The sequence below is a fragment of the Pseudoalteromonas sp. OFAV1 genome (genome assembly GCF_021532595.1).
Taxonomy (GTDB): Bacteria; Pseudomonadota; Gammaproteobacteria; order Enterobacterales; family Alteromonadaceae; genus Pseudoalteromonas; species Pseudoalteromonas lipolytica_C.
Genome location: NZ_JAKGBG010000028.1, coordinates 1 through 57,671, shown reverse-complemented (window position 1 = coordinate 57,671; position 57,671 = coordinate 1). Strand labels below are relative to the sequence as shown.

Sequence of the window (57,671 nt, the reverse complement as noted above, 5' to 3'; positions counted from 1 at the left end):
ACATCGATGGTGCAATTGACTATAAAGGTGAGTCGCAACTGTTCTATGAAGGCGCATCAGCAATGACCTATGTGTTTATTCTTGCGCTCACAGTAACTTTCTTAGTTCTTGCTGCACAGTTTGAAAGCTTTATTCACCCATTTGTGATTATGTTGACTGTTCCGCTTGGCTTAGTCGGCGCATTATTTGGCCTTTGGTACACAGATCTCACTCTGAACATTTACAGCCAAATTGGTATCGTAATGCTGATTGGTTTAAGTGCGAAAAACGGTATCTTAATCGTTGAGTTTGCCAACCAACTGCGTGATAAAGGCGTTGAATTTAACGAAGCGATTACCCAAGCGGCAACGCAGCGTTTACGCCCGATTATTATGACCTCACTGACCACAGTTATGAGCTCGGTACCACTGGTACTTGCAAGTGGCCCGGGTGCAGAGAGCCGTATGGTAATTGGTGTGGTGGTATTTACAGGTGTAATAGTGGCAACCTTACTAACTCTATTTGTTGTGCCAGCAGCATATACTGCCCTAGCCCGTAATACTCAGTCGCCTGAGTATTTACAAAGCAAGTTAGAGCAACAAGCTAAAGACAAACCGTTGGAAGAAATTTAGAACTGTCTTTAAGCAACAATAAAACGCCGTCTTTACGGCGTTTTGTTTTTTCAGCTATAGTCAGCAAAACAGTGAGGGAATAAACGATGGATAACAACATACAAATAGCTACTTTTGGCGGTGGCTGCTTTTGGTGTATTGATGCTGCATTTAGACGAGTGAAAGGCGTGCTTAATGTCAGTTCTGGCTATGCAGGCGGTGAAATTGAAAACCCAAGTTATCAGCAAATATGTACTGGCTTAACGGGTCATGCTGAGGTTGTTCAGCTCGATTTTGACAGCAGTATTGTGAGCTATAATACCCTTCTTGAAATGTTCTTTACTTTACACGATGCCACACAATTAAATCGACAAGGCAACGATGTAGGCACACAGTATCGTAGTGTTATTTATTATCATACTGAGCAGCAAAAAGCTGAAGCGCAAACAATGATAGCAGCTTTACAGAAGCAAATTCGTGAGCCAATTGTCACTGAACTTAGCCCAATATCGAACTTTTACCCAGCAGAGCAATATCACCAAGACTATTACAATGAAAACCCGAATCAAGGTTATTGCAGTATCCTTATCGCGCCTAAACTTGAGAAATTCGGTCAATACTTCGCTGATAAACTAAAATGAAAAAAGCTCGCTAAGTAGGTAGCGAGCTTTTAGACGCAGAACTAATAATTTTCCTTATTATTAGAACTGATAACGGGCACCTACAAACAAGCGGCGCTCGGCCGTGTTGTAGTAATAAAACTCGTCGTTGATAAAGTCACCATCTAAGTCAGTGCCATAGGCATCAACGGCGTTATACTCTTTATCGAATAGGTTTTCTACTCGTAAAGACACAGTTAAGTTGTCAGTCGCTTGGTAGTGACCGACTAAATTCCATAACGTATACGAAGGTAAGTGAGTTAGCTTGCCATCACGGTCACCACGGTATTGCATATCAATACCTGCATCAAAATCACCCCATGCTTTATGTAATGACCAATTCACACTGTGGTTTGACACATAGTTTAGTGACTGACCGGTTTCGGTATCTTCAGCAGAGAGGTAAGTGAAGTTAAAGCTGTGCTCAAAGCCAAACACTTGGTTTTTAAAACTAAACTCAACACCTTCATGGCGAGCTTCGTTTATATTAGTTGGGATCCACTGCCCTGATGCATTTGGCGCCCAGGCGATTTTGTTGTCGATTTCGCTGCGGAAAATCGCAATATCAAGGCTAATATCATTCACATTGAGTGATAAACCAAGCTCTTGGTTATCTGATGTTTCAGGATTTAACTCTGGATTACCCGAGCCTGGATAATATAGGTCATTAAAAGTTGGAGATTTAAAACCAGTACTTTGACTTACACGGAATGTGGCGATGTCATTTAAGTGATAGCCAACAGCGGCTGTGTAAGTTGTTTCATCACCAAACTGCTGATCATCATCTTGGCGAACGGTTAGGTTTGCCAGCACGTGTTCGTCGTCATAATAAGCGCCAACAAACGCAGCGAATACTTCACGGCTGTCTTTTAAGTAAGTACCTGAGTTAGTGTTCACTTCATCTTTATACCAATTCAAACCGCCACTAAGAGTCAGTGCTTGATTGAAAAAGTATTGACCATTGTAATCAATTTGCTCACGCTCAGTTTCAAACTTATCGACTACTGTCGCGCCAGTGTAATCAATGCGTGAATCATCTGAACTATCACTTGATATGGCAATATCAATGGCATGGCTGTGTTTTTCGAAGGCTTTTTTCCAGCCTAATGATGCTTGGTAATTTTCGAACTCACCTTTTTCTACCGTGCTGTCTGCTGGGCTATAAGCACTATCGTATTGTGCTTCGCCTTCTGAGTATTGTGCTTGCGCTAAAAACTCACCTAGTTGCTCATTTTGATAACCTAGATTAAAGCCAAGGTTTTTGTTCTCGTAGCCGTCTTCATCTGGCGCTAAACCTTGCAGCACATCAAAGCCATCTGTTTTTTCATAGCCGGCATTAACAGCAACATCAACGCCCGCAAACTGACCGCCTGTCGCCACTTGATACTCTTGATAAGCATCTGAGCCAAAAGTGATATCTAAAGTCGTATTTTGTGCTTTACGCGTAATGATATTGATCACACCCGCTAGCGCATCAGAACCATATACTGCAGCACGTGAGCCTTTTACTACTTCAACACGTTCAATACTGTTTAAAGGAATATTGCTAATACTTTTATAGCCAAGTGTTGCTGATCCTGTACGTACACCATCAATTAAAATAAGCGTATGGCGAGAGCTTGCACCACGTAATGAAACACCTGAGCTTTGCCCAAAACCACCATTGGCATTAATTTGAAAGCCAGCTTGAGTTGCCAGTAAGCTTGGTAAGTCACGAACATAGCTTGCCTCAATATCAGCACGGTCAATAACTGTAACACTAGCTAATACATCATTAATTGATTGTTCGAATTTATTGGCAGTAACTGTGATGTGCTCGATTGATTGCTCGTCAGCAGATACAGAAAAAGACAACGCAGCAGCAATCGCTACGCCTAACGCAGATTTATTTAGCATGATATCCCCTAGCCTGTGCCCACCGCACACGCAAATAGTAAGTTACTTCAAGGCCGGTCTCCGGACTCTGCGTATGTATGGCATACACATTACCGTTGCGGGGGCAGTGTTGGCATTGTTTTCTCCCTGAAAACGCACCAACTTCCCGATTATCTTGCAACTATTTCACCCTTTGAAATAACACGTATCTTTGTAGATACAGCAAGCACCTTGAAAATAGGCTGCTATTGTGATGATTTTAGGGAAGAATGTCAATGGACGGCTATACCGCTAAAGACGAATTTTAAGCTGTAAGCCGTAAGCCGAAAGTAAAAAAGCCAATCACATGGTGATTGGCTTTTATCAAACAAATAATTACCAGAAATACTCATGAGGTTTTGAGTTTCCTAACGGAAAAACAATTCCTTCTGGGTCAGCACCATTCATCACACGCTTGCAAAGTGCTTTATTTAAGCGTCTTCTTGGTTTAGTCATCGTCATTTTTACCCACCAACTTGGTGTTTGTTGATAAAAATAAGTACTGTGTGGACCTGTGTATTTTCTGTTTATTTTACCGTATTTATTACGGTCAATTGTTTTGTTTTTTACTGACATAAATATCCTCTAGCTGAAAATAGCTAGAAGATATCTTTTTCTCTGTAACCTAATATTCGTCTCATGATACGCTCCTTGTAAAGCTCAGAAACTTACTGGCTTACAGCTTAAAGCTATAAGTTTTAATCGCGGAAGTTTTTGAACTGGAATGGTTGACCTAAATCAGCAGTACGAACAACTTGCATTGCTTCTTGTAAATCATCACGTTTTTTACCAGTTACACGTAATTCTTCACCTTGAATCGCGGCTTGTACTTTGATTTTTGAGTCTTTAATTAACTTAACGATTTTCTTCGCTACGTCTTTTTCGATACCTTGCTTAAGTGCAACGTCACGCATTACGTATTTGCCGCTACGTGACTCGTCTCTTAATTCAAGGCTAGATACATCCAATCCACGCTTTGAAATTTTTGCTGCAAGAATGTCAAAAAGTTGCATCACTTGCTGTGGTGCTTCAGCTTTTAACTTAATTACTTTGTCACTTAGTTCGATTGATGCATCAACACCACGAAAATCAAAACGCGTCTCTAGTTCACGCTTTGCATTATCTACTGCATTCTGCGCTTCGTTCATTTCTACTTCAGAAACAATATCAAATGAAGGCATGGGGTTCTCCTAACATAGTCTTTTTTAAATTCGTTTATGGTTGGCAATTATAACGCTTATTTGTCGATTCTTTCTATTTTTATCCGATTTGTTCAGGTGCGATGCAAAAATTGTTTGATATACTGGCCATTCAATTTCGGCATTTTTAGGGGTTATTGTGACAAGGCGTGTTTACCAAGTTATCTTTTTAGCCAGCATTATTGGCTTTACGATTTTATTTGCCAAAGAAATTAAAGGGGTTGGCAACCTGTTTCCTCACGTCGATAAAGTAGCGCACTTTGGTATTTTCTTCATACTCGCTTTGGTGATGGACAAGGCATTTAAGTTACCTCTAATGGTACAAATTTTACTGTTAGCAGGCTACGGAGCCGCCATTGAATTTATGCAAGATATGCTGCCTTATCGCCAAGCCTCAGTTGGTGACTTTATCGCTGACTTTATTGGTGCTGTAAGCTATTTTGCTATAAAGCTTGGCTTTCATTTAGGTAGTAAGCAACGTAATGGCTAATTTATTAGTAGTGGGTGATGGCGCAATAGGCCTGCTATTTAGCCATTTTTTATCTGCACAACATGACATCACATTACTGACTCGTAAGCCAACCCTGACCACGCGTTTTTATCAAGCAAGTAATGGCAAATCACATCCTATTAAAGCGCGCCTTATTAATTATGCAGAATTAAATCAATCGCCGCCCTTTGACTTGGTATTAATTACTGTTAAAGCATTTCAGGTGCAAGCTGCTTTTAAACAAATAAAACCTTACCTTACTAAAAACTGCCAACTTGTTATTTCTCACAATGGTATGGGTAATGTCGATGAACTTAATGCCCAACTGTTAGACACTCAAGGGTTATCGTTTCTAACAACTCGTTTAGCTGGCTTTAAAGCAACGCCCTATAGTGTAAACCACACAGGAAATGGCGAAAGTGTGCTTGGCGCATGTAATGCAGCAGCAACTGAAAAACTCAATGAACTTGACCATCTATTTAGCAGCCTGCCACACTTTTCAGTGAGTGATGATATTCACTCATTGCGCTGGCAAAAACTGTTAGTCAATATTGCCATTAACCCATTAACAGCAATCCATAACGTTAAAAATGGCCAACTCCGTGCACCGCAATTTAGCACTCGCATCATTAATTTACTGAGTGAAGCGTGTCTGGTAGCCAATAAACAAGGTGTTGATGTAAAGCTTTGCGAGGCACTGGATCAAGCCTACTCGGTGATGACTGCAACTGCAGAAAACTTTTCTTCTATGCAGCAAGATATAAGCCATAACCGACAATCAGAAATAGATGCAATTTGTGGTTATGTGTGTGAACAAGGCGCGAAGCTAGGTGTAAAAACACCGTATAACCAAGCCATGCTGAGTATGATAAAAATAAAAAGCTAGCTACTAGAGGAAAGAGTAAAGTTACTAGCTTCTGACAATTATTTCAGGCATTAAAAAAGCGCGAACATGTCGCGCTTTTATCACCATCCCTTACGGACGATACACTTTGACGTTGCTGAAGCCTTCTTCGTGTAAGATCAGCGCTTGAAGCTGACTCATCACACCTTTAGCACAGTATAAGTAATATTCTTTATCTTTTGGTAAGTCACCAAATTTAGTCGCTAAGCGGAAGAAAGGTAAATGCACAACTTCAATACCTTCAAGCTCAAGTGGATTTGCGTCTTCTTCTTCAGGTGAGCGAATATCAACAACAACCGCTCCCTTTGGTAAATCAGATACAGACTCGGCTTCTTTTACTTCTTGCTTAGCTTCGGTGTCGATATCGCGGATATCCATCACACGGGCATTTTCAACAACCGTATTTAACACGTCAAAATCAAATTTAGCTTCTTCGGCAAGAATCGTTTTAATTTTGGCTTTAACCGTTGGCTTTTTAGAAATCACACCACAGTATTCTGGCATGCTTTCTGCCATTTCTGCGGTACCAATTTTACGAGCAATATTAATAATATCTTGCTTGTCGTGTTGGATTAACGGGCGAATGATTAAAGTTTCAGTTACACGGTCAATCACGCTTAGATTAGCCAGTGTTTGGCTTGATACTTGGCCAATACTTTCACCTGTTACTAATGCTTGCACACCTAACTTTTCTGCAACTTGGCTACCTGCACGCATCATCATACGCTTAAGCACCACACCCATTTGACTGTTTTCTACATTTTCTAAGATTTCAGCTACAACAGGTTCAAAATCTACAGTGACAAACTTTACCTTATGGGTAGAGCTAAACTGTTTCCAGATATAATAACTGGCTTGTTTAACACCGATTTCGTGAGCTGCCCCACCTAGGTTAAAGAATAAGAAGTGAGTTCGCGCGCCTTTGCGGATCATCTGGTAGCTTGCTACACCTGAGTCAAAGCCACCCGACATAAGCGACAGTACATCTTCTTGTGTTGGTAACGGGAAGCCTGCCATACCTAAGTGAGTTTCAGTAACGATATACGCTTTATCATCTCGCACTTCTAAACGAATGGTTACTTCAGGATGGGATAGTTTTACGCTTGCACCTGCAACATGCTGGTTTAAGCCGCCACCAACATAACGCTCTACATCGCTAGAAGTGAAATCGTGTTTACCCGAACGCTTACAACGCACACAGAATGTTTTACCTTCGATTGTGTGGCCAATTAGCTCAAGGGCTTTTTGATAAATATCGTCTAACGAATCAAAGTCTGTTTCTGTAACTTCGATAAATTGCACAATACCCGGAATGCGTTTTAAGCCATCGATGATATCTAGGCGAACTTGCTCAGAATCTAAAAGGCTCACAACCGAAATATTATCCCAGTTGTTTCTAACTTGTACTTTTTCGTCAACACGACGTAAGACGATCTTAATGTTATTTTCTAATAACTTGGTAAAACGCTTACGAACAGATTTACTCTTGATAGCGATTTCAGGGTGTAATTTGACGATAAATTTAAGCATAGTTCACTCTTAGACTGTGGGATTCACACGCCCCGAGGCATACCAACCTCAAGGGCGCGCGATTATAACAAAAATTATAGCGTCTAGGAAATAAACTGCTTGGCTGGGGTTATTGTTCAGGATCTGAGGCTTCGCTGAGCGCCAAATATTTTGCCCTTAGCTGATTTACCTGTGGTAAATGCTGCTCTGTGCAATGCGCTTTTAACAGCAATAGCACTTTTAAAATACCATTGTAGATATCTTCCCTTGCTAACTCACCACTTAAGCGACGCGCCTTTATATACGGGGTCCAAAAGCTAACCGTCATTTTTAGCATGTGTGCAAGCTCTGTGACATCATCATCTTCAATACAGATGATACCGCCAGCACGAAGTGCTAATAAAACTTCTTTCACTTGCTCTAGCAACGCCGCTTGAAAATCAATGTAATCTTTTTTTAATACTTCATCGCGAGATAAAATATCACCCAAGTTGTCATAAAAAAATTGATAACGCCACATCAGTTCAAACAGCGAATCAAGGTAACCTGCTAGGTTTTCAAGTGCATCATCATCAGGAGACAAGGGTTTAAAATGCGTATGTAAATGTTCACTATATAAAGCAAATATATGACGGATAATGTCTTCTTTATTTTTAAAATGGTAATACAAGTTACCAGGGCTAATGCCCATATGTGCAGCAATATGGTTGGTTGTAATAGCACGCTCACCGTGGCGATTAAATAACTCGATGCTGGTGTGTATGATTTTATCCTTTGTACTCATATGCTGTTTACTCTGTTGTTGTGGTTATTGCATTCTATTGCCCTACTAAGCCAAGCAGTATAAACAAATGCGTGACAATTAAATACTACCTTGAAAAATAATAACCTCAATCGGTGCAGTACCTTAGATGGGTTTTACAATCTAATAAGATACGCGTATTTTCTAAGCTGCAGACAGGCTAAAACACTGTTAATATAGCAGGCAAATTTCTAAATCGCTGATAGTTATGAACGTTACTGCAATATACCCGGGTACATTTGACCCACTTACAAATGGCCATACTGACTTAATTCACCGAGCAGCGAAAATGTTCGACCATGTCATCGTTGCTATTGCGCACAACCCAAGTAAACAGCCGTGTTTTACGCTTGATGAGCGCGTTGAACTTGCTAATAACATCTTGGCACACCTAGATAATGTGAGTGTAATTGGTTTTTCTGGACTATTAGCAGATTTAGCTCGCGACCATAAAGCTGAAGTGCTCATTCGCGGTATTCGAGCTGTTTCTGACTTTGATTACGAGTTTCAATTAGCCAATATGAACCGTCGACTTAACCCTGATTTAGAAAGTGTATTTTTAACACCCGCCGAAAAAAATTCGTTTATCTCATCAACCTTAGTAAAAGAAGTAGCAAGACACAATGGTGATGTTAGCGAGTTTGTTGATCCTATTGTTGCTAAAGCTTTACAGGAAAAAATTCGCGGATGAAGCTAAAAAAAATACTTACCCTAGGGGCCTTTTTTATGGTCTCGACACCGACTATAGCAGGCCCTTGGGTTGAAAGTGACGATCCATTATTACGCGCCTCAATCGAGATGTTATTTAACCAAGGTGTGATTAAACAGCCTATAAATAGCTACCCTTTGATGTGGCAAGGTATTGCTCGCGATCTTAGCCTTGTAGATAGCAATCAACTTGATGAACAGTCTCAATTTGCTTATCAACATGTGAAACACGCGTTAAATATTGCCAAGCAAAAAACAGATTCAGGTGTTCGACTAAACTACAATGGCAGCACTGATACTCAACAAGGGTTTGGTAAACGCCATCAACAGCAAAGCGGTGTTAATAGCTACGGTTCAATAACGGGTAAACGTGTAAGTGCAAAAGTGAGTGTTAATTACGCAGATGATGCACTCGACGAACAGCATGTAAACTACCAAGATAGCTATTTAGCGGTGTTGGTTGGTAATTGGTCACTCAGTGCCGAGCAAGTCAGTCATTGGTGGGGACCAAGTAACGATAACGCGTTACTACTATCAAATAATGCAGCCCCCATGAAAGGTTTGCGTTTCACAAGAGCGAATACTCAATATGTAGGCCCAAGTTGGTTATCATTTATTGGTAATTGGCAACTGACTGGTATTTATGCCAAACAAAAGCCATATTTGAATACAAGCGACAAAGGTGATTATTGGGCGTTGAGGTTTGCTAGTACCCCTTTAAATGGTTTAGAAGTGGCTGTTAATACAGCTGGGTCTGACTATTTAACAACTCCAGAATTAGCTCCTATTAATCTTGAGAATAACGAGCAAACGCATCGTTTAACGGGGATTGATGTTAAATACTCAACCACTTTAATGTCGGTTCCTATTGCCATATATGGTGAATTAATGGGCCGCAACGAAAGCGGTTTGGCACCAAGTGAGCCGTTTTACACCGTTGGCTTTGAAAGCTACTTTGGTACAACTGATAGCTTGCTAAAAACGTATCTCGAATACTCGAATACTCAGCAACAATGTAATATTGCCAGTGACTGTGTGTATGGCTCAGGCAGCTATACCCAGCGCTCGCGTTTAATTGGCAGCTCAACACCAGAGCAAAGTAAATCAGCAGTGCTTGGGGCTTATTATCACACCCTCAACGGCTATGGCGGACATGCTAAACTACGCTGGATTGATAGTGAAAATATCATTAAGAGTAGCCAATTGCAGTTAGAAGTAGGCTATCAACAAGCATTACTCAGCGGTCTTTGGAAAGTAACTGGATTAATTTCAAGAGATGAATTAAACGATAACAACGAAACCAACACGGCCCTCAGAACCAGCTGGGAATACCGCTTTTAACTAATTGAGGTCAAGCTAGCCTAGCTTGACCTGTTAAGCCCTTATAGAGCCGCACCAGCCCCAAAAAGTCTTTATTAGAGAAAAGTGCAATGAGCATCATGATGTCCATGACATTGACTGTAACTGTATAAAAGCTCCAGAACCACCAATCACCCGTATAGGCATAATTGATGTCATAATACATACCTAGAAAAAGCGATGTGTTGATCAAAAGCCCAGTAAAAATATAGAGCTTTGCTGGCACCAAAGTTACCTTTCTGCCACGAGCAATTAAGCTAATAATTAAAAGTATTAGTAGATCCGAAACAGCCCAGATCATATAAGCAAAGCTCGAGTCTAGAATATTATAGCCTAGCGCTATATTTAGTAATGGATCACTCATCATATAAGAGATAAACAGTGCCAGCGACATCCACATTAGTGTTTTGTCACCATTTGGCGTAGACGACTTCTTCACCATGTTATATAAAAAAGACATCAGAAACCCCCACATAATAAATGCGGCGAGATAGACCCCAAAGTTTTCTTGGATTAATTTAAGCATTATACAAACGTCAAACTTTTTGACTTCAATTTACAAAAGGCATTATGAAACGTTAGCACCACTTTTTGAAAACTCTTTAGAAAAGAAAATAACTTTACTCTCTATAGCTTTACCTAACTTAAAAATAAACAAAAAGTCACGGTTTGTTATCAATGCAATTATCATTGTAATGTCTATAATGTTGACACCAAAAGAGTAAATACTCCAAAGTCCCCATGGAGTCCGGTTTTCGAGAAGTACAATATCTACATAAATTGAGAGCATCAAAAGGGAATTCAAAAATAATCCCAATATTGCGTAATAAAGAGCGCAAAAATAGCTGTTCTTTGCAAAGTAACCCCAAGAAAATATGACTGTTATTGTAAGTAGGTCAAAATAAAACCAGTTCATATAGCTATAAACTGAAAAATTAAAAATACCGCTTAAAAAGTACGAAACCATCATGATAAATGCCAAGATAACAAGGCGTTTATCTGGTTTATTTATGTGAGTCACTAGATTGCAAAGAAAAGCCATCAAAAACCCCCACTCAATAAAGGAGCCTATCAAGCTTCCAACAACATCACTTATGTACATATTGAAAATATTTAAGCTAAGCTTTGGGTATTTGAAGCAGAAAAAACTGCGTTTTTTAACTTGTTTAACAAGAGAAAGTCACGATCAACTATTAAAGCAATAATCATCGTAAAATCGACAATGTTAACTCCAAGCGAATAAATATCCCAGAGTATCCAATGAGTTGTATTTTTATAAACTTCAACGTCCAAGTAAACTGCAAGGAATAAAATAGTGTTTATTATCAAGCCTACAATAAGATAAATGAATGAAGGAGTCGTTCGTTTAATAACAAAGAAAGAAATAGCTAAGAATATTAGCGTAGCCAGATCGTAAAGAGCCCAATCTAGAAATGTTGTTGCAGTGTAAGTTATCCAATTAAAAAAGTAATCTCCCCCTAAATAAGAGAGCATCATAATAAAAGAACTAAAGAGCAACGTGGTTTTTCTTTTATTTTCGTCTATGCAATAGACAAAAATATTAAAAAAGAACGCCATTAAAAATCCCCATGCACTCATTGCAGACAGGGAAAAAAAACCTAGTTGCTCTATAAAAGACATTCAGTTCCTAGTACTCTTTCTTGCTAGGTGGAAGCATTGCACCACCGCCACGTTGAATCTCTGCACCACCTGATAAAGACAGTGCTTCACTTGATAAAGTTACTGTATCAGATTGCAGGGTTTTATTACTAGTAGTTTGTTCCAAAGCTGGCTTAGTTTGTTGCATTTGGCTGTATGCTTGCATTTGCAATTGGCTATTATTTGAAATTTGCATAAGATAATTCCTTTAAGTTAATTGTTGTTGCACCAAGGTTTACATGAAATATGTAACTTGTTAAGCGTTCTCATTTTTTTTGACGCTTTTTTGTGCATTAATGTGATGTTGCCACCACACTAATCTAAAAGCAATTAGCGATCCAACTTTTCGTTAACATATGATCTTTTTGATCTTCAGCTTATTATTAGACATAAAAAAACGCACAGGGGTAACCGTGCGTTTTTTCTATCCAGGGAATTTAAGCCACGCTTTTACACGGGATCACCGCTTTAGTACTTGGCTTTAAAATGAATTCCATTGCAACTTCATCGCAATTATCTTTTCGTAAGCAAAGCTCACAGTCTTTTATAACTTTTTCGGGCAAGCTGTCTTTACTACAGTGGCTAAACCCTTGCTTTGCAAAAAATTCTGGCACACGCGTAAGTACAATGATCCTGCTAAGCGCCAATTTTTTGGCTTTTACAAGTAAGTGCTCAACAAGTAGCTTACCTTGTCCCGACACCTTTGCTTGTGGCTCAACGCCTAACGAGCGGATCTCGGCAAGACCGGTATCATAGATATATAGTGATGCGCAGCCAGTAATTTTGTTATTACATTGTGTAACAGCAAACTCGTTGATTGAATGAACCATATCACTTTTAGCTCGCGGAAGGTTTTCACCTACCGCAGCTCAATATTGGATAAGCTTTGCTATCGATTCAACATCACCTAAGTTTGCATCACGAACCGTTATTTGCTGTTTTTTTTTGCCTGCTTAATTGCACTCGACACTTGCTCTAATGAAGTGCCACCAAGAGCTCGGCGGGCTTTAATACAAGCATCTATCTCTAGTACAGGATAAACATCTGACTCAAAAATACTATGCACAGACTTAAATTCTTCTAAACTTAAATCTTCTAAGTTATTCCCTTGGGCAATAGCCATTTGCACTAAGGTTCCTACAATGTGGTGACCCTCTCTAAATGGAATTCCCTTAGCAACTAAATAGTCCGCAAGCTCGGTCGCATTTGAGTGTCCACCTTTAGCTGCTGCAAGCGTTTTATCAGCTTTTACTTTGATACCTTTAATACATGCTTGCGCCATATGAATACATGCAAGCCAAGTTGGCATTGCATCAAACAAGCCTTCTTTATCTTCTTGCATGTCTTTGTTGTAGGCTAGTGGCAACGCTTTTAATGTCATCATCATGGCGCTAAACGCACCAAAAACACGGCCTGTTTTACCACGGATCAATTCTAATGCATCAGGGTTCTTTTTCTGTGGCATTAATGATGAGCCAGAGGTTACGCCATCTGAAAGCTCTATAAAGCCTGCTTCACCTGAATTATAAAAAATCAGATCTTCAGCCATACGCGATAAGTGGATCATCGAAATTGATGCACAGCTTAATAGCTCAACCACAAAGTCACGGTCAGATACAGCGTCAAGACTATTGCGTGTTGCCCCGGTAAAACCTAGCCCCTCGGCAAGAATCTGCCTGTCAATTGGGTACGCAGTGCCTGCTAATGCACCACTTCCTAATGGGCAATAATTCATACGGTTTTTGGCATCATTTAACCGGCTTTCATCACGCTCAAGCATTTCAACATAAGCCATACACCAATGGCTAAATAACACAGGTTGAGCACGCTGTAAGTGTGTGTAGCCCGGTAAAATAGTACCGAGTTCACGCTCAGCTAAGGCAACAAACTCCGCTTTTAAGTCACTAATTGCTGTTAAGATGTGCTCTGCGGTGTCACGACACCATAAGCGGAAGTCTGTAGCAACTTGGTCGTTACGACTACGACCGGTGTGCAGTTTCTTTGCTAAATCACCTACTTTGTCAATCAGAGCTGACTCAACATATGAATGAATATCTTCATGACCTGCAACTGCAACAGCTTGTGGATTAGCTTTAACTTCTTCTAACAAAGTATTCAGTGCTGCAACAAGATCGTCATACTCTTGCTGATTTAAAACATCAACTTGCTTTAAAGCACCTGCCCATGCAACTGAGCCAATAATATCTTGCTCTGCAAGCTGATAATCGAAAGGAAGTGAGTCGTTAAATTGTTTAAACGCTTCATCTGGACCCGAAGAAAAACGTCCGCCCCATAATGCCATTGAACTGTCTCCAAATTGGGCTATCGCCCCGCAAAGCGGGGCGATAATAAAATTACTTTTTCGTTAGTGCTGAGATTCTGCTAGAAAGCGAGAATAAACGAATGAAGCCTTCTGCATGTGATTGATCATAAACATCATCTTCACCAAAGGTTGCAAAATCTTCGCTGTAAAGGCTGTTTGGAGATTTCTTCTGTACCGCAGTTACTTGGCCTTTATAAAGCTTCAGTACTACTTCACCTGTTGCCAATTTAGCCAGAGACTCCGCACCCGCTAAAATTGAGTCTTTTAACGGTGTAAACCAACGACCGTCATACACTAAGTGTGAAAACTCACCGCCTAGTACTTCTTTCCATTTACGGCTTGATTTATCTAGCACTAGTTCGTCGACAGCTTGTAATGCAGCCATAATCACAGTGCCTCCTGGCGTTTCATAACAACCACGCGACTTCATGCCTACTAAACGGTTTTCTACGATATCAACACGACCAACACCATGTGGCGCAGCAATGTTATTTAATTTAACTAAGCAGTCATACGGTTTTAGTGATTCACCATTCACAGCAACCACTTCGCCTTCAACAACATTTAATGTCACATATTCAGCTTCATTAGGAGCTTGTTCAGGAGAGTTAGTCCAAGTCCATACTTGATCACTTGGTTGGCACCATGGATCTTCAAGCTCACCACCTTCGTGTGAAATATGCCATGCGTTTGCATCACGGCTATAAATTTTGGTCGCAGAGGCAGAGCACGGAATATTACGCTCTGCAAGGTAATCAAGTAATGATTCACGGCTTGATAAGTCCCACTCACGCCACGGTGCAATCACCTTTAGGTCTGGTGCAAGGGCTGCGAAACATGATTCAAAACGCACTTGGTCGTTACCTTTACCCGTACAACCATGCGAAAGCGCATCGGCACCTACTTTACGAGCAATTTCAACTTGTGCTTTAGCAATAATCGGACGAGCCATAGACGTACCTAGTAAGTACGTACCTTCGTAAATAGCGCCAGTTTTTAATGTTGGGTAAATATAATCACTTACCATTTCATCTTTTAAATCAACTATATGACACTCAGACGCACCTGAAGCAATCGCTTTTGCTTCAACGCCTTCTAGTTCTTCAGCGCCTTGACCTACATCAGCAACAAAGGCAATTACTTCACAGCCATAGTTTTCTTTTAACCAAGGCACGATTGCCGATGTATCTAGACCACCAGAATAGGCTAATACGACTTTTTTAATTGAACTCATTGGTGTTCCTTAAACAAAATTTGGATTTAGTAATGTCACAAGAAGAGCGTTCTGCGCATGCATACGGTTCTCTGCTTGTTGAATAATTTTTGATGCCGGGCCATCCATTACCTCAGAGGTAATTTCAAACTCTCGATGAGCCGGCTGACAGTGCAGCACAGTTTGTGCGCCAGTCTTCTCAAGCAATGCCTGATTTAGCTGATACGGCATATACTTAGCTTTAACTTGCTCAAGCGGTGTTTTATCACCCATCGAAACCCACGTATCAGCATAGACTGCATTTGCACCAACTGCCGCTTCAATTCGGTCACTGACCATTACAGAGGCGCCATTCATCGCTGCAATTTGCTCAGCTTGCTTAAGAATTTGCGAATCAGGTGAGCTGCCTTTAGGGCAAACTGCCACAAAATCAGTGCCTAAAGTGGCTGCTAATAGCATCAGTGAGTGAGTTACATTATTCCCCTCACCTAAGTAAGCTAGCTTAAGTTTACTAACATCGCCATGTACTTCTTGAAGAGTCAAGAAATCAGCCAAAGCTTGGCATGGGTGATATAAGTCGCACAAGCTATTAACAACAGGTACGCTTGAAAACTCACCCAAAGTGGTAAGTGTTTTGTGTTCGAATACACGAGCAACAATACCATCTGCCCACGTTGAGATATTAAGTGCAAAGTCTTTAACTGATTCACGTGCGCCCATGGCACCATTTTGTGAATCAAGATAGACCGCATGACCACCTAGCTTATTAATACCAATATCAAATGATAAACGGGTACGTAAACTAGGTTTTTCAAATAAAGTAACCACTGATTTACCTGCAAGCGCTTGGCTAAAATCTGCAGGATTTGCTTTAATTTTTTGCGCTAAGTTAAAAAGTTTAAGTGCGCCTTTTTGGTCTAACTCTAGACCCGATAAAAAATGATTTAACATGAAATACCTATGGTGTAATTTTCGTTCCTACGTGCTCGCCTTGTAATAAAGCGACTAAGTTTTCTGGCTTTAGCCAGCTTGAGATATACACACCACGTCGTAAATGTTGGGCAGCAAGAAGGCTGGTCTTTACTTTGACCTCCATCCCGCCCTGAATAACTCCTTCAAGGATAAGTGTATCGATTTGCTGCGTATTTAATTGATGTAATGGCTGCTTATTTGCGTCAAGTACAGCTTCTACATCAGTCATAAAAATAAGCTCTGCATTGAGCTCTTTCGCTATGGCTGCAGCTGCTTCATCGGCATTTACGTTATACCACTGACCGTCCTCTCCAAAGCCTATTGAACTAACAAGGGGTAAGCGACCTTGTTCTAATAAGCTCGGTAACACGCTATGACAGCTTCCACTACATTGACCAACTTGGCCTAATACTTTGAGTTTTTCTGAAACTACAACGCCCGCTTCATAAAGGCTCAAACCAACAGGCTTATGGCCCGCACCGATAGCTTGACTCATCAATTGTTTATTGGCACAACCTGCAAGCGCCCCGACAATATAAGGCATTTGTTCATTAGGACTGATGCGTAATCCTTGGTGCTTTGCTGTTACAAAACCCGCTTCTTTTAACCATGCATCTACAAGCGCTCCACCGCCATGCACAATCACAAAATTAGCGTGTTCTTGCGATGCTAGAACATCGAACAATGCTTTTGCTGCATCGGCAGTGTTTAATACTGCACCACCAATTTTAATAACCCATGTTTTCATCATAGTGCTCCGCTAAGGCCTGTATGATGAGGTTCACCCATCGCTAAATTAATACATTGCAACGCTTGGCCTGCAGCACCTTTTAATAGGTTATCAATCGCAGACATTACAATTAATTGCTGACCTTTTTGTTGCCATGCAATATCTACATAAGGTTGTTTTGCAACACCTTTTATACTTGGGATCTTATTACCTAATAAGCGGATCAATGGCTCATCGGCTAAAACTTGATATGCCTCTTTAACCTGTTCAGGGGTAACATCTGGCTTTAGCTGCACATAAATGGTTTCTAGGATGCCGCGTGGAAAATTACCTAAATGCGGGGTGAATAACACTGGATGTCCAAGATGCTGCTCAATCTCCGGCGTGTGTCTGTGATTAAATAAACCATAAGGGGCAAGTGATACTTCGCAAAAATGCGTATTAACACTGGCTTTTCTACCAGCGCCTGTCACACCTGACACAGCATTAACAATAACAGGCTGCTCAGCCAGTAAGTTTGCTTGTTTAAGGGGCTTTAATGCATTAAGCGCTGCTGTCGGATAACAACCCGCTACAGCAACAAGGTTTGCTTTACTGATCGCATCACTATTCCATTCAGCTAAACCATATGCAGCTTGTGCTAAAAGCTCTGGGTGTTCATGTGCGAAACCGTAATAAGTTTGGTAATCCTCATTCCCAGCTAAACGGAAGCCACCTGAAAGGTCGAATACTTTTTTACCCATAGCTAAAAATTGTGGCGCAAGGTCAACACTTACTTTGTGATCAGTACACAAGCACACATAATCAGCATTATTTTCAATATCTTTGTAAGCAGCTGTTGTTAGTGCTTGTAAAGGATACTCTAACAGCCCTAAATGCTCAGGATATAAATCACTTAATAATTTACCTTTATCTAAACTGCCCTCTGAGACATAACATGCTTGTAGGGTTAATTTAGGGTGCTTGGCAACTAAACTTGCTAGCTCTGCGCCGCTATAACCACTTGCGCCAATAATCACTACATTCATTGCTTACTTTTACCTATTAAATCTATTTATCGATACGCCTAAAACTTCTCGCTGAAAAGCGAATAAAAACACTGTCTAAAGTAATGAAATCAGGTTATCGTCGTTTTGTGTTCATAGTACAGTTACACTAATATTTATGCTCAAAAAGTGAATTGATATTCATCATAAATACTTTTATATTGTTATGCAATTAGATTGAATAATTATTTTTGGATTTTTTATGTCTTTACCGTCTTTTTTATCTATGTACCAGCAATTGATTGCAGCGCCTTCAATCAGTGCAATTGAAGATTCACTATGTATGAGCAATAAAGAGGTGATCTCCTTGCTTGCCTCTTGGTGTGAAAGCCTCGGTTTTACTTGCGAAATAACAGAACTGGAGCAAGGTAAAGGCCGTTATAATTTATTGGCAAAACGCGGTGAAGGTGACGGTGGATTAATGTTGGCAGGTCATACCGATACAGTGCCATTTGATGATAGCCGCTGGAATTATGATCCCTTCAAACTCAGCGAGCATAACAATAAATTTTATGGCTTAGGCAGTATTGATATGAAAGGCTTTTTTGCCTTTGTTTTACAAGCGATTAGTGAGCTTGATGCAACAAAGCAAACAGAGCCTTTATTAATCTTAGCAACCGCCGATGAAGAAACCACAATGGCGGGTGCGCAACAAATTTGCCGCCACCCTAACTTGAAACCAGCGCGCTGTATTATTGGTGAACCAACCGATATGACTCCTGTTTTCACTCATAAAGGACATATGAGTACAGCCATTCGGGTAATTGGTCGCTCAGGCCATAGCTCTGATCCTGAACGTGGTTTAAACGCCATCGAAGTGATGCATAAAATGATTACAAAATTGTTAATCATTAAAGAAGAATTAAAGAATAAATATTCAGTTGATCACTTTGAAATTCCGTACCCTACTTTGAACCTTGGCCATATTCATGGTGGCGATAACGCCAACCGTATTTGTGGCTGCTGTGAAATGCACATCGATATGCGACCACTGCCCGGTTTGAGCGTGCAAGAACTGCAGGCGATTTTGCTAAGTGCTGCTGAAGAAATAAATATCCAATACCCAAATGCAGTGAGTGTTATCGACATGCATGAACCTATCCCTGCATTTAGTGGCAGCACAGATACTGCGCTTGTAAAACTAGCTGAAAAAATCTCAGGACAACCTGCTGTTGCTGTAAATTACTGCACTGAAGCTCCCTTTATTCAACAACTAGGTTGCGAAACGATTGTGATGGGGCCAGGCTCAATTAATCAAGCCCACCAGCCTGATGAGTTTTTAGCGATGGAAAAAATAAAACCGTCACAAGAGATAATTAGCAAGATGATTAAAGCAAGCTGCTTTAGTGAATATACCCAAACCACCTCAAGATGCGAGTTTCAGTTGGAATAAAAAGCGATTTAGGCAAGGCATTGATTGCAAATAATAGTGGTTCTATTGTTAAAATCAATAACGCAGTATAAATCGCTTTTAAACCAACCCTCTGGGCGTTTCACAGGCACTTACTCTCATCGTTGTTACTTCTTAAAAGGGACTACCATTCTTGCAAAGTAACGCCTTGATATTAAGCACCTGTGAAACGCTGAATTCTGCATCTTGAGGTGGCTTGGGTATAATAAAAAGGGAGCATAACGCTCCCTTTTTTAATCCATGTACTTACTTAAGTACTTTTTAAATACCGGATCGGTTTTCGCCAGCTCTTTTTGCTCCGCCAAAATATCTTTAAGGATGGCTTTAGAAGTGAGCGGATTTGCTAATACAACTCGAAATACCACAGTTGGTTGATGGTCATATTTTGCAGGTGTCAAACGAGTACGCGATACAAAAGAACGACCGGCTTCACGCTGACGCTTTTGCATACTTGCAGTAAAGCGATTTAATGACGCATAGATGTCGAGCTTGGTCTCTTCGTCGGCGTCTTTTATTTTGGCCTGAATTTCTTTAGGCACATAGCGGTACGTTAATAAACAAAGCTCAGGCTCAGAAATAAGCTCAAAGTCTTCATCCTCTTTAATCATCTGCGCAAAGGTACGCGCCTTTACTATGCCGCGGTCAATCAACATTTCATAGCCTTTACGGCCAATAACACGTAAGCAAGCATGCACTAACATCGCCATACCTGGGCGACTTCCCTCAAGTGTATGACTGCCTAAATCTTTCGAGCCTTTACGAAGAATATACTCGGCATGATGTTCAATCGCATCTGTAGCAGCAGGGTCTTTAAATAACACTAAGCCTGCCCCCATAGGCACATACATTTGCTTATGCGCATCGATAGTGATCGAATCAGCACGCTCTATACCGCTTAGTAGGTGGCGATAATTCGTTGACAGTAAAGTGGCTCCCCCCCATGCAGCATCGACATGAAAATGACAGCCTAGTTCAGCACTTAAATCAGCCATTTCATTGAGTGGGTCTATACTGCCGGTTTCTGTAGTGCCAGCAACCCCTACTAATGCCATCACTTTAATACCTGACGCTTCGAGTTCATAAGCCTTCTTACGCATGGCATTAACGTCAACTTTATTATTCTTATCAGTTTCAATGGCAATAATGTTATCGCGACCAATACCTAATAAGTCGACCGTTTTCCCCAAAGAGTAATGACCCCGCTCAGAAACAAGCACAGCCAACCCTTTATAGCCGTAGTGCAACATACCGGCGATTAAACCTTGTGCTGCAATTCCCTTGTAATCACCATCGGCTTTTAATAGCCGATTGCGGGCAATCCATAATGCGGTGATATTGGCTACTGTGCCACCTGAACAAAACGCCCCAAGAGAGGTTTTAGCGCTATGCATCCACTTGCTGTAAAAAGCATCGTCTTCACTATAGGCTAGATGGTGCATCATGCCTAACACTTGTCTTTCAAGGGGTGTAAACGCTTTTGATGTTTCAATTTTAACTAGGTTCTGGTTCAAGCCCACCATCAGTTTTGATAATGGCAAAACGAAGTGCGGCAATGCCGAGGTCATATGACCAATGAAGCTTGGTGCAGCAGTATGAACAGAATGCGCAACTAACTGCTCCATAATGTCTTGTGCATAGTCAGAGACGAAAGTTGGCTCTTCAGGGATAGTGGCCGACTGAAAATCTTTTTCAATCTCGTGCAAGGGCTTCTCAATCGCCGCTATGTTCTCATTTAAGAACCCAGCAAGATTGCTTGAAATTTCTGATTCGATTTTACTCAAGGTTGAGTCAGGTGCCTCTGGCACCGTAAATATACGAATCAAGCTTTCTTTTGAGGCGACGGCACAACGCTTTTGATCCATCCTAATACCCATTCTAAGCAGCTAAAAATGAATTAGATGTTGAAACATCACCGTTTTCACTTTTGCGGCACTGTTGCTACGAAATTGGCTAACTTTACTGGAATATCACGAAAATGTCTCGTCTAAAGCAAAAAAGCCACGTCTTCGATGACAAAAAAGTGATCTAAAAATGACATTTGCGGTAATTTTATACTATCGATTAAGTCTTTTTTCAGTATAATCAAGTAATAACAGCTAAGGGAGCACTTATGCCCAAAGGAATGCAAAAAACCAGCTGGCTACTTTATGGCTTTGCCGCTTTTTTTGTTAGCTTATTTGGTTACATTTACTATACCTATGAAACCACTCGCAATGAAATAATCACGCATGTTGATAACAAATTATTTAATGCTGCTGTGAGTGTAAAACATATCTTAGGTGATGATTACCATGATCGAGTTAATGCTGGTTTAGCTATCTCTCCTGCTGTATACAAAGAAAAAAGTCGCGCACTCTCTGAGTATGCAAAACAAATGCAACTTGCCTATGTCTATGCCATGGTTAAGCGTGATGATACCGTCTACTTCAGTGCTTCAAGCTATACTCAAAAAGATCAAAATACAGGCAAAGTTACCGAGTTTTTTGACATCTACTCTGAAGCAACAGAATTAAATAAAGAAGCCTTTAATTCAACAGAACCTGTTTATGAAATTTCACAAGATCAATGGGGCTACTTTAAAAGCATTTTCGTAACCTTTGTCGATAACAACGGCCAGACCTACATCACCGGTGCAGACATAACACTTAGCGATTTTAATCAGCAATTGCAATACAGTGTTACTCGCGCAGCAATTACAGCCTGTTTCTTTTTCTTTATAGCAGTATTAATTGCAGGCCTCTATTTTTTACAACTCAAACGTTCACTATCAACAGATGCTCGCACAGGCTTTGCCAATCATGTAGCGCTAGAGTATTACTTAAAAAAGACAACAAAATATCGCATGGAGCTCGCGGTTATCGTCATTAATGAATTAGACGATATCAGTAGCTTTTACGGTACCGAAGTCAGCGATAAAGTTATGGCAAGTTTACTTGGCTACTTCCAAGCACGTTTGCCGAATGACTGCTTTGCCTATCGCCTTGCCACGAATAAGATAGCTTTGTTGCAAACGCGCAGCTCTGACAAAGAATTAGAAGAAATAATTAACACCTTCAACAATGCTATCCCGGTGTTAAAAGAACCGTTCATTTACGTTAGCTTGTATGCAGGCATTGCATCTGGCAACAAGCTTATGCTTATCGAAAATGCCCACATAGCCTTACAGCAAGCAAAGTTTAATAATCAGCGAGTTGTTCGCTATGAAAATGTTTTTAAACAAGTCGAAGAGCGCTTTAGAAATAATGTAACGCTTGCCAAAGAGGTGAAAGAAGCATTTGATAACAATCGCATTGTGCCTTACTTTCAAGCTATTTATGATACCAACACTGAGCAGATTGAGCACTACCAATGCCTAGCGAGATTAGCCAGTGCCCAAGGCCGTATTCATAGTCCTGACTACTTTATGACGGTGCTCAAACGCTCACGTATGGATGGGCTGTTAAGACGTACCATGTTTACCCGTTGTGTTGAGCATTTTAGAAAAACCAACCTAAGCTGGAGCATTAACATCACCGCGCAAGATATTCTTGATCCAAGCTTAAGTGAGTTTTTCGAACAGCAACTAAGACGCTACCCACAGCCTCATAACATTATTTTTCAATTTCATGAAAGCGATGCTATTGCTTATTTTAGTGAGGTAAAAACCTTTATTAGCCTTTTAAAAAATAAAGGAGCGCAGGTGTTTATTAATGAGTTTGGCTCAGGCTTTTCAAACTTACCGCATATTCTAAAATTAGAGATCGATGGTTTAAAACTCGATAAAAACCTTGTGAGTCAAATTCACAGTAATAATGATAACTTTTTGTTTATTGAGAATTTAGTAAAGTACGCTAATCAGCTAAACCTGCAAGTTATCGCTGAGCAAGTCGATAACGAACAAATTGCTGACGCGCTGTCTCGTGCGGGGATTAATTTAATGCAGGGGAGCCACTTTTCATCGCCAGCTCCCTACATTCATTAAAGGTTGATCACTAAACGGTGGCTTTGCTGACCGCTAGCCCAGTATTTACGTTCAAATGGCGTGATTGCTATATCGCTCTCATATAATTGAACATCACAAGGATGTCCTGCAAGCTCGAGCGAGCGGGCAAATTCCTTCACGTAAATATCCCAATTGCTTCTGAGCTCTAAACGACCGCCTAATTTAATGATAAACGGAAAAATAGCAGCGCCATGCCAGCGCCTTTGCAAGTGCTTTGCTTTCGGCCATGGATTTGGGTATAGCAAATAATGATGCGTCGGTTGCCAATTAGCAGCTACCGCTAAACGCCAAAAGTCGTTTAAGTCTGCCTGCACTAAAATATACTGGCCCGCATCGGTTTGCTTGTACTCTATCTCATGCTTCTCTAAGCGATGAGATGACTTATCGATACCAATCACCAACGCATCAGGGTGACGCTTAGCTAAGTTAGCCGTACTTTCACCTACACCACAACACGAATCAAGGATTATAGGCCCTTTAAACGCTTGAACCTTTTCATTTACCTCATCAAAAGCCGCTTGCGTATGCTGTGCAATCGGCTTTTTAAAATCCGCACTTAAGTGCTTTAAAACTATTTCGTCTAACTTTTCATGTAAGCCAGGCTGATTCGATACAATACTTCTCGAATTTGCATCCGTCATTAGTGTCTAAGCCCCACACCACGTTTAATAAGCGTTAACGCTAAAGTAAATAAACCCACAATAAACAAACCAAGTACCCCAAAAGCTACCGATAAGTCGACATCAGACACACCTAAGAAACCATATCTAAATGCATTCACCATATAAATAATTGGGTTTACTTGCGATACGCCTTGCCAAAATTCTGGCAACAAGCTGATAGAGTAAAACACTCCGCCTAAATAAGTCAGTGGAGTAAGAATGAAGGTTGGAATAATACTAATATCATCAAAGCTATTTGCATAAATTGCGTTAATAAGGCCACCTAAAGCAAATACCGCTGAGGTTAAAATAACCGTCGCCATGATCACAAAAATATTATGAATTTGGATATCAACAAACAGCAATGATACACAGGTAACGATTAAGCCAACTAGCATACCGCGGGTCATACCACCGCCCATGTAGCCAAGTACGATAATGTAATTTGGCACTGGTGCAACTAATAGCTCTTCAATACTCTTTTGGAACTTGGTCGAATAAAAGCTTGAAGCTACATTCGAGTAAGAGTTAGTGATCACCGACATCATAATCAGACCCGGTACAATAAACTCCATGTAAGTAAAGCCACCCATATCACCGATACGCGAACCAATCAGGTTACCAAAAATAACAAAATAAAGGCTCATCGTGATTGCTGGCGGAACTAAGGTTTGCACCCAAATACGTAAAAAGCGAATACACTCTTTGATCCAAATACTTTTTAGCGCTACTCCATATTTAAACATTATTCGCCTCGCCCTTGTTCTAATAAGCCTACAAAAAGTTCTTCTAAACGATTTGCTTTATTTCGCATACTCAGCACGGTGTTACCTTGTTCGGTCAACGCGCTAAATACTTGGTTTAAGCCCTGTGACTTCGCCACTTCAACTTCTAAAGTGTGGTCATCAGTTAGTGTATATTTGTAACCTTCAATGCTAATTGGTTGAACTGGCTGCTTTAAATCAAGTACAAAGGTCTCTTTATCAAGCTTGGCAAGTAGCGCTTTGATAGTGGTGTTTTCCACAATCACGCCACTGTCGATAATCGCGATGTTTTTACATAACAGCTCAGCTTCTTCTAGGTAGTGAGTAGTCAAGATGATGGTCACACCTTGCTTATTAATCTCGCGAAGAAAGTCCCACATAGAGCGGCGTAGCTCAATATCAACACCGGCTGTTGGCTCATCTAAAATAAGTAATTTAGGTTCATGCATCAGTGCACGAGCAATCATTAAACGGCGCTTCATACCACCTGACAGCGTACGCGCTTGCTTATCTTTTTTCTCAAATAAACCCAGTTGCTTTAGATACTTTTCAGCACGCTCATGCGCCAGCTTTCTTGGTACACCATAATAGCCCGCTTGGTTAACCAAAATTTGGTTCAGTGTTTCAAATTGGCTAAAATTAAACTCTTGCGGCACTAAACCTAGTTCAGACTTAGCGGCTTCCAAATCTGTATCAATATCATGCCCAAACACCTGGACACGGCCAGCGCTTTTGTTCACTAACGATGAGATAACACCAATGGTAGTTGATTTACCGGCACCGTTCGGACCAAGTAAAGCAAAGAAATCGCCCTGTTGAACTTGTAAGTCGATGCCCTTTACGGCTTCAACACCATTTTTATAAACCTTTTTTAGGCCTTCAATATTTAATGCGATCGTTTTTTCGCTCACTGTTTGCCCTCTCCATAACCCCAACGCTTGGTCAGAGTATGTTCAATGTTTAAATGATCTAAAATTCGCGCCACCATAAAATCAACCAAGTCTGAAATCTGCTCTGGCTGATGATAAAAACCCGGTGCCGCAGGCATAATTGTTACGCCTAGCCTTGCTAGTTTCAGCATGTTTTCAAGATGAATTTCGCTAAATGGCGTTTCACGCGGGACTAAAATCAACTGCCCCCGTTCTTTAATAACCACGTCAGCGGCGCGTTCAAGTAAGTTATCTGACGCACCTACCGCAATTGCAGACACTGAACCTGCACTACACGGACAAACCACCATTTTTTTCGGTGCAGCAGAGCCCGACGCAACAGGACTAAACCAGTTGTCTTTACCAAACACCTTTAGTTGCTCAGGCGCAGCATTAAAAAGCGTGCTTAACTGTTCTGTCGCTTTATCTTCGTTACCTGATAGCTTGATATTCGATTCTGTATCAAAAACCACTCGAGCAGCACTTGAGATGAGTACATACACCTGAAACTGCTGCTGAAGTAACACTTCTAATAACCGTAAACCGTATGGCGCACCAGAGGCACCGCTAAAAGCTAAGGTTATTTTATCTTTAAATTGCATATTTTGACGCTCCATATACCGATTAGTTGTGTTCAAGAGCGGTAATTAAGCGCTGATGAATCCCCTCAAAGCCACCATTACTCATAATTAAAACATGCTGCTTAGGCGCTTTACCTGCAACCACGTGTTTAATAATTTCTTCAGTGCTAGAGCTACAATGCATACCTGCCGCAGCGGCGTATTCTTTGAGTGACCAGCTTAAATTGTCTGGTTCAAATAAATACACCTCATCGGCAGCTTCAAGTGAGTCAATCAAGGTTTGCTGATGCACGCCCATTTTCATGGTATTTGAACGAGGCTCTAAAATGGCAATAATCTTCTCATCGCCCACTTTTGCACGAAGCCCTGCCAAAGTTGTTTTAATTGCCGTTGGGTGATGGGCAAAATCGTCATACACCTTAATCGAGTTAATATCGGCTTTAAGCTCCATACGGCGCTTAGGAGAAATAAACTCAGCCAAGCCCGCAATACTGACTGGTACGGCAATCCCGACATGGCGCGCTGCTGCAATAGCCATGATAGCATTTTTCACATTATGCTCGCCCATCGCTTGCCAACTAACAACGCCTTGAACTTCTCCCTCAAGTAGCACTTCAAATTCGCTACCATCAGCTTTCAGTAAACGGTAATCCCAATCACCTGCCAGCGTTTCGCTTTCGCTCCAAAGACCACGCTCAATCACATCTTGTAAGGCTTCATCTTGGCTTGGCCAAATAACCTTACCGCTACAGGGTAATGTACGCATCAAGTGATGAAATTGTTTCTTTATTGCGTTTAAATCTTCAAAAATATCAGCGTGATCAAATTCAAGGTTATTAAGAATTAAGGTACGTGGTAAGTAATGAACAAATTTACTACGTTTATCAAAAAATGCCGTGTCGTACTCATCGGCTTCGATAACAAAAAATGGCGTTTCACCAACCCGTGCTGACACGCCAAAATTTTGTACTATCCCACCAATTAAAAAGCCAGGCTTCATTCCTGCATACTCTAATAACCAGGCTAACATGCTCGCTGTTGTTGTTTTGCCGTGTGTACCAGCGACAGCTAACACCCACGAATTTTGCAACAGATTATGCTTTAACCATTCAGGACCTGAAGTATAAGGTAAGCCTTTATCAAGCACATATTCAACACAAGGGTTGCCCCGGCTCATAGCGTTACCAATTACTACCATATCTGGCGCAGGCTCTAGTTGAGCAACGTCATAACCTTGGGTGAGCGTAATACCTAGCTCTTCTAATTGCGTGCTCATCGGTGGGTACACATTTTGATCAGAGCCTGTCACTGTATGACCTAACGATTTAGCGATTGCGGCAATACCACCCATAAAGGTGCCACAAATTCCAAGAATATGAATATGCATCTACTGTCCTGAGCAAAATGAATGAGAGATAAACTAAGGCGTTATAATGCCAAATATAAGCTTTACTTACCATGACTAGCGGTCAATAGAGTATTGCCAAATAGCCATCATAAAAAACACCTCAAATTTGAGGTGTTTTTCGAATTAAGTTGAATGGTTATTTACAGCATTAAGAATGCAAACAAACCAACACCAAGTAACAAGCGGTAGATAACAAATGGCATCATACCCATGCGCTCAATAACTTTTAAGAAAAAGAAAATACACGCATAAGCTGATACAAATGATAAGCCTGCGCCGAGTAAAATCGCATGCCAATCAATCGACTCGCCCGCTGTTGCAAGCTGATACACATAATAGGAACCCGCTGCTGCAATGACCGGAATTGACATTAAAAATGAAAAACGCGCAGCACTTTGCTTGTTAAGGCCCAGCATTAAACCTACGGTGATGGTAATACCTGAACGCGATGTCCCAGGGAATACCATAGCCAGCACTTGTGAAAAGCCTAACAATAGCGCACTGAAAAAATTGATTTGGTAAATGTTCTTAACTTGCTTTGCTTTTACATCGGCATACCAAAGTAACAAACCAAACACGATGGTAGAGGTGGCAATAACCCACGCATTTCGCGAGTAACTTTCAACGAAATCTTTAAACAAATAACCAATTAATAATGCAGGAATGGTTGCGACAATAATCCACCAGCCTAAGCGGCTGTCATCGGTGGCACCTTGAGAGCCAAACGATTTAAACCACGCGCCTAGAATGTCTACCACTTCTTTACGGAAATACAATACCACGGCACCTAAAGTACCGACATGAACGGCCACATCAAATGCTAAACCTTGATCGTGCCAACCTAAAACTTGCGAAGGTAAAATTAAATGTGCTGAGCTCGAAATAGGTAAAAACTCAGTCAATCCTTGAATTAAGGCTAAAACAATTATCTCAATAATACTCATGGGTAAGAAAACTCCACCTTCCATAGTTTTTGTTGCGGATTATTATAATTATCCCATAGCTCTGCTAGCGTGCATTTTGCTACAGGGTGAAAAAAATCAGGGGCTATTTCAGCTAAAGGCTGAAGAACAAATGCATTTTTGGTAATTTCATCGCGAGGTAACTGTGCAGGCGAATCACAAATTACGTCATCATAAAATAAAAGATCTAGGTCAAGCGTTCGTGGACTAAACTTTTTGTCATCACGGGTACGGCCATTTTCAAGCTCAATTTCTTTCAATAACTTACACAGTTCAGGTAATGGCATATCGGTTTGCGCCCCTAATACTGAGTTATAAAAGTTACTGCCTGCAAAACCGACCGCTTCACTCTCAAAAACTGATGAGTGAATAAAATCAGGAAAATGTACTTTTAGAGCATCAAGCGCCTGGCGAATATAATGCTCTTTATTAACGTTAGAGCCTAAACTAATAAAAATTTGCGCCATGTTAATATGCCTTGCGACGGGTGATTTCGACTCCCACCGTTTTGGCTTGTGGCACTGCTGCAGGTTTACTCACGCGAATGGTCACTTGCTCAGTTGCAAACTCAGTTAAGATAATGGCCGCTAATTGTTCAACTAAGGTTTCAAGCAGCTCTACTGGTTTTGCTGTTGTATGAGCGATAACCCGCTCGCTGACTTTTGCATAATCAAGTGCAAGGTTAATATCATCAGTCGCAGCTGCCGCAGAAATATCACATAGCATTTCAATATCAAAATACAGGCTTTGTTTACTTTCTTTTTCAAAATCATACACACCGATAATGGTGTCTACATGCAATTGTGATATATATACCTTGTCCATTGATACTCCAAGTGACATAAATATTAAAACACCTCTCATACTAAACGCTTATTGATTTGAATAATCCGCGCTATAAGTTGTCATACTGTTTTAATATATAAAAATTACCCCTACAATAACGGGTAGATGCGATGCATTATTGCTCACATGTTCTACTCAAAAATAGTGGCAGATGGTTTTGCCGCCAATGATAGCCCAAAAGTGCAGATTTAAAAATAAGGAAGCGCGTGTTAACAGCCCTAATGTTAGTTTTAGCCTATTTACTGGGATCGGTCTCATCCGCAATCCTTGTCTCTCGGCTGTTTAAACTACCGGACCCACGCAGTCACGGATCGAACAACCCAGGTGCAACGAATGTCTACCGCTTAGGTGGAAAAGTCCCTGCTGTACTTGTTCTTGTCTTTGATATTTTAAAAGGAACCATTCCGGTTTGGGGTGCTTACTTCTTAAAAATAGAGCCACTTATGCTCGGCTTGATTGGTGTAGCAGCCTGTTTAGGCCATATGTACCCGCTGTTTTTCAGTTTTAAAGGTGGTAAGGCTGTCGCGACCGCTTTTGGCACGTTATTACCCATTGGTTTATCGTTAGGTGGGATGTTAATTGCAACTTGGATCTTAATTATTGCTATCACGCGCTACTCATCTCTTGCAGCGTTAGTCACGGTTTCGTTAGCACCTCTTTATACTTGGTGGATAAAACCTTTGTATACGTTGCCTGTGACCTTTTTAACCGTGTTGATAATTTTCCGTCATAGAGCAAATATCACTCGCTTACTCGCCGGTGAAGAGCCAAAAGTAGGGGCTAAGAAAAAAGCCCCTGAACATGAAGAAGGTTGATGTTAAATAGCCTCTAACGAGTCTATTGGCCAGCGCGGCTTTGTTTTCATATCAAGGCTAGCAAACTGCCCTGCTTTTAAGCGCTGCATACCAGCGTAAGCGATCATCGCACCGTTATCTGTACAAAACTCCGTGCGCGGGTAGTACACACGCCCTTTCATACCTTGCATTACTCGCTCAAGTTGCGCACGCAATTGCACGTTTGCACTCACGCCCCCAGCAATCACTAAGCGCTTGATACCGGTTTGCTTTAATGCACGTTTACACTTGATAATTAAGGTATCAATAACCGCTGTTTGGAATGCATGAGCAATATCCGCTTTAGTTTGTTCATCATCATCGCTATCACGAATAGCGAGTGACGCAGCCGTTTTTAAACCACTGAAACTAAAATCTAAGCCGGGTTTGTCTGTCATCGGACGCGGGAATACAAAGCGCTCAGGTGTACCTTGCTCAGCAAGTTTTGCCAAACGCGGGCCTCCTGGGTAATCAAGCCCAAGTAATTTCGCCGTTTTATCGAATGCCTCACCTGCGGCGTCATCAACTGACTCACCTAATACTTCGTATTCACCAATACCAGATACTTTAACCATCATGGTGTGGCCGCCAGATACTAATAACGCGATAAACGGAAATTCAGGTTTGTCTTCTTCAAGCATTGGCGCAAGAAGATGCCCTTCCATATGATGAACCGCTACCGCTGGTATATTCCAACCATAGGCTAAAGAACGACCAATAGAAGTACCCACAAGGAGTGCGCCAACCAATCCAGGGCCCGCAGTATAAGCAATGCCATCTAAATCTTCTGGGCCACAGCCCGCTTGTGCAAAGGCGGCATCAATTAAAGGTAAGGTTTTACGCACGTGGTCACGTGACGCAAGCTCAGGCACAACACCGCCGTAGTCAGCATGCACTTTTACTTGGCTATACAGTTGATGTGCTAATAAGCCTTGTTCATCATCGTAAATGGCAATACCTGTTTCATCACATGATGATTCAATACCTAAAATTCGCATCAATTACTCCGCCAAGAAAAAATAAACGCGTATTTTACAGTGAAAATACGCATTACTGAATATTAAATTGCAATACCAATGTTGGTTTGACCGTCTGATACCGCAAGCTGTTTGAGTTCTTTTACGTTTTCAGAGCTAATTCGGCCCATTTGCTCTACAAAATCAATTAACTCAGCCAGTACTTCAATTTCATATTGCATTAATGGGTGTTCACGAACTGCTTTATTGTCAGCTACTTCACCATCAACGGTAAGTTGATATTCAATGTAACGTGCCACCGATGCCTGTGAAATTTTACTAATGTTCAAAAACTCTTGGTCATCTTTTGCCATTAAGCCGTGTAACATGCCCAGTAAAGCTGTTGCTGTATCAATAGCAGGGTAAGTGCCAAACATATCAAAATCAGTTAGTTCAGGCACATTAGGCTCTATTTTTTCGATTTGTTTTTCGAGGCTAATTTTACTTTTTGGCAGTAAAATCTTCTCCCAACAAACATTCAAAGCACTACGAAAAACCGCAGCATCACCAAACCCTGTGGCTTCACAGAATAAACTGTAATTAGGCAGCATGCGTTCTAACAAAGCACCACCTAATACTGCTTTTTGTAAATAGTTTAATTCTCTAATGCGTTGAAAATTATTCGCTTTCGTCATTTTTAACAGTCCCGCAAGACCAACAAAGTTCAAATGTTGATCCGTTAAGCTCTTGACACTTTGGGCACACCCAATCAGGAGCCGATTGTTTTACTTGCTGATAGTTTAACAATATTTCTTGCGCCTGGCGCTCTTTTAATGCGTAAACAAGCATATCAACTCCCGTCTGTTCAAAGGGTATCTCTCCCAATGCCCCTTGTAAGAGCTCACCTTGTAACTGACACTCAATACCTTTACTGTTTAACAGCCCTTTAATAATATTCGCTTCAAGACTGTTTTCAGCCTGAAATACTCGTACCCATTTGAACGGTTCAGAGCTAGCGGTTTGATTTAATTTCTTATTTTGCAAATTACTTCTCTTTTACTTTTCTAAATATAAAACCTAAACTACAAAAGCTTTGCCGCAATGCTTATTTCAAGGTAACTACATGACATTAACGACACCAGGACTACTATTTCCTGCGATTTCTTTACTTTTACTCGCTTACACCAATCGTTTTTTGGTGCTCGCCCAACTTATTCGTGAACTGAATGCGCGCGAAGGGGAAAGTATTCGCCCTCTTGTTGTCGCACAAATTACCAACTTAAGAAAGCGCATTAAGTTAATAAGAGTGATGCAAGTATACGGCGTTGCCTCATTTTTAATGTGCACCTTATCAATGTTCGCTTTATTTATAGAATTTAATACCACAGGCATCATCTTATTTGGGATTAGCCTAGCTTGCTTAGCGATGTCACTTTTAACCTCTTTGTATGAGATCCACATTTCATGCGATGCCATCGAAATCGAATTAAAAAATATCGAAAAAAAACCAGTAGCTGATAAGGCAGAGTAAATTTCTGCCTCTATACTTATTGTTACGAGATGCAACAATAAGTGGTGTGTTTGTGGAAGATTTTTTATTTTCTGATGAGCAGCTAGAAGAAAATAACGTTCCTATTGATGAATCAGAATGTTGGCATGTTCTTGTTGTTGACGATGAAGAAGATATTCACCAAGTTACGAAATTAGTGCTAGCTGGCTTCACTTTCGAAAATAAAGGTCTGCGCTTTTATGACGCCTATTCAGCAGCCGAAGCAAAAGAGTTATTAAAGCAAAATATTCCTTTTTCAGTCGCGCTTGTCGATGTTGTCATGGAAACAAACCATGCAGGTCTTGAGCTTATTCAATACATTCGCGATGAAATAGAAAACCATGATATTCGCTTAATTCTGCGTACAGGTCAGCCTGGAGAGGCACCTGAAGAGTCGATTATCCGTGATTATGATATAAACGATTACAAGAATAAAACCGAACTAACGGCTATAAAAATTAAGACGCTTCTTTATTCTGCACTCAGAGGGCATCGCGATATACAAATTATTGATCGCCATAAAAGTGGCCTAGAGCAAATTATTAATGCGTCTGCGAATTTCTTAAAATGCGATAGTGTTAACGAATTTGCATCCACTATTTTAAGTCACGTCACGAATGTAATGGGAATTAATGACGCACAAATCTATTGCGCTGCAGCAGTTAATTTTCAGTCCTCACCGGCGAAAGATTTTCAACTATTAGCCGCGTCGGGAGTTGGGCCAACGCCGAATCAAAATACTATTCCAGATGAGGTGAAAAGTTTATTTATTGACGCCCATGAGCGTAAATCATCATTAAAAACGAGCACCGACTATATTGGTTACTTTCCGACAAAAGCAGGTCTTGAGACCATGTTATATGTTCATAAAGGAAGTAAACTGCAAACAACCGATCATCAACTATTAGAGTTTTACGCGAATAATATTGCCCTAGCCTACGACAACCTTAAGCTTAGAGAAATGGTTAAAGAATCACAAAAAGAGTTGTCTTACATTTTAGGTGAAGCCGTTGAAAAACGCTCTAAAGAAACAGGCTCCCATGTTAAGCGCGTTGCTTTATATAGTGAATTACTTGCAAAACTATCACAACTCAGTCCATTTCAATGTGAAATTATCAAGCTCGCTTCACCACTACATGACATTGGTAAAATTAGTATTCCTGATAGCATTTTAAATAAGCCAGGTAAATTAACTGATGAAGAATGGAAAATAATGCAAACTCATGCAGAAGTGGGTTACGAAATTTTAAAAAATTCAAGTAACGAAATTCTGACTTGCGGCGCTTTGATTTCATATCAGCATCACGAAAAATGGGATGGTTCAGGTTATCCGCAAGGTTTAATTGGCAATGAAATCAACATTGTTGGTCGCATAACCGCCCTTGCCGATGTGTTTGATGCGCTATGTAGCGACCGTTGCTACAAGCTTGCTTGGCCCTTAGATGAAGCACTGTCATTGATAAAAGAGCAACGTTCGAAACATTTTGATCCAAATCTTGTTGACTTGTTACTTGAAAATTTACCACTTTTCCTTGAGATTAAAGATCGTTACCCTGACTAGATGTAACTTTTCTGTAAAACGAACTTCCCAAAACAGGTACTATAATTTACTATGCCACTGTAGATTATAATTATATTGCCTGGATGTAGGGCTTACTTATAACAAGGGACTATATAAAGTGAGATTTGAACAACTTGAACAGTTTGTAGCATTAGGCGTATTAAGGCATTTTCGCCAAGCTGCTGAAAAAACACAAATAAGCACTTCAGCGTTAACCCGGAGTATTCAAACTCTTGAAGACGAAATTGGTTATGAGCTGGTAACTCGCTCAACCCGCTCCGTTAAGTTAACCAAAGAAGGTGAAATTTTCTTAGAATATGCGCAACAAACCCTCGACAATCTAGAAGAAACAAAACAACATCTTTTCGAATCACTAAATGGCTGCGCAAGCGAAAAGCTTGTTATTGGTTACACTAATAAAGCCAGTGCTGTCGTTCCTGTATCTTGCGGGCAATTTTTAGCGCAGTATCCACATGTAAAAATCGAGATGCAACTACAAGAGCAAAGCGAGCTAATGCGTAAGCTACAGCTTGGTGAAATTGATATTAGTGTTTGTTCGCAAGCAATGAATAGTATAGGAAGCGATATCCATTTACCTGACCAACTGATTTTATTTGTTGCTAAAGATCATCCATTAGCGAATAAGAGTGATATCAGCAAACGCGATTTTGCCGACTACCCTATGTACAGCTGCTTTTCACAATCGAAACAAGTACAACAGATGCTAAACGACGCCATTGATTCATTCGATAAGTCAGCCAGTGTTAAAGTAGGTAGTATTGAACAAGTTATGGAAGGACTAAAACGATCGAACCATATTGCAATAGCTAGCATTGAACACGCAAACAATGTTGCTTCTGATCCTGCCTTACAGCTTTTAAAAACCAACAAAGGTGTTGCTCAAGAGCAGCTTGTTATACAAACAAACCAAAAAATCAACGACAACTCTCATGTAAGTCACTTGCTTGATCTTATTGAAAAAATGGCCTTAGCAAGCCAGCACTAGTCGTCTCTTATATCTGCTAGCCTGAATTAAACAGGCTAGCTCTCCCGTCTTTTACTGATCACTTATTTATTGCATAAAAAGCGTGCATCGCATTATTTTTCAGATACACTTACGCACCTTTTTTTTATTGTGTATATAAATGAACGCTCAGCTGATTTCTGACACTTATTTAGATGCAATTGAACAAGCTGGTTATGCTATTGTTGAAAACGCGATTGATGAAACATTAATCAATGATTTAATCGCCGACTGCTATCGTATAAATCCGCATTTTCACACAGCGGGTATTGGTCGTTTAAACGACCAACAAATTGATAAAAATGTCCGTAAAGATAAGACCTTTTGGTTTGATAGTTCAAGCCAAGCACAAATTACTTATCTGGCGACCATGGAAGCAATAAAAACGCAGTTAAATCGTAGTTTTTATTTAGGGTTATTTGACTACGAATGCCATTATGCAAAGTATCAACAAGGTGACTTTTATAAAAAGCACTATGATGCCTTCAAAGGCCGTTCGAACCGTATTTTCACAACAGTTTGTTACTTAAATACGCCAGAATCTGGCGGTGAGTTGGTGATTTACAAGCCGAAAAGTAAAGATATCGAGATTGTCGTAAAACCTCAAGCTGGCATGCTGGTAATGTTTGAAAGCGAACGCTTTATGCATGAGGTATTACCCGCAAATGATGTTCGCTACTCTATTGCGGGTTGGTTCAGAAAAAATGCCTCGATCAGCGGCATTATCGACCCACCTAGATAATTAAAATGGCAGTGGCAAGGATGCTGCTAAACCGATAAAAATCACTAACCCCACATAGTGATTATTCAAAAATGCTTTGAAGCAAGGATCTCGCTCTCGTTTATGAATAAGCATTTGTTGATAAAGTAAAAACCCAACCGCTGCCACTAAACCCAACCAATAAGGCAAACCAAGATGGTTACTCATGCCGATGAAAACAAGAATCGCGATAAATAAGGCATTGAGTAAAAAGATGATGTGTCTGTCATAGCTGGCAAACAAGATTGCCGTTGACTTAACCCCTATTTTTAAATCGTCATCTCTATCAACCATGGCATACATGGTGTCATAAGCCACAGTCCAAACAAGATTAGCGGTAAATAGTAGCCAGGCTTCTAATGGTACTGAACCAATTGATGCCATATAGGCCATCGGAATTGCCCAACTAAATGCAGCACCAAGCACTACTTGCGGTAATTGGGTATAACGCTTCATAAATGGGTAACAAAACGCCAGTGCTAAAGCACCAAATGAAAGCAAAATAGTTGACCAGCTAAGTAACATAACCAATCCGAATGCCACTGCAATAAGTAACACAAACAAACTCATTGCCTCTGCACTAGAAACCAGTCCTGCAGCCAGAGGGCGCTGAGCAGTTCGCTTTACTGAACCATCGATTTTACGATCGGCAAAGTCATTGATCACACAACCTGCACTTCGCATCACAAAGACACCTAAGCTAAACACTACAAAATTTAACAAACTAGGCGTGCCTTGATTAGCAAGCCATAAAGCCCAATATGTTGGCCACAATAGCAACAAAGTACCGATTGGCTTATCCGTTCGCATCAGTTGTTTGTAATAAGGAATGTTTGCGCGATGTAATGCAGCTAATTTCATAAGTAGATATATGCCTCAGGTAAGAACACTTCAGCCACAAGAAAGTGAGCATTTGATAATGCGAACACGCTGCGTCGGCCCCACAATGAATTTGACGGTAAGCCAAGGTGAGCTGTTAACGCTTGAATAGTATGCTGCTGAGAAAATTCAGCCACCTCGATTTCTGTTCGCTGCAAGCTGGGGTCTTGAAAAATAACATCGCCAAGCGGCCTCGTCCCCATATTTAACAACTGCTGTTTCTTTAAAGTATCGTCTGCTGGTAGCCAACTCTGCGCATAAACCATAGGTTTACCATCGCACAATAATAGCACCTCGCGGTTTAATGCCTGACTTAAAGAGGTATTTAGTAGCGCTTGTTGCTCGGCAGTTAAATCAAAAGGCGCTTCGTTTAGTACCTCAACTGAAAAAGCCTGACAGTGACTTTTGAGCTTAGCTGTTAATGAACCGGCTTCAAGCAGCCAACCTTGCTGTTGTTGCGTCAAATCTGGAAATGCTGAAGCAGGCTGCCAATTTGCAGCTAATGAAACTGGGAATGTGATCACAACGACTCATTATTTTTAAAAACCGTGCAAATGATATCACTGCTGCACGTTTGGCAAAAGTCATGATTTAATCTCAAGCACGGTTAAAAATCACAGAACAGCCTGTATCTCAAGCGAATTTGGGTATAGACTAAAACCATTGAAAGGGTGGAATATTTTTAATTATGAAAACATCAGTGTTATCAATTTACTTAGTCAGTATGCTACTAATTGGCGCAATGACCAGTCTGTCTGCACAGGCTGAGTCAAAAGTTGGCTACTTTGGTTTTGAGCCTGATATCATCACCAACTACATAGGCCAAGGTAATAAGAAGCTAGGCTACGTGCGCATTACCGTTGACCTTATGCTAAATGATACAGCCGATATCAGCGTTGTTGAACATCACACCCCTCTACTGCGTGATGCGATTGTTGAAATACTCTCAAAAGAGCCTGAAGAAAACATTAAATCGCTTACTGGTCGAGAAGAAATCAGAAAACGCTGTACTGCAAAATTAAAGTCACTACTTAAACAAGAAACTGGCCAAGAAATTGTCAGAGAAGTGTTATTTACTAAGTATTTGTACCATTAATAGTTTGTTTAATAAAAAAGGCGGTTTAACCGCCTTTTTTATTTACGTGTAAGCAGCTTATCAGACACCGCATATGCCATACCAGCCAGCAAACCTGCTAAGTGAGCCCAATTCGCCATACTCACTGGCAACATATCTACAAAGCCTAGAATAAGCCAAACCAACATAAAACCAACAATACTATTGCTGACTAAAGGTGGTTCGTTAGGGCGCATTGCACTATAAATCCAGCAAAACCCAAGCAAACCATACACAACGCCGCTTAAGCCACCAAAGTTAGGCCCGACAAGTAAAAACTGCGCCCAATTACTAATAAACGCCGTAACTAAAAATAACCCTACTAAGGTTAATTTACCGCTGCGCTTTTCAATATCGTTACCCAGCGTCATCCACCAGATCAAATTAAAAATAAGATGTATAGAGCTAAAATGCACAATGGCAGGAGTAAGCCAAGTAATTGGCTTGGCAGGGTTAAATTGGAGCATGCCATAAATAGTTTCAAAGCCGCCCATCAGAAAAGCAACAAAGATGACTATAGATACTAAGGTTACGGTACGATTAAGCCAACTTAAAGCCTTAAATCGCGCTTTTAAATCAAGTGATTGGCCTTGATATGATAACGGCGATTGTGTACTTCCTACCTGCCATGAAGCTTGTAAGTACTTTTCATCGTTGGGATTTTCAGCAAACTCTTGCCATAAAGGTTGAGCTTGATGAAAATGCTCTGGAGCAACACAAATAATCACAGTTTGTCCATCTTGCGAGCGCAGCTCACCTTGTAATCCTTTACTTTTAATGTAGTCAATAAAGCCTTGTGCGGCGCGCGGATTATTTATGCTGCCCAGTTCAATCATCGTTCTATATGCTCCGGAAGTTGCGTTTGCCACGCAGTAAAGCCACCATCCATGCTGTAAACATCTTCAAAGCCTTGTTCAACTAAATAGCTCGCAGCACCTTGAGAACTAACTCCATGATAACAAACAATGACGATTGGCTGATCAAACTCTTTGTTCATCATAAACTCGCTGATATTTGCATTCGATAAATGCTCAGCGCCTGGAATATGTCCGCTTTGAAATGAATTCGGATCGCGAATATCGGCAATCACGACATCGTCTTTTTCTAACAGCGAAAAGGTTTCGCTAACTGAAATATGTTTATACGACATAATACTCTCTAAACTAAAAAGGCGGCCTAAAGCCGCCTTAATTTTGAGGCTTTTAGACCTTCATTTAATCCCAATTCAGGATAACTTTACCAGACTGGCCTGAAATCATTGTATCAAAGCCTTTTTGGAAGTCATCTACCGAAAATTGATGCGTGATAATTGGGTTAAGATCAAGACCAGACTGAATTAGACTCGCCATCTTATACCAAGTTTCAAACATTTCGCGACCATAAATACCTTTAATGATAAGGCCTTTAAAAATAACTTGGTTCCAATCAACCGCCATATCTGAAGGTGGAATACCTAGCATAGCGATTTTTCCGCCGTGGTTCATGTTATTTAGCATGCTATTAAATGCAACGGGTACGCCTGACATTTCAAGACCAATATCAAAGCCTTCTGTCATGCCAAGCTCTTTCATTACATCTTCAAGCTTTTCATTTGCTACATTTACTGCACGAGTCGCACCCATTTTACGTGCTAAATCTAGGCGGTATTCGTTTACGTCTGTGATAACTACATGACGCGCACCAACATGTTTAGCAACCGCAGCTGCCATGATACCAATTGGGCCTGCACCTGTAATTAATACATCTTCACCCACTAAATCGAACGACAATGCGGTGTGAACTGCATTACCAAATGGGTCAAAAATTGAGGCTAATTCATCTGAGATATTATCTGGAATTTTAAATGCATTAAAAGCAGGGATCACAAGGTATTCTGCAAATGCGCCTTCACGATTAACACCAACACCAGTTGTATTACGACATAAATGCACACGACCAGCACGGCAGTTACGGCAATGACCACAAGTAATATGGCCTTCGCCAGATACACGGTCACCTACTTGGAAACCACGTACTTCCTGACCCATATCAATTACTTCACCAACATACTCGTGGCCAACAACCATAGGAGTTGGAATTGTATTTTGTGCCCACTCATCCCATTTATAAATATGGACATCTGTTCCACAAATTGCTGTTTTGCGGATTTTAATAAGCAGATCGTTATGGCCAACTTCAGGCTTTGGCGCATCAGTCATCCAGATCCCTGGTTCTGCTTTTAATTTAGATAATGCTTTCATGATTTACACTCAATTAAACAAAACCGAAGCAAAAGCTTCGGTTTAGGAAATAAAATTAGATAACACCCATTTCTTTACCAATACGGGTAAAGGCAGCAATAGCGGTATCTAATTGCTCTTTTGTATGCGCCGCAGAGATCTGCGTACGGATACGTGCTTGGCCTTTAGGTACAACAGGGAATGAGAAACCTGTTACATAAATACCTTCGGCAAGTAATTTGTCTGCCATCATAGAAGCGACTTTTGCATCGCCTAACATAACTGGGATAATTGCATGGTCTTTACCTGCACAGGTAAATCCTGCCGCTTCCATTTGTTCACGGAAATATTTTGCGTTATCCCAAAGTTTTGCGCGTAACTCACCGCCATTGCTTAGCATCTCAAGTACTTTAATCGATGCAGTAACAATTGATGGCGCAAGTGAGTTTGAGAAAAGATAAGGACGAGAACGCTGACGTAACCACTCTACAATTTCTTTTTTACCAGATGTGTAACCGCCTGATGCGCCACCAAGTGCTTTACCAAGTGTACCTGTGATGATATCAACACGGTCTAGAACACCACAGTACTCCGGCGTACCTTTACCATTTTCACCGACAAAACCAACAGCGTGAGAGTCATCAACCATAACTAAGGCATCGTATTTGTCAGCAAGGTCACAAACCGCTTTAAGATTACAAATCACACCGTCCATTGAGAAAACGCCGTCAGTTGCGATTAGTTTTGTTTTAGCACCCGCTTCATCAGCAGCAATAAGTTGCTTTTCAAGGTCGCTCATGTCGTTATTAGCGTAACGGAAGCGCTTTGCTTTACAAAGGCGAACACCATCAATAATTGAGGCGTGGTTTAGCGCATCAGAGATAATTGCATCATCTGGGCCGAGAATTGTTTCGAATAAACCAGCGTTTGCATCAAAACAAGATGAGTAAAGAATCGTATCTTCGGTTTCTAAAAACTCAGAAATCTTTTGCTCTAATGTTTTATGAATATCTTGAGTACCACAAATAAAACGCACAGAAGCAACACCAAAACCATGGTCATCTAAACCTTGTTGCGCGGCTTTGATCAGCTCAGGGCTATTGGCTAAACCTAAATAGTTGTTCGCACAAAAATTGATTACCTTATCACCTGAGGCAACTTCAATTTGAGCTTGCTGCTGCGATGTAATAACACGTTCACTTTTGTATAAACCTTCAGCTTTTACTTCGTCGATTTGCTGTTGCAGCTGATTAAAAAACGCAGATGCTCTCATCTGTAATCTCCAAATATTCTTGTATCTAACCAGAAATGATTAGCATGACTGTAAAATTTGCGCCTATTGTAAAAGCTTAGACGAACAATTGCACTGTTTGCAGTTCGTCGCAAACCTTGAGGCTAAAGAAATAAAACTGGTCTTACCTGCTAAGACTGTAAAATTAAAGCAGGTAAATCAGCTAAAGACTCACATACGTAATCAGCATGTTGTTCTGTTGATTCAGCATAACTTTGCCCTGAACGAACCAGCACACGGGTCGCGATTTGCACTCTTTCTGCTGCAATTAAGTCGCCCAGCTTATCGCCGACCATAATACTTTGTGAGGGAGTAATACTATGCTCTTCAATGGCTTGTAACAGCATGCCTGGAGCAGGCTTACGACAATGACAATCCTGTAAATAGGCAGGCTCTGCTTTAGTCGGATGATGCGGGCAAAAGTACACATCAAGAATTGGCACGTCATGACGCATAAACTCAGCTTTCATCCAGTCTGTAAGGTTTAAAAAGTCTTGTTCTGAATAGTAGCCACGCCCAATACCTGACTGATTAGTCACAATGACAATTTCATAACCTGCATCAATAAACTTTTTGCACGCATCAAACACACCGGGTAAAAACTCAAACTCATCCGGTTTATATACATAACCGTGATCAGCATTAACCACACCATCGCGGTCTAAAAACAGTACTTTACTCATGACAATTGCTCTTTATCTACAACACGGTTAAACATAGCTATAACCTCATCAATGCTTATTTGCGTCATTAAATCAGCTCCTTTAACGCGTGTTCCCCAAGGTAGCTCTTGAGCTGTTTTGCCTGTTTGTTCACGTAAGTTTTGGTGGTACACCTCAACCACGTAATCTAGATACAAGTATGGACCTGTACGTTTCGGGTTTGAATGGGCATACAAACCTATTACAGGTATACCAACAGTTACAGCCATGTGTGCAGGTCCCGTATCAGGAGCTAAAACTAAAGAAGCGCGCTTTAATACACACAACAACTCTTTAAGCTTAGTTTTACCTACTAAGTTAAGCACAGGCGCATTCGTTTGCGAAATTATTTGTTCAGACAACTCTATTTCTAAAGGTGTTGGTCCTCCTGTGATAACCACCGAAAAACCTTGCTGATAAGCATGCTCTGCAAGTGCCGCATAACGCTCGGGCAACCAATTACGCTCTTTTTTACTTGCCGCAGGTGAGATAACAAAAATACGCCCAGCTAAACGTTCTTCACCCAATAAGGCATCAGCAGCTTGTTGATGTTCATCTGTGATTGGCATTTGCCAGTGAGGCGCATAGTCAGGTACACCAATTGCTTGAGCAAAGCCCTTAAAGCCCTCAAGGACATGTGCCTCAGATTGCGGGGCAATACGCTTATTAATGAATAAACTATGTAACTCTTTTGAACGAGCCCAATCAAACCCTACTTTGACTTTTGCCGGAATACAACGAGCTGCTAAATTTGCTCTTAGTGCTACTTGCATGTGTAAGAGCACATCAAATTTACGACCTTTGAAAGTATCTTTTAGTTGCTGATAGGCCTGTTTACCCTGTTTTTTATCAAATACAACAAATTCAACGCCCGGTAAATCAGCCAACAACATAGCCTCAACTTTACCTATCACCCAGGTAATTTTTGCCTTCGGATGTGCCTTTTGAATTGCTTGCACTGCGGATACGGCGTGACATACATCACCAATAGCCGAAAGCCTTAAAATACAAATATCTGAATAGGAGGTTGATTGAGTCACGTGCGCCCTTAGCTACAGCAAATAATATGCGATCTTAAATTAACTTGATGCTAATGCAAGCACTTATGCGAAAAGCTAAAAATACGGTAAGATAGCGCTAATTCTATTTAATCTTGAAGTTGTTATGTTCGAAACTCAGCATCTACAAAACACCACCCTTTTGTGTCACCCTGACTACAAAGATGAGCTCACGCAACAGTGGTTCGATGCCAGCTACTGGCAACAACAAGAAAAAATAGTTGGCGCAAAAAAAGGCCGCGCAACAGCGTGGTTTTTTAAACATCAACAGCTCACAGGTGTTCTGCGCCACTATTGGCGAGGAGGACTCGTTGGTAAGCTACTCAGCGATCAGTACCTATATTTTGGCTTAAAACAAACCCGAGTTTATAAAGAATTTACACTAATGATGCGTCTGCGTGAGCTTGGCCTGAATGTGCCCACACCGATTGGGGCCAAAATTAAAACCAGCGGCTTTATCTATCGGGGCGATATCATCACCGAGGCAGTGACAGGCGCAAAAAGTGTGTTAGATATTTTAATCACTCGCCCACTAAGTCACTCTGAACTCAAAGCGATTGCAGCCACCCTCAGCGATTTTCACAATCACGGGGTATACCACGCAGATTTAAACATCAATAACATCTTGTTCGATGATACAGGTAAGGTGTTTATCATCGACTTTGACCGCGGTGAAATCAAAAAGCCGCACCCTAGCTGGCAAACAGAGAATATTAAACGCCTTGCTCGTTCATTTGCAAAAGAGCAAGGACGTAACGAACAGATGCATTGGCGACAAAGTGATTGGCAGTCACTAATATGTGACTACCAAGCTTTGCTTAAGACTTAATCTTGCTAATTACGTTAGATGTTGAGCAACCATTAAGAAACTCAAGCACTTCGACTTTACCGCCATGGCGTAATACATGATCAGCTCCGGCAATTTGGTCAACAGTGTAATCGCCGCCTTTTACTAGTACATCGGGGCTAATTTGCTCAATGAGCTTAGCTGGCGTGTCATTCTCTTCAACGCTACCAAATGGAATAACCCAGTCAACAGACGCCAGCGCACTTAAAACCATGGCACGTTCATCGAGCGGATTAATTGGTCTTTGTGGGCCTTTTAAGCGAGTGATAGACTCGTCATTATTTAAGCCAACAACAAGCCTGTCACCACGAGCTTTTGCCTGTGCAAGGTAGCGCACGTGACCTGCATGAAGAATATCAAAACAGCCATTAGTGAAAACAATTTTTTCACCATTTTGTTTGGCAAACTCAATATGCTGAAGTACATCTTCAAACGGTGTTTGATAATGCTCGCCAGTTTGCTGTAAATATTGACCAAGCTTACGGCTGAGTTCTTCAGGCGAAACAGTGGCAGCTCCAAGCTTGCTTACAGCAATACCTGCTGCAAGGTTGGCAATTTCAACCGCATCTTTTGCTGCCATACCAGCGCCTAGCATCACTGCTAATGTCGCAATTACAGTATCGCCGGCACCGGTTACATCGCTTACTTCAAGCTGTTGGGCTGCAAAATCATGTTTTTCTGTCTGACTAATTAACGACATACCATGCTCTGAGCGCGTTAATAGCATCGCAGCTATGCCCGCTTCACTAATTAATTTACGAGCACTGTCAGTCAAGTTTTGCTCAGAGTCCGTCAAACCACCAGCAAGCTTAAACTCATTTAGGTTAGGCGTAATATAGTCAGCACCACGGTATAAGCTTAAGTCTGATGATTTAGGGTCAATAAGCACTGTTTTGCCTGCTTTCTTTGCAACCTGAACCATTTGTTGAATTAAGCTCAGTGAGCCTTTGTTGTAATCAGAGAACAACACAAAGTCATAATCATCCAATACTAGCTCTAGGCGATTAAGTAATAATTGACTGTGCTGCTCAGTGAAGGTTTCTTCAAGGTCTAAACGAACAACTTGCTGATGACGACTAATAACACGCATTTTAGAAATTGTCGGTAAGTCACACACACTTACAAGTTGCGAATCAATTTTTTCTGAACTTAAGATGGTTTCAAGAATTTGCCCGCTTTCATCTTCACCGACTAAACCTAATAGGCCAACTTTACCGTCTAAACGAGCAATATTTTTTGCGACGTTTGCTGCACCACCGGCTTTGTCTTCAAATTTACTCACTTTCACAACCGGGACTGGTGCTTCAGGTGAAATTCGCCCAGAGTCGCCATGCCAGTATCTATCTAGCATGACATCACCAACAACTAAAATACGTGCCTTTGAAAGGTTTTTTAGTAACGCTAAATCCATTACTTTTGCTCCGCTACAACCATATCGATGGCTTCACATAGCCAATGCCCGATGAACATGTGGGCTTCTTGAATACGTGCGGTTTCATCATTTTTAATAATAATAGGTAACTTAGCGATGTCTTTTACTTTGCCACCATCTCGGCCTGTTAATGCTACGGTAAAAGCGCCGATTTCATTAGCAGCAGCAAGCGCTAAATTAATATTAGGGCTAGTACCCGAGGTGGTTAAGCCAATAACCAAATCATCGGGCTTACACAGGGCCTGAACTTGGCGCTCAAATACAGTATCAAAGTGATAGTCATTGCTGTGCGCTGTTAAAATTGAGGTATCAGTAGTCAGTGCGATTGAAGCAAGTGGACCGCGCTCTAATTTATAACGCACCACAAACTCAGCAGCTAAGTGCTGTGCATCTGCCGCACTTCCGCCGTTACCAAACCAAATGACTTTGCCACCCGCTTGTAAAGCACTGTGACATGCTTCAAGTAATTGCATCACTTCTGGGTGGTAGGTCTCCATCGTTTCAAACAACATTTGATGGCGATTTAAACTTTCGAGGTAGCTTGCCGCTACAGAATCAAGATTAGACATATAAATTCCTTAAAAAGTATTAACGGCTTACTTACCAAAAATAGGCAACAGATAACCACGTATAGTTATCGCCAAATACATCTTCGCCATAGGTAAGAGTTGTCTCTAATGTATGCTCGTTTAATTGGCGTGTATTGCTTAATTGCAGTTCAACGGCACGCTCATAGTCTCCGGTCGTTTGACCCCACTCATTTAGGTAATTACTTTCGTTTTCTATCAGTGTGAGCTTACTGCGCCAAAGTGAACGGTAGTTTTCACTATAAGTTAACTCCATGCTGTGCACTTGCGTCGGTGGCGCATCTGCATAAACCCTCGCAACACCATTGGCATGTAACTCAGTATAACGTTGATCAGCCGCATAATGACCCGTTACAAAACCACCCACTGTATTACCATATACTGGATAAATCTCATTGACGTACCACAGGCTGTGCATGTTGGTATATTCATACCTAAGCGACATTGTATTACTCAGTTTTGGCAAGAAGAAGCCAAAATTGCTAACAGTATTACCAAATTGGTAGTTTTTGTGGTCTTTTGTGTCTTCACCACCATATTCAAAGTAAAGTTCAACTGGCATTCCCCAATTAAAATTCACCGTACTGGTAATTGTTACGTATTGGTCACCTAACTCATTATCTTTACTACCAGTGAGCCCTGAGTTGTCATTACCCGCAGGATCAAAAAATGCATCGACCACATCACCAACATCGACTTTGCGGGGGCCCCCACCAAACTGCATCATACGATTAAGGCCCAGCTTCCAACCATCAAGCGGCTCAATACTAAAATGCGTCCCAGCGAGCTTTGGTGTGCCGCTATGGAGCTCATTTTGATAAAGAATACCATTATCGACATGCTCAAGCTCAGAATAATAAAGCTCAAAATCAAAATTCCACCAATTGTGGGCTGGTTTTACCATACCCAATGAAATCGAAGGTGCTGTTTTAGCATTGGTAGAAATAATCTGCGCAGAATGTTTAAACGGCGAGAACCAGTGTTCTTTATAACCAAGATTTAACTGTAAATCTTCGCCAGCAAAACTTATAAACGAATTATAATTTACAAATTTATTAGCTTTGGCTCGGTAATCTACACCCACTTGTACCAAGGTATAATCATTAGCACGCCAAATACCTTCAAAAAAACCTTGCCCCCATTCATCCGAGCTTAGGCCTCTTTGATTCGCTATTTTCTTTGCATTATCCGTATCAACTTGTAGTTTTACACCGACACGAGTCACTGCATCATCACTTTGATATGGCTTTATTTTTGAACGAATAGCAGCAGCTAACCCAGGCTCTTCCTTTTCAAGTACAAGAAGTGCTTTCTCGACTTCTGCTAAACGATATGGTTTAGCCATAGGAGTGCCAATTGTTAGTGCAAACAAAGTATCTAATTGATGATCAAGCTGTGCGTCCATGCCAACAGGTAAATAAGCGGTGGGTGTTGCATATAAAGGCATAGCGCAACTTAAGAGAGCACCTACTACCGAGGCTTTTATCATTTTAAATTTCATAACTGCTTCGTTTATTTAATAAGTAATCGAAATACTACCAAATTACCTGAAACTAAACACTTAAAACTCTCATAGATAACCCTTTTTAACATTTTATATTTAGATAGCGTATGTTCCACGCTATCATAGGGTTTTATTCATATAGGCTAACCAATGGCGCGTATTATATATTCTTTACTCCTATACATTTTGAGTCCGCTGATTGTTTTTTACTTATATGTTTTGCGAGGTAAGAAAAACCAAGGCTACCGAATGCATTTTGCTGAACGCTTTGGCTATACAGATTTATCGCGCCACGATATTGTTTTTCATTGTGCCTCTGTAGGTGAAGTGCTAGCGGCAACCCCGCTTATTAAGGCAGTTCAATCCAAACACCCTGCGCTTACGATTTTAGTAACCTGCAATACCCCAACTGGCCGCGAGCAAATAAAAAACAACTTTAACGATACTGTTAGCTGCTGTTATTTACCGATTGATTTTTTCTTCGCTACACAGCGTTTTTTAAAGCGTATCAAGCCAAAGGTACTGTGTATTTTAGAAACAGAGCTGTGGCCTAACCTTATGGCTCAAAGCAACAACTACGGCACAAAAGTACTTGTTTTAAATGCCCGGCTTTCAGCTAAATCACAGCAAGGCTATCAAAAGGTGATGCCATTAACTAAGCTGATCATGCAATCAATTAGCGACCTTGCTAGTCATAATCAAGATGATGCCAAACGTTTTATTGAACTAGGTTTAAAACCTGAAAAGGCTCGCGTGTTTGGCTCAATTAAATTTGATATCACGCCGACAGATGAGCAATTAAATAAAGTCGCAGCACTTAAAAATCAGTATAACAACGAGCGCTTTATCTGGGTTGCAGGTTCCACTCACCCTGTTGAACATGAGCTTATTGTAAGTGCTCATAAAAAGCTGTTAAAAGCCTTGCCCAACGCTCTTTTGATTATTGCTCCGCGTCACCCCGAGCAATTTGATAAAGTCGCGGAGATATTAAAAAACTCAGATATGAGCTTTAGCCGTCGCAGTGCAGATAACTATAACAACCAGCAAGTTGTGCTAGCGGATACGTTAGGCGAGCTACAATGCTTATATGGAGTGGCAAACATCAGCTATATTGGCGGTAGTTTAATAGAGCGAGGCGGCCATAATCCGTTAGAGTCAGCAGCGTTTTCGGTTGGCGTATTAGCAGGCCCTCATACCTATAACTTTGACCATATATACCCTGAGCTTATTAGTGCTCAAGGAGCTAAAATTGTCACTGATGAAAACCAACTTGCTGATACGCTTATCGCTTTGAGTAATGATGCAGAAAAGACCATAAAGCTTGGTCAACAAGCTGCAAAATGCGTGGCTAATAATCAAGGTGCTATCAGTAAAACGGTTAATTTAATTGAGCTTTACTTAGAAAAGTAAAATAGAGACATAGAATAGAGAAATAACGTGACTTCAAAGCAAGTGATGAATCGCCCAGAAAAGCAAATGCGCGAATGGGTATCAAGTGTAATCGTGAAATACAATTTCTGCCCGTTTGCCCGCAAAGAAGTTGAAAGCAATTGCATTCATTATCAAATCAGCCAGTCTATTACACTTGATGATGCGGTAATGGATATGCTTGAGCAGTGTAGCGAGTTAGACCAACAAGCACAGCGTGAAACAACCCTGTTGATGTTTGAGCAAGGCTTTAAGGATTTTGAAGAGTTTTTAGATTTAGTCGATTTAGCTAATGCACTTTTAGCTGCGCAAGGTTATGAGGGTAAGTATCAAATAGCTAACTTTCATCCTGACTATGTGTTTGCCGATAGCGATGACAGCGATGCTGCAAACTATACTAACCGCGCACCTTATCCAACACTACATTTGATCCGTGAAGCCAGTATGAGCGAAGCGTTAGATAACTACAATGAACCTGAGTCTATCCCAGAGCACAACATTAAACTTGCAAGACGTAAAGGCATCGACTTTTGGCAGCAGCTATTACAAAGCTGCATCGATAAACGCTGACGCCTGTCGGCGTTATAAAGATAAAAAGCCAGCAATGCTGGCTTTTCTAATTTAACTTAGTGAGTTATTTTTTTACCCACTCACCGTTCACTTCAATGTAGTGACCCGGCTTAGTTTTCTCGATAGTTTTAGCAGCTGCAAGTGCTTCTACCTGCGCTAACGAAAGGTTATTCTTTTTCGCTAGCTTTAAGTACTGCTCTTTGCGCTTTGCATTAATTTCATCAACGACTGCTTTTGCTTCACTATTATTAACCACTAAACCTAAATAGCCTGAACTATCTTCACCCACTAATCCTTGGCTTTTTGCGTCATCAAGGCTAATAGCCCACGCAGAAAAAGAGAAACAAACAGCACTGATCAAGGTGATCACATTTAGTTTTTTAAGTTGTAATTTACGCATGTGTGCTCCTTAGAATAATTCGCTGTCATCACTGAATAAGGTATCAAGTTCTTTATCCACTTTTACGCGGATCTCATGGTCAACTTTTACATTTAAGTTGATTGTAATCGGCTCTTTTGCTGCCACCTCAACACGGTGAGTACAGGCACTCAGCATGCCTACTGCCGTCAGCATTACTAACCACTTAGCCATCATTGCTTCCTTTTTTTGCATACTCTTTCTCAACTTTTTGAGTAATTTCATCACTTAAACGCAGCGCTCTAAGTAAAGTAAATACATTCTCTTCATGGTTATAATTAAAGTTCACTGCTTGCTGCTGCGCTTCATTATAACCTTCTAAATTAACACCTAAATGTAACCAACCATCTGGTTTGAGGTTAACACTGCTGCGTAGTTTTTTAATATCTAAATTCTCGAGTAAACTCAGCGTTGTACTCAGCTCCTGTTGCTGCGCTTTTACAGCTTCAAAACCCGCATTATTAGTGATCAGTAATTTACCATCACCTTGATTAACTAGCTGCCCTTGCTTTACCTCTATGCCCTGTTTGCTTATAACAACAGGTAAGGTGCCCGCTAAGCGCCCGCTTAAACTAATTCCAGACTCGGCATCAAGGGTGACCAATTTGCTGGCATCAATATTTTCAAACTTAACGGTCGCGGTTTGGTTGTCACTCAGTGGGCAGTATTTATTCACCACAAATTTGCCGCCCATAACCTGACCGGTTAGATCAGCTGCGCAAGGCTGATTAGCCGTTACCTGCAACTGACCCTGCATATTTTTGACCACAGCACCTGCGCGCAGTTCATTGAGTGTAAATTTAGTCGCTGCAATATTAAGCTGCCCTGAATTAAACGTCCCATCCAAATCCACGGCAAAATCATTTGCTAGGTAGTCATTATAAAGCGCACTGAGCTTATTAATGTGAACACTACCTTCTGCTTGCTGAAGATTTACATCACCTTTAATAATCCCTGAAACCAGCCCATCAGTGATGGTTGCAAGGGGCTCAAACTGAGCAATTATCGGATTAAGCTTGGATACTGCCTGCTCAGGTATCACCAATTCAAATGGGTGCGCAACCTTAGACATATGATGGCTAACAAGCGCTTCAAAGCCATCTGCAAACACATGATGCGTTGCCTGCAAAGCGCGGCTTTGTAGGGCATTTGTAACGACAGACAACTTATTTAAAGTAAGTTCAGGTGTTGATAATTTAGCAGCCGTGGTTTTGGCATCAATATCAGCAAATAATTCCCCCACACTGAGATCTGTACTAAGGGTTAGCTCATTACTGATTTTTGCTGCGTTAATATCATTATAATTCAATGATTTAACCTTACTGTTGGCTTTAACAATTAAGTGTTGCTCGGCATTATGCTCAGCCTCAATCGTGCTGGTAAAGTCAGCTATCTGAGCACCCGATATAAGCGCGTTTTTAACACTGACATTTGCGTTCAATCTAGCAGCTATCGGGCTAGAAAATAACTCATCGATATTTAGCTTTCCTTTAGCCCCAATACCCTCAACCAGAGCACCGTCAGCCTGAAAATCTAAAAATGCAGGGAGTGATTCAAGTGACAGTTGAAAATCAGCGCTAACGTCACTTTCATGCAAATGCGCATTGAGCTTTAGCTCATCAATATCTTTACTGTTAAAATCAATACTAACTTGGCTATTAAGTGATGCGAGCGGATCCTGTAAAGAAAAGGTCGTATTATTGACTGTCACTTCACTTTGCCCTTCAGTTGCTAGCAGTTTTACGATTGGGACTGATAGCTGCTCGGCTTCTACACTAACTGGTTTGTCAATGTGTAACTGCCAAGTAAGCGGTAGCTGCGCTTCAATAAATGATTGATGCTGTTGGTCTGTGATGATGCTTAAACACGCTTGGTTTGCGCTAAGTTGATTTTGTAAAGCTGATAAATCCGCATATAAATGCTGTTGGTTTAATTGATACTTCGCACTCAGTTGCCCTTCGGTGGTAAAACCTAGGTCGCATTGCGCTAGAGCATGCTGATAACTTGCATTGATGGTGCTTTCAATTGCAACCGTAATACCATCAAACTTAACCTGCGATTGAGTGCCAAAATGGCTACTTTGTGGCAATGTTATGAACCGCCTAGCTACTTGCTCATCAAGGGTAAGATCGGCTTTTATTTCATAATTAGATATTTCAACATCTGCATTAAGATCACGTGAAATCGTAAAATGGTTTAAGCGTTTTTCTTGTATTGCCAACCTAACAGGGCTATCGGTAAAAGGTGAGACTACATCAAGCTGCTCAATGCTTATTAGCGGTCTTTGCTCTGGTAATACTAAAGCGAGCTTTTTAAATTCAGTCTGTGCTGATTCTGGTTGTTGTTTATTTGCAAGGTCGCTAACGATGAGATTAGCGCGAGAAACCCTAACCTGTTGCTTGTTAGCAAGGATGCCAGCTAACTCTATTTGCTGCCCTTGATAAGTTAAGCATAATTTCTCGATATTTAAATCAAGCTGGCTGGTCAATGACCAATCAATGCAGTGAAGCTCAGCGCCATTTTTACTAAGCATAGGCGTTAAGTACCACGATGTCAGTGGTAGCCTGAACAGATACGCCAACAGCAGCATGCTTAGCACGATACCTAGCAACCCTACGCTTACCCGCTTAAAACTCAAAAAACTCTCCTTGCCTTTGAACTTACACTTACTAGCACCATTATAAACAAAAAGGCTGCACTTAATAGTGCAGCCTTTTTAGTTTAAACGGTTTGTATGAACCTAGCTTGTATAGCTAGGTATATAGCTAAGTTTTAGCCAACGTTTTTACGTGCGTTGCGGAACATACGCATCCATGGGCTATCCTCTGTCCACTCATCTGGGTGCCATGAGTTAGCAACAGTACGGAATACACGCTCTGGGTGCGGCATCATAACCGTGGCACGACCATCAGTAGAGGTAATACCTGTGATACCTTCCGGCGAGCCGTTCGGGTTAGCTGGGTATTGCGTTGTTGGGTTACCGTAGTTATCAACAAACTTCACTGCCACAGTGCCTGACTCAAGCGCAGCTTTAACTGCATCGCTGTTAGCGAATTCAGCATGACCTTCACCATGAGAAACAGCGATAGGCATACGAGAACCAGCCATACCGTTAAAGAATACTGATGGGTTTTCTTGCACTTCTACAAGGCTAAAGCGAGCTTCAAAGCGCTCTGACTTGTTGGTTACAAAACGTGGCCAGTGCTCAGTGCCTGGGATCAACTCTTTCAATGTTGAAAGCATTTGACAGCCATTACACACACCTAGGCTGAATGTATCTTCGCGGTGGAAGAAGCTTTGGAACTGCTCACGCGCCATCTCATTAAATAAGATTGACTTAGCCCAGCCTTCACCTGCGCCTAATACGTCACCGTAAGAGAAGCCACCACATGCCACTAAGCCTTTAAATTGCTCAAGTGTTAAACGACCTTCAAGGATGTCACTCATGTGTACGTCAACCGCTGCAAAGCCAGCACGGTTAAATGCCGCAGCCATTTCTAAATGAGAGTTAACACCTTGCTCACGTAGAATCGCCATTTTCGGCTTCGCACCAGTTGCAATGTAAGGCGCAGCAACGTCTTCGTTTAAGTCAAAGCTTAGTTTTACGTTAAGACCTGGGTCTTTTGCATCAAACTTAGCGTCAAATTCTTGCTTAGCACACTCTGGGTTATCGCGACGTGCTTGCATTTGGTAAGTTGTTTCAGCCCAAATAGTGCGAAGCTCAGTACGCGTGTGGTTAAGCACCACATCATCACCACGAGTGAATACCACACGGTCATCAGCGTTTAATGCACCAATTTCATGGCTGATAGCTGCTAAGCCGTGATCAGCAAGAACGGCTTTAACTGCATCTAAATCAGCGTTTGCCACTTGGATAACCGCACCTAGCTCTTCATTATAAAGCGCTTCGATGTCTGAACCTGTAAGGCCTGCAAGGTCAACAGTAACACCCGTGTGACCAGCAAATGCCATTTCAGCGATAGTTGTGAATAAACCACCGTCTGAACGGTCATGGTAGGCAAGTAACTTGTTATCAGCAACAAGCGCTTGCATTGCTTCATAGAAACCTTTTAATAACTCAGGGCTATCAACATCAGGTGTTACATCACCTAATTGCTTATAAACCTGTGCAAGGCTTGATGCACCCATACGGTTTTGACCCGCACCTAAATCAACTAATAATAGTGATGACTCACCTTTATCAGTGCGTAGCTGTGGCGTTACTGTTTTACGCACATCTTCAACACGACCAAAGGCAGTGATGATTAGTGATAATGGTGCAGTAACCGATTTTTGCTCACCGTTTTCATCCCATTGAGTTTTCATCGACATTGAGTCTTTACCCACAGGGATTGTTAAGCCAAGTGCCGGACAAAGCTCTTCACCTACCGCTTTAACAGCTTCGTAAAGACCTGCATCTTCACCAGGGTGACCAGCTGCAGCCATCCAGTTTGCAGATAGCTTGATATTTTCAAGGCCACCTATGTTAGCACACGCGATGTTCGTTAATGACTCAGCCACAGCTAAACGAGCAGAAGCTCCATAGTTTAACAGTGCAGCTGGTGTACGTTCACCTAGTGACATTGCTTCACCGTGGTAAGTATCAAACGCAGCGGCTGTTACCGCACAGTTTGCTACTGGCACCTGCCAAGGACCTACCATTTGGTCACGAGCAACTAAACCCGTTACGGTACGGTCACCAATGGTGATTAAGAATGTTTTTTCAGCAATCGTTGGTAAGCGTAATAAACGTTGTGCAGCATCTGCAGCATCAATGTTTGCAACGTCTAATGGTTGTGATTGTGCTTTTTTAGACTCAACTTCGCGGTGCATTTTTGGTGCTTTACCAAGTAAAACATCAAGCGGTAGATCAACAGGGTTGTTACCAAAGTGGCTATCTTCAACCGTTAAGTGGCGCTCTTCTGTTGCTTCACCGATAACCGCGTATTGTGCACGTTCACGTTTACAGATTGCTTCAAAGCGCGCGAAGTCTTCAGCTGCAACTGCTAATACGTAACGCTCTTGAGATTCGTTACACCAAATTTCGTGTGGTGCCATACCCGGCTCATCGTTTGGAATATCACGAAGTTGGAATTTACCACCACGACCACCGTCGTCTACAAGCTCAGGGAATGCGTTTGAAAGACCACCTGCACCCACATCGTGAATGAAAGCGATTGGGTTTGCATCACCTAACTGCCAACATTTGTCGATAACTTCCTGACAACGACGTTCCATTTCTGGGTTTTCACGTTGTACCGACGCAAAGTCTAAATCTTCGTTCGATTGACCTGATGTCATACTAGACGCAGCACCACCACCAAGGCCGATGTTCATTGCCGGACCACCTAGTGCGATAAGTTTTGCACCAACTGGGATTTCACCTTTTTGAACATGTTCAGAACGAATATTACCTAAACCACCTGCAAGCATAATTGGCTTGTGGTAACCACGTACTTCTTCACCGTTGTGGCTTGATACTTTTTCTTCGTAGGTACGGAAGTAACCAAGTAAGTTAGGACGACCAAATTCGTTATTGAATGCCGCGCCACCTAATGGACCTTCAGTCATGATATCTAGTGCATTAACGATACGACCAGGCTTACCAAAGTCGGTTTCCCATGGTTGCTCGTAACCAGGAATACGAAGGTTAGATACAGTGAAGCCCACTAAACCAGCTTTTGGTTTAGAACCACGACCTGTAGCACCTTCGTCACGAATCTCACCACCAGAACCTGTTGATGCACCCGAAAATGGCGCAATCGCTGTTGGGTGGTTGTGAGTTTCAACTTTCATCAAGATTTCGATGTTTTCTTGATGGTATGCGTACTCGCCTTCACTGTTCGGGAAGAAACGACCCGCTACTGAGCCCTTCATTACCGCTGCGTTATCTTTGTATGCAGATAACACATTTTCAGGGTGTTGCTCGTAAGTGTTTTTGATCATTTTGAACAATGATTTTGGCTGTTCGATGCCATCAATTGTCCAGTCAGCATTAAAGATTTTATGACGACAATGCTCAGAGTTTGCTTGTGCAAACATAAATAATTCGATGTCGTTCGGGTTACGCCCTAACTTTTGGAAATTTTCTACCAAGTAATCGATTTCGTCATCTGCAAGCGCAAAACCTTGCTCAACATTGGCTTTAGCAAGTGCTTCACGGCCACCACCTAAAATGTCAACTGATGACATTGGACGCGGTTCATCGTGGCGGAATAATTTAGCTGCATCAGCCATATCCGCATGCGTTGCTTCAGTCATACGGTCGTGTAATAACGCTGCTACTTCAGCTGTTTGCTCAGCTGATAGATTACCTTCAACGTAGTATGCAATACCACGTTCAACACGGTGAACTTGGCTTAAGCCACAGTTGTGTGCGATGTCGGTTGCTTTTGATGCCCAAGGCGAGATAGTGCCAGGACGCGGCGTTACAAGAATTAACGTGCCTGCAGGGCTGTGCTCTGCAATCGTTGGACCATAAGTAAGCAGCTTTTCAAGCTTTGTTTGCTCATCAGCTGAAAGCTCAGCAGTAAGATCAGCAAAATGCATGAACTCAGCATAAACGTTAGTGACTGGAAGTTGTGCCTGTTGGCAACGCGCTAAAATTTTCTGAACTCTAAAATCGGAAAGTGCTGGTGCACCACGAAGGATCAACATAGGTATTTTCATCCGGGGTTAGGGATTGAACGATATTTTAGGCGCGTATTATAGTGCAAATAACGTCTAGATTTAACTCAAAATTGCGCTTTTATTTAAATAATCTTCATAACCGCGATTATGGTTGCAACAATTAACTATCTTAGTACTCTTTATTTTCCCGCAGGCTGTTGTTCTGTATGACTTATCTATTACCGCTACTATTACAGTTATTAATTTTTAAATAGAGATATAAAACTATATGCGAAGTGACGTGGCAGTGAAGTTTTGCTATAACGGTAACGTAATGGTTTAAGGGGCATTTCTAATTTATGCAAAAAATACTCGCTATATTTACGCTTGTGCTCATGTTGTGTGCATGCGATATGCAACAACAACCATCACAACTTGCTCATATCAAAGCACAGAATAAGATAAGAGTCGGCACCTTAGCCGGCGCGAGTAATTACTATCAAGCACCGCAAGGTGTGCAGGGTTTTGAGTACGAATTAGCACAAGAGTTTGCCGATTATGTTGGCGTAGAGCTCGAGATGGTGCCTTTTTTTAATCTTACAGATATGTTCTCTCGCCTCGAAAGTGGTGATTTAGACATTATTGCCTCTGGACTTACTTATAATACCATTCGGGCTGAACATTATCGTTTTGGGCCAACTTACCGCAC

Annotated in this window: 58 protein-coding genes, 1 pseudogene and 1 riboswitch (1 of these 60 running past the window's edge); of the genes and pseudogenes, 18 read left to right on the top strand and 41 right to left on the bottom strand. The window is 41.2% G+C overall.

Features of this window, described 5'->3' with window-relative positions; translation table 11 throughout:
- Together L1267_RS15250 and msrA are read left to right on the top strand one after the other, a co-directional pair.
- Window positions 1-611: part of an efflux RND transporter permease subunit coding region (locus L1267_RS15250; RefSeq protein ID WP_235383314.1), annotated on the top strand (this coding region is incomplete at its 5' end). The annotated region extends 1,588 nt beyond the left edge of the window; the window shows 611 of its 2,199 annotated nt.
- Window positions 612-697: 86 nt separating this feature from the next.
- Window positions 698-1,231, top strand: coding sequence for a peptide-methionine (S)-S-oxide reductase MsrA (msrA, locus tag L1267_RS15245; protein WP_135926043.1), 534 nt, complete (start codon window positions 698-700; stop codon window positions 1,229-1,231).
- A 60-nt stretch (window positions 1,232-1,291) separates the two neighbouring features.
- On the opposite strand, the gene L1267_RS15240 is transcribed toward msrA, so the two are convergent.
- The 3 genes from L1267_RS15240 to L1267_RS15230 all read right to left on the bottom strand — a co-directional run bounded on the left by L1267_RS15240 (window position 1,292) and on the right by L1267_RS15230 (window position 4,344).
- Window positions 1,292-3,145, bottom strand: a complete 1,854-nt coding sequence (locus L1267_RS15240) for a TonB-dependent receptor domain-containing protein (RefSeq protein WP_235383313.1) — start codon at window positions 3,143-3,145, stop codon at window positions 1,292-1,294.
- A gap of 34 nt (window positions 3,146-3,179) precedes the next feature.
- Window positions 3,180-3,335, bottom strand: a riboswitch (cobalamin riboswitch).
- A gap of 164 nt (window positions 3,336-3,499) precedes the next feature.
- The gene (locus L1267_RS15235; protein ID WP_135926045.1) at window positions 3,500-3,739 is read right to left on the bottom strand and encodes a hypothetical protein; all 240 of its coding nucleotides are present in this window, start codon (window positions 3,737-3,739) and stop codon (window positions 3,500-3,502) included.
- A 122-nt stretch (window positions 3,740-3,861) separates the two neighbouring features.
- Window positions 3,862-4,344 (bottom strand): YajQ family cyclic di-GMP-binding protein, encoded by a 483-nt coding sequence (locus L1267_RS15230; protein ID WP_063703177.1) that lies wholly within the window; start codon window positions 4,342-4,344, stop codon window positions 3,862-3,864.
- Window positions 4,345-4,501: 157 nt separating this feature from the next.
- Here L1267_RS15230 and L1267_RS15225 point away from each other — a divergent pair, with 157 nt between their 5' ends.
- The gene (locus tag L1267_RS15225; RefSeq protein ID WP_138557245.1) at window positions 4,502-4,852 is read left to right on the top strand and encodes a VanZ family protein; all 351 of its coding nucleotides are present in this window, start codon (window positions 4,502-4,504) and stop codon (window positions 4,850-4,852) included.
- Window positions 4,845-5,738, top strand: a complete 894-nt coding sequence (locus L1267_RS15220; protein WP_138557244.1) for a ketopantoate reductase family protein — start codon at window positions 4,845-4,847, stop codon at window positions 5,736-5,738. The genes L1267_RS15225 and L1267_RS15220 overlap by 8 nt, the downstream gene beginning before the upstream one ends.
- A gap of 90 nt (window positions 5,739-5,828) precedes the next feature.
- Here L1267_RS15220 and thiI read toward each other — a convergent pair whose 3' ends face one another.
- Entirely contained in the window at window positions 5,829-7,286 is a 1,458-nt protein-coding gene (gene thiI, locus L1267_RS15215; protein WP_135926048.1) for a tRNA uracil 4-sulfurtransferase ThiI, read from the bottom strand.
- Window positions 7,287-7,395: 109 nt separating this feature from the next.
- A complete protein-coding gene (locus tag L1267_RS15210) occupies window positions 7,396-8,049 on the bottom strand; it encodes a TetR/AcrR family transcriptional regulator (protein ID WP_135926049.1) in 654 nt (217 codons plus the stop codon).
- 226 nt (window positions 8,050-8,275) lie between these two features.
- Between L1267_RS15210 and coaD the strand changes: the two genes are divergently transcribed.
- Complete coding sequence (gene coaD / locus L1267_RS15205; protein ID WP_135926050.1) at window positions 8,276-8,758, top strand: pantetheine-phosphate adenylyltransferase; 483 nt, start codon at window positions 8,276-8,278, stop codon at window positions 8,756-8,758.
- Entirely contained in the window at window positions 8,755-10,116 is a 1,362-nt protein-coding gene (locus L1267_RS15200) for a capsule assembly Wzi family protein (protein ID WP_199526319.1), read from the top strand. Before coaD ends, L1267_RS15200 begins: the two co-directional genes overlap by 4 nt.
- Before the next feature lie 10 nt (window positions 10,117-10,126).
- On the opposite strand, the gene L1267_RS15195 is transcribed toward L1267_RS15200, so the two are convergent.
- The 9 genes and pseudogenes from L1267_RS15195 to argC all read right to left on the bottom strand — a co-directional run bounded on the left by L1267_RS15195 (window position 10,127) and on the right by argC (window position 18,059).
- A complete protein-coding gene (locus tag L1267_RS15195; RefSeq protein ID WP_135926052.1) occupies window positions 10,127-10,594 on the bottom strand; it encodes a hypothetical protein in 468 nt (155 codons plus the stop codon).
- Window positions 10,595-10,702: 108 nt separating this feature from the next.
- Window positions 10,703-11,236, bottom strand: coding sequence for a hypothetical protein (locus L1267_RS15190; RefSeq protein ID WP_235383312.1), 534 nt, complete (start codon window positions 11,234-11,236; stop codon window positions 10,703-10,705).
- A gap of 11 nt (window positions 11,237-11,247) precedes the next feature.
- The gene (locus L1267_RS15185) at window positions 11,248-11,775 is read right to left on the bottom strand and encodes a hypothetical protein (RefSeq protein WP_135926054.1); all 528 of its coding nucleotides are present in this window, start codon (window positions 11,773-11,775) and stop codon (window positions 11,248-11,250) included.
- Window positions 11,776-11,782: 7 nt separating this feature from the next.
- Window positions 11,783-11,989, bottom strand: a complete 207-nt coding sequence (locus L1267_RS15180) for a hypothetical protein (protein WP_135926055.1) — start codon at window positions 11,987-11,989, stop codon at window positions 11,783-11,785.
- 241 nt (window positions 11,990-12,230) lie between these two features.
- Window positions 12,231-14,095, bottom strand: a pseudogene (gene argH / locus L1267_RS15175) (argininosuccinate lyase).
- A 52-nt stretch (window positions 14,096-14,147) separates the two neighbouring features.
- Window positions 14,148-15,350 carry an argininosuccinate synthase gene (locus tag L1267_RS15170; protein ID WP_135926057.1) on the bottom strand — a complete coding sequence of 401 codons (1,203 nt, stop codon included), beginning with the start codon at window positions 15,348-15,350 and terminating at the stop codon, window positions 14,148-14,150.
- A 9-nt stretch (window positions 15,351-15,359) separates the two neighbouring features.
- A complete protein-coding gene (locus L1267_RS15165; RefSeq protein ID WP_235383311.1) occupies window positions 15,360-16,280 on the bottom strand; it encodes an ornithine carbamoyltransferase in 921 nt (306 codons plus the stop codon).
- A gap of 7 nt (window positions 16,281-16,287) precedes the next feature.
- Window positions 16,288-17,049 (bottom strand): acetylglutamate kinase, encoded by a 762-nt coding sequence (gene argB / locus L1267_RS15160; RefSeq protein ID WP_135926314.1) that lies wholly within the window; start codon window positions 17,047-17,049, stop codon window positions 16,288-16,290.
- Window positions 17,049-18,059 carry an N-acetyl-gamma-glutamyl-phosphate reductase gene (gene argC / locus L1267_RS15155; protein WP_135926059.1) on the bottom strand — a complete coding sequence of 337 codons (1,011 nt, stop codon included), beginning with the start codon at window positions 18,057-18,059 and terminating at the stop codon, window positions 17,049-17,051. Before argC ends, argB begins: the two co-directional genes overlap by 1 nt.
- 220 nt (window positions 18,060-18,279) lie before the next feature.
- Here argC and argE point away from each other — a divergent pair, with 220 nt between their 5' ends.
- Window positions 18,280-19,470 (top strand): acetylornithine deacetylase, encoded by a 1,191-nt coding sequence (argE, locus tag L1267_RS15150; RefSeq protein ID WP_138557241.1) that lies wholly within the window; start codon window positions 18,280-18,282, stop codon window positions 19,468-19,470.
- Between the two features lie 251 nt (window positions 19,471-19,721).
- Here argE and panP read toward each other — a convergent pair whose 3' ends face one another.
- The gene (gene panP / locus L1267_RS15145) at window positions 19,722-21,350 is read right to left on the bottom strand and encodes a pyridoxal-dependent aspartate 1-decarboxylase PanP (protein ID WP_135926061.1); all 1,629 of its coding nucleotides are present in this window, start codon (window positions 21,348-21,350) and stop codon (window positions 19,722-19,724) included.
- Between the two features lie 248 nt (window positions 21,351-21,598).
- On the opposite strand from panP, the gene L1267_RS15140 reads away from it, so the two are divergent.
- Window positions 21,599-23,449, top strand: a complete 1,851-nt coding sequence (locus L1267_RS15140; protein WP_235383310.1) for a bifunctional diguanylate cyclase/phosphodiesterase — start codon at window positions 21,599-21,601, stop codon at window positions 23,447-23,449.
- Here L1267_RS15140 and trmB read toward each other — a convergent pair.
- The 8 genes from trmB to folB form a co-directional block, all read right to left on the bottom strand.
- On the bottom strand, window positions 23,446-24,111 hold the full coding sequence (trmB, locus tag L1267_RS15135) for a tRNA (guanine(46)-N(7))-methyltransferase TrmB (RefSeq protein ID WP_235383309.1): 666 nt from the start codon (window positions 24,109-24,111) through the stop codon (window positions 23,446-23,448). The genes L1267_RS15140 and trmB overlap by 4 nt on opposite strands.
- Entirely contained in the window at window positions 24,111-24,878 is a 768-nt protein-coding gene (locus tag L1267_RS15130) for an ABC transporter permease (RefSeq protein ID WP_199526324.1), read from the bottom strand. Before L1267_RS15130 ends, trmB begins: the two co-directional genes overlap by 1 nt.
- Window positions 24,878-25,807 carry an ABC transporter ATP-binding protein gene (locus L1267_RS15125; protein WP_054551082.1) on the bottom strand — a complete coding sequence of 310 codons (930 nt, stop codon included), beginning with the start codon at window positions 25,805-25,807 and terminating at the stop codon, window positions 24,878-24,880. The genes L1267_RS15130 and L1267_RS15125 overlap by 1 nt, the downstream gene beginning before the upstream one ends.
- Complete coding sequence (locus L1267_RS15120; protein ID WP_135926065.1) at window positions 25,804-26,427, bottom strand: flavin prenyltransferase UbiX; 624 nt, start codon at window positions 26,425-26,427, stop codon at window positions 25,804-25,806. Before L1267_RS15120 ends, L1267_RS15125 begins: the two co-directional genes overlap by 4 nt.
- 22 nt (window positions 26,428-26,449) lie before the next feature.
- Window positions 26,450-27,793 carry a UDP-N-acetylmuramate:L-alanyl-gamma-D-glutamyl-meso-diaminopimelate ligase gene (gene mpl, locus L1267_RS15115; RefSeq protein ID WP_138557238.1) on the bottom strand — a complete coding sequence of 448 codons (1,344 nt, stop codon included), beginning with the start codon at window positions 27,791-27,793 and terminating at the stop codon, window positions 26,450-26,452.
- A gap of 161 nt (window positions 27,794-27,954) precedes the next feature.
- On the bottom strand, window positions 27,955-28,758 hold the full coding sequence (locus L1267_RS15110) for an undecaprenyl-diphosphate phosphatase (RefSeq protein WP_235383308.1): 804 nt from the start codon (window positions 28,756-28,758) through the stop codon (window positions 27,955-27,957).
- Window positions 28,755-29,243 carry a 2-amino-4-hydroxy-6-hydroxymethyldihydropteridine diphosphokinase gene (gene folK, locus L1267_RS15105; RefSeq protein ID WP_135926067.1) on the bottom strand — a complete coding sequence of 163 codons (489 nt, stop codon included), beginning with the start codon at window positions 29,241-29,243 and terminating at the stop codon, window positions 28,755-28,757. Before folK ends, L1267_RS15110 begins: the two co-directional genes overlap by 4 nt.
- 1 nt (window position 29,244) lies before the next feature.
- Window positions 29,245-29,601: a dihydroneopterin aldolase gene (gene folB, locus L1267_RS15100; protein WP_135926068.1), complete on the bottom strand. Its 357-nt coding sequence runs from the start codon at window positions 29,599-29,601 to the stop codon at window positions 29,245-29,247.
- Window positions 29,602-29,828: 227 nt separating this feature from the next.
- On the opposite strand from folB, the gene plsY reads away from it, so the two are divergent.
- On the top strand, window positions 29,829-30,437 hold the full coding sequence (gene plsY, locus L1267_RS15095; RefSeq protein WP_199526327.1) for a glycerol-3-phosphate 1-O-acyltransferase PlsY: 609 nt from the start codon (window positions 29,829-29,831) through the stop codon (window positions 30,435-30,437).
- A 2-nt stretch (window positions 30,438-30,439) separates the two neighbouring features.
- Here plsY and tsaD read toward each other — a convergent pair whose 3' ends face one another.
- The 3 genes from tsaD to L1267_RS15080 form a co-directional block, all read right to left on the bottom strand.
- The gene (tsaD, locus tag L1267_RS15090; RefSeq protein WP_135926070.1) at window positions 30,440-31,453 is read right to left on the bottom strand and encodes a tRNA (adenosine(37)-N6)-threonylcarbamoyltransferase complex transferase subunit TsaD; all 1,014 of its coding nucleotides are present in this window, start codon (window positions 31,451-31,453) and stop codon (window positions 30,440-30,442) included.
- Window positions 31,454-31,515: 62 nt separating this feature from the next.
- Window positions 31,516-32,106: a YjaG family protein gene (locus L1267_RS15085; protein WP_135926071.1), complete on the bottom strand. Its 591-nt coding sequence runs from the start codon at window positions 32,104-32,106 to the stop codon at window positions 31,516-31,518.
- Complete coding sequence (locus L1267_RS15080) at window positions 32,090-32,455, bottom strand: putative signal transducing protein (RefSeq protein WP_135926072.1); 366 nt, start codon at window positions 32,453-32,455, stop codon at window positions 32,090-32,092. Before L1267_RS15080 ends, L1267_RS15085 begins: the two co-directional genes overlap by 17 nt.
- Window positions 32,456-32,534: 79 nt before the next feature.
- Here L1267_RS15080 and L1267_RS15075 point away from each other — a divergent pair, with 79 nt between their 5' ends.
- The 4 genes from L1267_RS15075 to L1267_RS15060 all read left to right on the top strand — a co-directional run bounded on the left by L1267_RS15075 (window position 32,535) and on the right by L1267_RS15060 (window position 36,287).
- Window positions 32,535-32,942, top strand: a complete 408-nt coding sequence (locus L1267_RS15075; protein ID WP_135926073.1) for a DUF2721 domain-containing protein — start codon at window positions 32,535-32,537, stop codon at window positions 32,940-32,942.
- 52 nt (window positions 32,943-32,994) lie between these two features.
- Window positions 32,995-34,521: a DUF3369 domain-containing protein gene (locus L1267_RS15070; RefSeq protein WP_235383307.1), complete on the top strand. Its 1,527-nt coding sequence runs from the start codon at window positions 32,995-32,997 to the stop codon at window positions 34,519-34,521.
- Between the two features lie 118 nt (window positions 34,522-34,639).
- Window positions 34,640-35,527 carry a LysR family transcriptional regulator gene (locus tag L1267_RS15065; RefSeq protein WP_135926075.1) on the top strand — a complete coding sequence of 296 codons (888 nt, stop codon included), beginning with the start codon at window positions 34,640-34,642 and terminating at the stop codon, window positions 35,525-35,527.
- A 139-nt stretch (window positions 35,528-35,666) separates the two neighbouring features.
- The gene (locus L1267_RS15060) at window positions 35,667-36,287 is read left to right on the top strand and encodes a 2OG-Fe(II) oxygenase (RefSeq protein WP_135926076.1); all 621 of its coding nucleotides are present in this window, start codon (window positions 35,667-35,669) and stop codon (window positions 36,285-36,287) included.
- Here the strand turns inward: L1267_RS15060 and ubiA are convergent, their stop codons facing one another.
- The gene (gene ubiA, locus L1267_RS15055; protein ID WP_135926077.1) at window positions 36,288-37,166 is read right to left on the bottom strand and encodes a 4-hydroxybenzoate octaprenyltransferase; all 879 of its coding nucleotides are present in this window, start codon (window positions 37,164-37,166) and stop codon (window positions 36,288-36,290) included.
- Window positions 37,163-37,708, bottom strand: a complete 546-nt coding sequence (locus L1267_RS15050) for a chorismate--pyruvate lyase family protein (protein WP_235383306.1) — start codon at window positions 37,706-37,708, stop codon at window positions 37,163-37,165. Before L1267_RS15050 ends, ubiA begins: the two co-directional genes overlap by 4 nt.
- Before the next feature lie 200 nt (window positions 37,709-37,908).
- Here L1267_RS15050 and L1267_RS15045 point away from each other — a divergent pair, with 200 nt between their 5' ends.
- Window positions 37,909-38,280 carry a flagellar basal body-associated protein FliL gene (locus L1267_RS15045; protein WP_235383316.1) on the top strand — a complete coding sequence of 124 codons (372 nt, stop codon included), beginning with the start codon at window positions 37,909-37,911 and terminating at the stop codon, window positions 38,278-38,280.
- Between the two features lie 38 nt (window positions 38,281-38,318).
- Here L1267_RS15045 and glpG read toward each other — a convergent pair whose 3' ends face one another.
- From glpG to L1267_RS15015, 6 genes are all read right to left on the bottom strand, one after another.
- Entirely contained in the window at window positions 38,319-39,134 is an 816-nt protein-coding gene (gene glpG, locus L1267_RS15040; RefSeq protein WP_235383315.1) for a rhomboid family intramembrane serine protease GlpG, read from the bottom strand.
- Complete coding sequence (gene glpE, locus L1267_RS15035; RefSeq protein WP_235383305.1) at window positions 39,131-39,448, bottom strand: thiosulfate sulfurtransferase GlpE; 318 nt, start codon at window positions 39,446-39,448, stop codon at window positions 39,131-39,133. The genes glpG and glpE overlap by 4 nt, the downstream gene beginning before the upstream one ends.
- Window positions 39,449-39,512: 64 nt before the next feature.
- Window positions 39,513-40,538, bottom strand: coding sequence for an L-threonine 3-dehydrogenase (gene tdh / locus L1267_RS15030; protein ID WP_135926082.1), 1,026 nt, complete (start codon window positions 40,536-40,538; stop codon window positions 39,513-39,515).
- A gap of 55 nt (window positions 40,539-40,593) precedes the next feature.
- Window positions 40,594-41,790, bottom strand: coding sequence for a glycine C-acetyltransferase (locus tag L1267_RS15025; protein WP_135926083.1), 1,197 nt, complete (start codon window positions 41,788-41,790; stop codon window positions 40,594-40,596).
- A gap of 149 nt (window positions 41,791-41,939) precedes the next feature.
- Complete coding sequence (gene gmhB / locus L1267_RS15020; protein WP_235383304.1) at window positions 41,940-42,491, bottom strand: D-glycero-beta-D-manno-heptose 1,7-bisphosphate 7-phosphatase; 552 nt, start codon at window positions 42,489-42,491, stop codon at window positions 41,940-41,942.
- Window positions 42,488-43,549: a glycosyltransferase family 9 protein gene (locus tag L1267_RS15015; RefSeq protein WP_138557233.1), complete on the bottom strand. Its 1,062-nt coding sequence runs from the start codon at window positions 43,547-43,549 to the stop codon at window positions 42,488-42,490. Before L1267_RS15015 ends, gmhB begins: the two co-directional genes overlap by 4 nt.
- Before the next feature lie 124 nt (window positions 43,550-43,673).
- On the opposite strand from L1267_RS15015, the gene L1267_RS15010 reads away from it, so the two are divergent.
- A complete protein-coding gene (locus L1267_RS15010; protein ID WP_235383303.1) occupies window positions 43,674-44,396 on the top strand; it encodes a 3-deoxy-D-manno-octulosonic acid kinase in 723 nt (240 codons plus the stop codon).
- On the opposite strand, the gene hldE is transcribed toward L1267_RS15010, so the two are convergent.
- From hldE to L1267_RS14995, 3 genes are read right to left on the bottom strand one after another with little or no spacing between them, the layout of a single operon-like run.
- Complete coding sequence (gene hldE / locus L1267_RS15005) at window positions 44,386-45,825, bottom strand: bifunctional D-glycero-beta-D-manno-heptose-7-phosphate kinase/D-glycero-beta-D-manno-heptose 1-phosphate adenylyltransferase HldE (RefSeq protein ID WP_199526333.1); 1,440 nt, start codon at window positions 45,823-45,825, stop codon at window positions 44,386-44,388. The two genes, L1267_RS15010 and hldE, sit on opposite strands and share 11 nt — an antisense overlap.
- Window positions 45,825-46,415, bottom strand: coding sequence for a D-sedoheptulose-7-phosphate isomerase (locus tag L1267_RS15000; protein ID WP_135926088.1), 591 nt, complete (start codon window positions 46,413-46,415; stop codon window positions 45,825-45,827). Before L1267_RS15000 ends, hldE begins: the two co-directional genes overlap by 1 nt.
- Window positions 46,416-46,446: 31 nt before the next feature.
- Complete coding sequence (locus L1267_RS14995) at window positions 46,447-47,934, bottom strand: capsule assembly Wzi family protein (protein WP_138557232.1); 1,488 nt, start codon at window positions 47,932-47,934, stop codon at window positions 46,447-46,449.
- Window positions 47,935-48,087: 153 nt separating this feature from the next.
- Between L1267_RS14995 and waaA the strand changes: the two genes are divergently transcribed.
- Window positions 48,088-49,347: a lipid IV(A) 3-deoxy-D-manno-octulosonic acid transferase gene (waaA, locus tag L1267_RS14990; protein ID WP_235383302.1), complete on the top strand. Its 1,260-nt coding sequence runs from the start codon at window positions 48,088-48,090 to the stop codon at window positions 49,345-49,347.
- Between the two features lie 45 nt (window positions 49,348-49,392).
- Window positions 49,393-49,935: a DUF1415 domain-containing protein gene (locus tag L1267_RS14985; protein WP_135926315.1), complete on the top strand. Its 543-nt coding sequence runs from the start codon at window positions 49,393-49,395 to the stop codon at window positions 49,933-49,935.
- Between the two features lie 64 nt (window positions 49,936-49,999).
- On the opposite strand, the gene L1267_RS14980 is transcribed toward L1267_RS14985, so the two are convergent.
- The 4 genes from L1267_RS14980 to purL form a co-directional block, all read right to left on the bottom strand.
- Window positions 50,000-50,335, bottom strand: a complete 336-nt coding sequence (locus L1267_RS14980) for a YdbL family protein (RefSeq protein ID WP_135926091.1) — start codon at window positions 50,333-50,335, stop codon at window positions 50,000-50,002.
- 9 nt (window positions 50,336-50,344) lie between these two features.
- On the bottom strand, window positions 50,345-50,527 hold the full coding sequence (locus L1267_RS14975; RefSeq protein ID WP_054551055.1) for a YnbE family lipoprotein: 183 nt from the start codon (window positions 50,525-50,527) through the stop codon (window positions 50,345-50,347).
- Entirely contained in the window at window positions 50,520-52,991 is a 2,472-nt protein-coding gene (locus tag L1267_RS14970; protein ID WP_235383301.1) for an intermembrane phospholipid transport protein YdbH family protein, read from the bottom strand. Before L1267_RS14970 ends, L1267_RS14975 begins: the two co-directional genes overlap by 8 nt.
- Window positions 52,992-53,125: 134 nt before the next feature.
- Complete coding sequence (purL, locus tag L1267_RS14965; RefSeq protein WP_235383300.1) at window positions 53,126-57,010, bottom strand: phosphoribosylformylglycinamidine synthase; 3,885 nt, start codon at window positions 57,008-57,010, stop codon at window positions 53,126-53,128.
- 311 nt (window positions 57,011-57,321) lie between these two features.
- Between purL and L1267_RS14960 the strand changes: the two genes are divergently transcribed.
- The coding region (locus L1267_RS14960; protein WP_235383299.1) for a transporter substrate-binding domain-containing protein at window positions 57,322-57,671 on the top strand (350 nt) is incomplete at its 3' end.

What these genes read in the sequence shown, in the direction of transcription:
- L1267_RS15165 (WP_235383311.1), bottom strand. Translation starts at nt 16,280, where the DNA reads ATGTTAAATCATTTTTTATCGGGTCTAGAGTTAGACCAAAAAGGCGCA.
- waaA (WP_235383302.1), top strand. Translation starts at nt 48,088, where the DNA reads ATGGCGCGTATTATATATTCTTTACTCCTATACATTTTGAGTCCGCTG.
- L1267_RS15230 (WP_063703177.1), bottom strand. Translation starts at nt 4,344, where the DNA reads ATGCCTTCATTTGATATTGTTTCTGAAGTAGAAATGAACGAAGCGCAG.
- thiI (WP_135926048.1), bottom strand. Translation starts at nt 7,286, where the DNA reads ATGCTTAAATTTATCGTCAAATTACACCCTGAAATCGCTATCAAGAGT.
- tdh (WP_135926082.1), bottom strand. Translation starts at nt 40,538, where the DNA reads ATGAAAGCATTATCTAAATTAAAAGCAGAACCAGGGATCTGGATGACT.
- trmB (WP_235383309.1), bottom strand. Translation starts at nt 24,111, where the DNA reads ATGACGGATGCAAATTCGAGAAGTATTGTATCGAATCAGCCTGGCTTA.
- L1267_RS15045 (WP_235383316.1), top strand. Translation starts at nt 37,909, where the DNA reads ATGCTACTAATTGGCGCAATGACCAGTCTGTCTGCACAGGCTGAGTCA.
- mpl (WP_138557238.1), bottom strand. Translation starts at nt 27,793, where the DNA reads ATGCATATTCATATTCTTGGAATTTGTGGCACCTTTATGGGTGGTATT.
- L1267_RS15120 (WP_135926065.1), bottom strand. Translation starts at nt 26,427, where the DNA reads ATGCAATTTAAAGATAAAATAACCTTAGCTTTTAGCGGTGCCTCTGGT.
- L1267_RS15170 (WP_135926057.1), bottom strand. Translation starts at nt 15,350, where the DNA reads ATGAGTTCAATTAAAAAAGTCGTATTAGCCTATTCTGGTGGTCTAGAT.
- L1267_RS14995 (WP_138557232.1), bottom strand. Translation starts at nt 47,934, where the DNA reads ATGAAATTTAAAATGATAAAAGCCTCGGTAGTAGGTGCTCTCTTAAGT.
- L1267_RS14980 (WP_135926091.1), bottom strand. Translation starts at nt 50,335, where the DNA reads ATGCGTAAATTACAACTTAAAAAACTAAATGTGATCACCTTGATCAGT.
- gmhB (WP_235383304.1), bottom strand. Translation starts at nt 42,491, where the DNA reads ATGAGTAAAGTACTGTTTTTAGACCGCGATGGTGTGGTTAATGCTGAT.
- L1267_RS15075 (WP_135926073.1), top strand. Translation starts at nt 32,535, where the DNA reads ATGACATTAACGACACCAGGACTACTATTTCCTGCGATTTCTTTACTT.
- argB (WP_135926314.1), bottom strand. Translation starts at nt 17,049, where the DNA reads ATGAAAACATGGGTTATTAAAATTGGTGGTGCAGTATTAAACACTGCC.
- L1267_RS15235 (WP_135926045.1), bottom strand. Translation starts at nt 3,739, where the DNA reads ATGTCAGTAAAAAACAAAACAATTGACCGTAATAAATACGGTAAAATA.
- msrA (WP_135926043.1), top strand. Translation starts at nt 698, where the DNA reads ATGGATAACAACATACAAATAGCTACTTTTGGCGGTGGCTGCTTTTGG.
- folB (WP_135926068.1), bottom strand. Translation starts at nt 29,601, where the DNA reads ATGGACAAGGTATATATATCACAATTGCATGTAGACACCATTATCGGT.
- L1267_RS15060 (WP_135926076.1), top strand. Translation starts at nt 35,667, where the DNA reads ATGAACGCTCAGCTGATTTCTGACACTTATTTAGATGCAATTGAACAA.
- L1267_RS15180 (WP_135926055.1), bottom strand. Translation starts at nt 11,989, where the DNA reads ATGCAAATTTCAAATAATAGCCAATTGCAAATGCAAGCATACAGCCAA.
- L1267_RS15140 (WP_235383310.1), top strand. Translation starts at nt 21,599, where the DNA reads ATGCCCAAAGGAATGCAAAAAACCAGCTGGCTACTTTATGGCTTTGCC.
- tsaD (WP_135926070.1), bottom strand. Translation starts at nt 31,453, where the DNA reads ATGCGAATTTTAGGTATTGAATCATCATGTGATGAAACAGGTATTGCC.
- argC (WP_135926059.1), bottom strand. Translation starts at nt 18,059, where the DNA reads ATGAATGTAGTGATTATTGGCGCAAGTGGTTATAGCGGCGCAGAGCTA.
- L1267_RS14975 (WP_054551055.1), bottom strand. Translation starts at nt 50,527, where the DNA reads ATGGCTAAGTGGTTAGTAATGCTGACGGCAGTAGGCATGCTGAGTGCC.
- L1267_RS15185 (WP_135926054.1), bottom strand. Translation starts at nt 11,775, where the DNA reads ATGTCTTTTATAGAGCAACTAGGTTTTTTTTCCCTGTCTGCAATGAGT.
- L1267_RS14985 (WP_135926315.1), top strand. Translation starts at nt 49,393, where the DNA reads ATGAATCGCCCAGAAAAGCAAATGCGCGAATGGGTATCAAGTGTAATC.
- L1267_RS15210 (WP_135926049.1), bottom strand. Translation starts at nt 8,049, where the DNA reads ATGAGTACAAAGGATAAAATCATACACACCAGCATCGAGTTATTTAAT.
- glpG (WP_235383315.1), bottom strand. Translation starts at nt 39,134, where the DNA reads ATGATTGAACTGGGCAGCATAAATAATCCGCGCGCCGCACAAGGCTTT.
- L1267_RS15130 (WP_199526324.1), bottom strand. Translation starts at nt 24,878, where the DNA reads ATGTTTAAATATGGAGTAGCGCTAAAAAGTATTTGGATCAAAGAGTGT.
- L1267_RS15010 (WP_235383303.1), top strand. Translation starts at nt 43,674, where the DNA reads ATGTTCGAAACTCAGCATCTACAAAACACCACCCTTTTGTGTCACCCT.
- L1267_RS15190 (WP_235383312.1), bottom strand. Translation starts at nt 11,236, where the DNA reads ATGTACATAAGTGATGTTGTTGGAAGCTTGATAGGCTCCTTTATTGAG.
- L1267_RS15000 (WP_135926088.1), bottom strand. Translation starts at nt 46,415, where the DNA reads ATGTCTAATCTTGATTCTGTAGCGGCAAGCTACCTCGAAAGTTTAAAT.
- hldE (WP_199526333.1), bottom strand. Translation starts at nt 45,825, where the DNA reads ATGGATTTAGCGTTACTAAAAAACCTTTCAAAGGCACGTATTTTAGTT.
- ubiA (WP_135926077.1), bottom strand. Translation starts at nt 37,166, where the DNA reads ATGAAATTAGCTGCATTACATCGCGCAAACATTCCTTATTACAAACAA.
- panP (WP_135926061.1), bottom strand. Translation starts at nt 21,350, where the DNA reads ATGGATCAAAAGCGTTGTGCCGTCGCCTCAAAAGAAAGCTTGATTCGT.
- L1267_RS15025 (WP_135926083.1), bottom strand. Translation starts at nt 41,790, where the DNA reads ATGAGAGCATCTGCGTTTTTTAATCAGCTGCAACAGCAAATCGACGAA.
- L1267_RS15200 (WP_199526319.1), top strand. Translation starts at nt 8,755, where the DNA reads ATGAAGCTAAAAAAAATACTTACCCTAGGGGCCTTTTTTATGGTCTCG.
- folK (WP_135926067.1), bottom strand. Translation starts at nt 29,243, where the DNA reads ATGGCGCAAATTTTTATTAGTTTAGGCTCTAACGTTAATAAAGAGCAT.
- L1267_RS15195 (WP_135926052.1), bottom strand. Translation starts at nt 10,594, where the DNA reads ATGTCTTTTTTATATAACATGGTGAAGAAGTCGTCTACGCCAAATGGT.
- L1267_RS15085 (WP_135926071.1), bottom strand. Translation starts at nt 32,106, where the DNA reads ATGACGAAAGCGAATAATTTTCAACGCATTAGAGAATTAAACTATTTA.
- argE (WP_138557241.1), top strand. Translation starts at nt 18,280, where the DNA reads ATGTCTTTACCGTCTTTTTTATCTATGTACCAGCAATTGATTGCAGCG.
- L1267_RS15110 (WP_235383308.1), bottom strand. Translation starts at nt 28,758, where the DNA reads ATGAGTATTATTGAGATAATTGTTTTAGCCTTAATTCAAGGATTGACT.
- glpE (WP_235383305.1), bottom strand. Translation starts at nt 39,448, where the DNA reads ATGTCGTATAAACATATTTCAGTTAGCGAAACCTTTTCGCTGTTAGAA.
- L1267_RS15220 (WP_138557244.1), top strand. Translation starts at nt 4,845, where the DNA reads ATGGCTAATTTATTAGTAGTGGGTGATGGCGCAATAGGCCTGCTATTT.
- coaD (WP_135926050.1), top strand. Translation starts at nt 8,276, where the DNA reads ATGAACGTTACTGCAATATACCCGGGTACATTTGACCCACTTACAAAT.
- L1267_RS15240 (WP_235383313.1), bottom strand. Translation starts at nt 3,145, where the DNA reads ATGCTAAATAAATCTGCGTTAGGCGTAGCGATTGCTGCTGCGTTGTCT.
- purL (WP_235383300.1), bottom strand. Translation starts at nt 57,010, where the DNA reads ATGTTGATCCTTCGTGGTGCACCAGCACTTTCCGATTTTAGAGTTCAG.